The 56,948-nt window shown below is 60.1% G+C and carries 55 protein-coding genes and 1 pseudogene (2 of these 56 only partly in view); 27 read left to right on the top strand and 29 right to left on the bottom strand.

What is annotated here, in order from left to right; translation table 11 throughout:
- Positions 1-271, top strand: partial view of an FMN-binding glutamate synthase family protein gene (locus C9411_RS15530; protein ID WP_063988840.1) — the final stretch only. 1,355 nt of this gene lie to the left of the window's left edge; the window shows 271 of its 1,626 coding nt (coding positions 1,356-1,626); its start codon lies off the left edge, out of view; it ends in the stop codon at positions 269-271.
- A gap of 108 nt (positions 272-379) precedes the next feature.
- On the opposite strand, the gene betA is transcribed toward C9411_RS15530, so the two are convergent.
- The 3 genes from betA to betI form a co-directional block, all read right to left on the bottom strand.
- Positions 380-2,047, bottom strand: coding sequence for a choline dehydrogenase (betA, locus tag C9411_RS15525; RefSeq protein WP_063988839.1), 1,668 nt, complete (start codon positions 2,045-2,047; stop codon positions 380-382).
- Between the two features lie 137 nt (positions 2,048-2,184).
- Positions 2,185-3,657, bottom strand: a complete 1,473-nt coding sequence (gene betB, locus C9411_RS15520; protein ID WP_063988838.1) for a betaine-aldehyde dehydrogenase — start codon at positions 3,655-3,657, stop codon at positions 2,185-2,187.
- Between the two features lie 14 nt (positions 3,658-3,671).
- Entirely contained in the window at positions 3,672-4,274 is a 603-nt protein-coding gene (betI, locus tag C9411_RS15515; RefSeq protein ID WP_004939107.1) for a transcriptional regulator BetI, read from the bottom strand.
- A 397-nt stretch (positions 4,275-4,671) separates the two neighbouring features.
- On the opposite strand from betI, the gene C9411_RS15510 reads away from it, so the two are divergent.
- Entirely contained in the window at positions 4,672-6,711 is a 2,040-nt protein-coding gene (locus C9411_RS15510) for a choline transporter (protein ID WP_060440723.1), read from the top strand.
- Positions 6,712-6,755: 44 nt separating this feature from the next.
- On the opposite strand, the gene C9411_RS15505 is transcribed toward C9411_RS15510, so the two are convergent.
- From C9411_RS15505 to C9411_RS15490, 4 genes are all read right to left on the bottom strand, one after another.
- A complete protein-coding gene (locus tag C9411_RS15505) occupies positions 6,756-7,226 on the bottom strand; it encodes a YkgB family protein (protein WP_033637683.1) in 471 nt (156 codons plus the stop codon).
- 65 nt (positions 7,227-7,291) lie between these two features.
- Complete coding sequence (locus C9411_RS15500; protein WP_107227422.1) at positions 7,292-7,612, bottom strand: pentapeptide MXKDX repeat protein; 321 nt, start codon at positions 7,610-7,612, stop codon at positions 7,292-7,294.
- A gap of 59 nt (positions 7,613-7,671) precedes the next feature.
- Entirely contained in the window at positions 7,672-8,448 is a 777-nt protein-coding gene (locus C9411_RS15495; protein WP_063988836.1) for a molybdopterin-dependent oxidoreductase, read from the bottom strand.
- A gap of 10 nt (positions 8,449-8,458) precedes the next feature.
- Positions 8,459-9,070: a cytochrome b/b6 domain-containing protein gene (locus C9411_RS15490; protein ID WP_107227421.1), complete on the bottom strand. Its 612-nt coding sequence runs from the start codon at positions 9,068-9,070 to the stop codon at positions 8,459-8,461.
- Positions 9,071-9,220: 150 nt separating this feature from the next.
- On the opposite strand from C9411_RS15490, the gene C9411_RS15485 reads away from it, so the two are divergent.
- Both C9411_RS15485 and C9411_RS15480 read left to right on the top strand, forming a co-directional pair.
- A complete protein-coding gene (locus C9411_RS15485) occupies positions 9,221-9,934 on the top strand; it encodes a response regulator transcription factor (protein WP_047728196.1) in 714 nt (237 codons plus the stop codon).
- A 3-nt stretch (positions 9,935-9,937) separates the two neighbouring features.
- Positions 9,938-11,404 (top strand): ATP-binding protein, encoded by a 1,467-nt coding sequence (locus C9411_RS15480; RefSeq protein ID WP_063988835.1) that lies wholly within the window; start codon positions 9,938-9,940, stop codon positions 11,402-11,404.
- Here C9411_RS15480 and C9411_RS15475 read toward each other — a convergent pair.
- From C9411_RS15475 to C9411_RS15435, 9 genes are all read right to left on the bottom strand, one after another.
- Complete coding sequence (locus C9411_RS15475) at positions 11,401-12,069, bottom strand: fimbria/pilus periplasmic chaperone (protein ID WP_060438937.1); 669 nt, start codon at positions 12,067-12,069, stop codon at positions 11,401-11,403. The genes C9411_RS15480 and C9411_RS15475 overlap by 4 nt on opposite strands.
- A 9-nt stretch (positions 12,070-12,078) precedes the next feature.
- Positions 12,079-13,713 (bottom strand): hypothetical protein, encoded by a 1,635-nt coding sequence (locus C9411_RS15470; RefSeq protein WP_107227420.1) that lies wholly within the window; start codon positions 13,711-13,713, stop codon positions 12,079-12,081.
- Positions 13,703-16,255, bottom strand: a complete 2,553-nt coding sequence (locus C9411_RS15465) for a fimbrial biogenesis outer membrane usher protein (RefSeq protein ID WP_304574427.1) — start codon at positions 16,253-16,255, stop codon at positions 13,703-13,705. The genes C9411_RS15470 and C9411_RS15465 overlap by 11 nt, the downstream gene beginning before the upstream one ends.
- Before the next feature lie 17 nt (positions 16,256-16,272).
- Entirely contained in the window at positions 16,273-16,941 is a 669-nt protein-coding gene (locus C9411_RS15460; protein ID WP_107227418.1) for a hypothetical protein, read from the bottom strand.
- Positions 16,942-17,018: 77 nt separating this feature from the next.
- On the bottom strand, positions 17,019-17,606 hold the full coding sequence (locus C9411_RS15455) for a common pilus major fimbrillin subunit EcpA (protein WP_107227417.1): 588 nt from the start codon (positions 17,604-17,606) through the stop codon (positions 17,019-17,021).
- Between the two features lie 425 nt (positions 17,607-18,031).
- Positions 18,032-18,661, bottom strand: a complete 630-nt coding sequence (locus C9411_RS15450) for a LuxR C-terminal-related transcriptional regulator (protein ID WP_107227416.1) — start codon at positions 18,659-18,661, stop codon at positions 18,032-18,034.
- A gap of 167 nt (positions 18,662-18,828) precedes the next feature.
- Positions 18,829-19,668, bottom strand: coding sequence for a winged helix-turn-helix domain-containing protein (locus C9411_RS15445; RefSeq protein WP_063988830.1), 840 nt, complete (start codon positions 19,666-19,668; stop codon positions 18,829-18,831).
- Positions 19,669-20,197: 529 nt separating this feature from the next.
- Positions 20,198-21,619 carry a heavy metal sensor histidine kinase gene (locus C9411_RS15440; protein WP_063988829.1) on the bottom strand — a complete coding sequence of 474 codons (1,422 nt, stop codon included), beginning with the start codon at positions 21,617-21,619 and terminating at the stop codon, positions 20,198-20,200.
- Positions 21,616-22,287, bottom strand: coding sequence for a heavy metal response regulator transcription factor (locus C9411_RS15435; RefSeq protein ID WP_033650568.1), 672 nt, complete (start codon positions 22,285-22,287; stop codon positions 21,616-21,618). Before C9411_RS15435 ends, C9411_RS15440 begins: the two co-directional genes overlap by 4 nt.
- 140 nt (positions 22,288-22,427) lie before the next feature.
- Here C9411_RS15435 and C9411_RS15430 point away from each other — a divergent pair, with 140 nt between their 5' ends.
- The 5 genes from C9411_RS15430 (at position 22,428) to C9411_RS26045 (ending at position 25,201) form a co-directional block, all read left to right on the top strand.
- The gene (locus C9411_RS15430) at positions 22,428-23,051 is read left to right on the top strand and encodes a hypothetical protein (protein ID WP_063988828.1); all 624 of its coding nucleotides are present in this window, start codon (positions 22,428-22,430) and stop codon (positions 23,049-23,051) included.
- A gap of 12 nt (positions 23,052-23,063) precedes the next feature.
- Positions 23,064-23,669: a cytochrome b/b6 domain-containing protein gene (locus tag C9411_RS15425; protein ID WP_063988827.1), complete on the top strand. Its 606-nt coding sequence runs from the start codon at positions 23,064-23,066 to the stop codon at positions 23,667-23,669.
- Complete coding sequence (locus C9411_RS15420) at positions 23,662-24,429, top strand: molybdopterin-dependent oxidoreductase (RefSeq protein WP_063988826.1); 768 nt, start codon at positions 23,662-23,664, stop codon at positions 24,427-24,429. Before C9411_RS15425 ends, C9411_RS15420 begins: the two co-directional genes overlap by 8 nt.
- Positions 24,430-24,672: 243 nt before the next feature.
- Positions 24,673-25,005, top strand: coding sequence for a hypothetical protein (locus C9411_RS26050; RefSeq protein ID WP_233221916.1), 333 nt, complete (start codon positions 24,673-24,675; stop codon positions 25,003-25,005).
- Between the two features lies 1 nt (position 25,006).
- Positions 25,007-25,201, top strand: a complete 195-nt coding sequence (locus C9411_RS26045) for a hypothetical protein (RefSeq protein ID WP_233221915.1) — start codon at positions 25,007-25,009, stop codon at positions 25,199-25,201.
- A gap of 13 nt (positions 25,202-25,214) precedes the next feature.
- On the opposite strand, the gene ygbI is transcribed toward C9411_RS26045, so the two are convergent.
- On the bottom strand, positions 25,215-25,985 hold the full coding sequence (gene ygbI / locus C9411_RS15410; RefSeq protein WP_063988825.1) for a DNA-binding transcriptional repressor YgbI: 771 nt from the start codon (positions 25,983-25,985) through the stop codon (positions 25,215-25,217).
- Between the two features lie 283 nt (positions 25,986-26,268).
- On the opposite strand from ygbI, the gene ltnD reads away from it, so the two are divergent.
- The 6 genes from ltnD (at position 26,269) to C9411_RS15380 (ending at position 31,921) form a co-directional block, all read left to right on the top strand.
- Positions 26,269-27,183: an L-threonate dehydrogenase gene (ltnD, locus tag C9411_RS15405; protein WP_107227415.1), complete on the top strand. Its 915-nt coding sequence runs from the start codon at positions 26,269-26,271 to the stop codon at positions 27,181-27,183.
- Positions 27,183-28,442, top strand: coding sequence for a 3-oxo-tetronate kinase (otnK, locus tag C9411_RS15400; RefSeq protein WP_107227414.1), 1,260 nt, complete (start codon positions 27,183-27,185; stop codon positions 28,440-28,442). The genes ltnD and otnK overlap by 1 nt, the downstream gene beginning before the upstream one ends.
- On the top strand, positions 28,439-29,071 hold the full coding sequence (locus C9411_RS15395) for an aldolase (protein ID WP_369919460.1): 633 nt from the start codon (positions 28,439-28,441) through the stop codon (positions 29,069-29,071). The genes otnK and C9411_RS15395 overlap by 4 nt, the downstream gene beginning before the upstream one ends.
- Before the next feature lie 3 nt (positions 29,072-29,074).
- Positions 29,075-29,851, top strand: coding sequence for a 2-oxo-tetronate isomerase (otnI, locus tag C9411_RS15390; RefSeq protein ID WP_107227413.1), 777 nt, complete (start codon positions 29,075-29,077; stop codon positions 29,849-29,851).
- Between the two features lie 105 nt (positions 29,852-29,956).
- Positions 29,957-31,327, top strand: a complete 1,371-nt coding sequence (locus C9411_RS15385; protein ID WP_107227412.1) for a GntP family transporter — start codon at positions 29,957-29,959, stop codon at positions 31,325-31,327.
- A 63-nt stretch (positions 31,328-31,390) separates the two neighbouring features.
- Positions 31,391-31,921, top strand: a complete 531-nt coding sequence (locus C9411_RS15380) for a GNAT family N-acetyltransferase (RefSeq protein WP_063988820.1) — start codon at positions 31,391-31,393, stop codon at positions 31,919-31,921.
- 3 nt (positions 31,922-31,924) lie between these two features.
- Here the strand turns inward: C9411_RS15380 and C9411_RS15375 are convergent, their stop codons facing one another.
- Positions 31,925-32,797, bottom strand: a complete 873-nt coding sequence (locus tag C9411_RS15375; RefSeq protein WP_107227411.1) for a LysR family transcriptional regulator — start codon at positions 32,795-32,797, stop codon at positions 31,925-31,927.
- A 91-nt stretch (positions 32,798-32,888) separates the two neighbouring features.
- Between C9411_RS15375 and C9411_RS15370 the strand changes: the two genes are divergently transcribed.
- A complete protein-coding gene (locus C9411_RS15370) occupies positions 32,889-33,869 on the top strand; it encodes a nitrilase family protein (RefSeq protein ID WP_063988818.1) in 981 nt (326 codons plus the stop codon).
- A gap of 90 nt (positions 33,870-33,959) precedes the next feature.
- On the opposite strand, the gene ompX is transcribed toward C9411_RS15370, so the two are convergent.
- Positions 33,960-34,478 carry an outer membrane protein OmpX gene (gene ompX / locus C9411_RS15365; RefSeq protein WP_033637662.1) on the bottom strand — a complete coding sequence of 173 codons (519 nt, stop codon included), beginning with the start codon at positions 34,476-34,478 and terminating at the stop codon, positions 33,960-33,962.
- A 400-nt stretch (positions 34,479-34,878) separates the two neighbouring features.
- Here ompX and rhtA point away from each other — a divergent pair, with 400 nt between their 5' ends.
- Together rhtA and nanQ are read left to right on the top strand one after the other, a co-directional pair.
- A complete protein-coding gene (gene rhtA, locus C9411_RS15360; protein ID WP_004939202.1) occupies positions 34,879-35,766 on the top strand; it encodes a threonine/homoserine exporter RhtA in 888 nt (295 codons plus the stop codon).
- Between the two features lie 132 nt (positions 35,767-35,898).
- On the top strand, positions 35,899-36,366 hold the full coding sequence (gene nanQ, locus C9411_RS15355; RefSeq protein ID WP_063988817.1) for an N-acetylneuraminate anomerase: 468 nt from the start codon (positions 35,899-35,901) through the stop codon (positions 36,364-36,366).
- Here nanQ and C9411_RS15350 read toward each other — a convergent pair.
- A pseudogene (locus tag C9411_RS15350) lies at positions 36,348-36,885 on the bottom strand (shikimate kinase). The gene nanQ and the pseudogene C9411_RS15350 sit on opposite strands and share 19 nt — an antisense overlap.
- Positions 36,886-37,241: 356 nt before the next feature.
- Here C9411_RS15350 and dps point away from each other — a divergent pair.
- The 6 genes from dps (at position 37,242) to ybiO (ending at position 43,090) form a co-directional block, all read left to right on the top strand.
- Positions 37,242-37,745 carry a DNA starvation/stationary phase protection protein Dps gene (gene dps, locus C9411_RS15345; protein ID WP_004939215.1) on the top strand — a complete coding sequence of 168 codons (504 nt, stop codon included), beginning with the start codon at positions 37,242-37,244 and terminating at the stop codon, positions 37,743-37,745.
- Positions 37,746-37,885: 140 nt separating this feature from the next.
- The gene (locus C9411_RS15340; RefSeq protein WP_063988815.1) at positions 37,886-38,152 is read left to right on the top strand and encodes a DksA/TraR family C4-type zinc finger protein; all 267 of its coding nucleotides are present in this window, start codon (positions 37,886-37,888) and stop codon (positions 38,150-38,152) included.
- Positions 38,153-38,490: 338 nt separating this feature from the next.
- On the top strand, positions 38,491-39,234 hold the full coding sequence (gene glnH / locus C9411_RS15330; protein WP_004939223.1) for a glutamine ABC transporter substrate-binding protein GlnH: 744 nt from the start codon (positions 38,491-38,493) through the stop codon (positions 39,232-39,234).
- Positions 39,235-39,335: 101 nt separating this feature from the next.
- Positions 39,336-39,995, top strand: coding sequence for a glutamine ABC transporter permease GlnP (gene glnP, locus C9411_RS15325; protein WP_019454487.1), 660 nt, complete (start codon positions 39,336-39,338; stop codon positions 39,993-39,995).
- Entirely contained in the window at positions 39,992-40,714 is a 723-nt protein-coding gene (gene glnQ / locus C9411_RS15320; protein WP_004939230.1) for a glutamine ABC transporter ATP-binding protein GlnQ, read from the top strand. The genes glnP and glnQ overlap by 4 nt, the downstream gene beginning before the upstream one ends.
- Before the next feature lie 153 nt (positions 40,715-40,867).
- Entirely contained in the window at positions 40,868-43,090 is a 2,223-nt protein-coding gene (ybiO, locus tag C9411_RS15315) for a mechanosensitive channel protein (RefSeq protein ID WP_107227410.1), read from the top strand.
- Here the strand turns inward: ybiO and C9411_RS15310 are convergent.
- The 6 genes from C9411_RS15310 to rlmF all read right to left on the bottom strand — a co-directional run bounded on the left by C9411_RS15310 (position 43,087) and on the right by rlmF (position 51,272).
- Positions 43,087-44,091 carry a S9 family peptidase gene (locus C9411_RS15310; protein ID WP_107227409.1) on the bottom strand — a complete coding sequence of 335 codons (1,005 nt, stop codon included), beginning with the start codon at positions 44,089-44,091 and terminating at the stop codon, positions 43,087-43,089. The genes ybiO and C9411_RS15310 overlap by 4 nt on opposite strands.
- Positions 44,079-44,717, bottom strand: coding sequence for an N-acetyltransferase (locus C9411_RS15305; RefSeq protein WP_107227408.1), 639 nt, complete (start codon positions 44,715-44,717; stop codon positions 44,079-44,081). The genes C9411_RS15310 and C9411_RS15305 overlap by 13 nt, the downstream gene beginning before the upstream one ends.
- Before the next feature lie 11 nt (positions 44,718-44,728).
- Complete coding sequence (locus C9411_RS15300) at positions 44,729-45,298, bottom strand: TetR/AcrR family transcriptional regulator (protein WP_063988811.1); 570 nt, start codon at positions 45,296-45,298, stop codon at positions 44,729-44,731.
- A 182-nt stretch (positions 45,299-45,480) separates the two neighbouring features.
- Positions 45,481-46,785, bottom strand: a complete 1,305-nt coding sequence (locus tag C9411_RS15295) for a PAS domain-containing methyl-accepting chemotaxis protein (RefSeq protein ID WP_107227407.1) — start codon at positions 46,783-46,785, stop codon at positions 45,481-45,483.
- A gap of 309 nt (positions 46,786-47,094) precedes the next feature.
- The gene (locus C9411_RS15290) at positions 47,095-50,097 is read right to left on the bottom strand and encodes a DUF4214 domain-containing protein (RefSeq protein ID WP_107227406.1); all 3,003 of its coding nucleotides are present in this window, start codon (positions 50,095-50,097) and stop codon (positions 47,095-47,097) included.
- A 209-nt stretch (positions 50,098-50,306) separates the two neighbouring features.
- The gene (rlmF, locus tag C9411_RS15285; protein WP_172837462.1) at positions 50,307-51,272 is read right to left on the bottom strand and encodes a 23S rRNA (adenine(1618)-N(6))-methyltransferase RlmF; all 966 of its coding nucleotides are present in this window, start codon (positions 51,270-51,272) and stop codon (positions 50,307-50,309) included.
- A 118-nt stretch (positions 51,273-51,390) separates the two neighbouring features.
- Between rlmF and C9411_RS15280 the strand changes: the two genes are divergently transcribed.
- The 3 genes from C9411_RS15280 to C9411_RS15270 all read left to right on the top strand — a co-directional run bounded on the left by C9411_RS15280 (position 51,391) and on the right by C9411_RS15270 (position 53,371).
- Complete coding sequence (locus C9411_RS15280; protein WP_107227405.1) at positions 51,391-52,020, top strand: flavin reductase family protein; 630 nt, start codon at positions 51,391-51,393, stop codon at positions 52,018-52,020.
- Positions 52,021-52,187: 167 nt separating this feature from the next.
- Positions 52,188-52,448, top strand: coding sequence for a YdgH/BhsA/McbA-like domain containing protein (locus C9411_RS15275; RefSeq protein ID WP_063988808.1), 261 nt, complete (start codon positions 52,188-52,190; stop codon positions 52,446-52,448).
- Positions 52,449-52,735: 287 nt separating this feature from the next.
- Positions 52,736-53,371 carry a carbonic anhydrase gene (locus tag C9411_RS15270; protein ID WP_004939270.1) on the top strand — a complete coding sequence of 212 codons (636 nt, stop codon included), beginning with the start codon at positions 52,736-52,738 and terminating at the stop codon, positions 53,369-53,371.
- 63 nt (positions 53,372-53,434) lie between these two features.
- On the opposite strand, the gene C9411_RS15265 is transcribed toward C9411_RS15270, so the two are convergent.
- The 3 genes in view from C9411_RS15265 to C9411_RS15255 are tightly spaced (at most 46 nt apart) and all read right to left on the bottom strand, a layout consistent with a single transcriptional unit that may run on beyond the window.
- Positions 53,435-55,291 carry a M3 family metallopeptidase gene (locus C9411_RS15265; protein WP_107227404.1) on the bottom strand — a complete coding sequence of 619 codons (1,857 nt, stop codon included), beginning with the start codon at positions 55,289-55,291 and terminating at the stop codon, positions 53,435-53,437.
- 46 nt (positions 55,292-55,337) lie between these two features.
- Positions 55,338-56,297, bottom strand: coding sequence for a DNA-binding protein YbiB (gene ybiB / locus C9411_RS15260; RefSeq protein ID WP_107227403.1), 960 nt, complete (start codon positions 56,295-56,297; stop codon positions 55,338-55,340).
- Positions 56,298-56,335: 38 nt separating this feature from the next.
- Positions 56,336-56,948 carry the 3' portion of an FMN-binding negative transcriptional regulator gene (locus tag C9411_RS15255; protein ID WP_107227402.1) on the bottom strand. 17 nt of this gene lie beyond the right edge of the window, so only the last 613 of its 630 coding nucleotides appear in the window; the start codon falls outside the window, past its right edge; it ends in the stop codon at positions 56,336-56,338.

The raw sequence follows: 56,948 nt of genomic DNA, 5'->3' as shown, positions 1-56,948 counted from the left end.
GGAACGCGTCTACCACTTCCATCAGAATACGGTGAAAGCGCTGGCAGACATGCTGGCGGCGGCCGGCGTCAGCCGCCCGGAACAGCTGACCTCACACCATATGCTGCGCCGCATCACGCCGACCGAGATCAAGGTGTACGCCGATATCTATTACTACCTGGAGCCGGGGGCGCTGCTGCAGCCGGAGATCAAAAGCGAGTTCTATGCCCGCATGTGGCGTATGGCGACGCCCACCAGTTTCGATCAGGCGATCTCGCTGCCGGCGGCATGATGGGATAAGGAATAAAAAAGAGTTGCCCCCTCGCCTTGGGGAAGAGCATATGGAGAGGGGTTGCTTGCTACGGCGGCCCTCCCCCTCAACGGCGAGAGGGCGTGTCGGTTACTGCTTGCGCACCGGCGCATCGCCGGCGACGTAATAGTCGGCGGTGCTACGCGGCAGCGGCGCGCGCTGGCGAATGCGATCGGCTAACTTCTCGGCGATCATGATGGTGGTGGCGTTCAGGTTGCCGGTGATGATCAGCGGCATGATCGACGCATCCACCACCCGCAATCCTTCCATGCCGTGCACCCGGCCCTGCCCATCGACCACCGCCATCTCATCCTCGCCCATCTTGCACGAGCAGGACGGGTGGAAGGCGGTTTCGGCGTGCTCGCGCACGAAAGCGTCCAGCTGTTCGTCGGTCTGCACCTCCGGCCCCGGGCTTATCTCGCGGCCACGGTATTCGTCCAAAGCCGGCTGCGCCATGATCTCGCGCGTGATGCGAATAGCGTCGCGGAACTCCTGCCAGTCCTGTTCGGTCGCCATGTAGTTGAACAGAATGCTCGGGTGCTGGCGCGGATCTTTCGATTTCACCTGCACCCGGCCGCGGCTCGGCGAACGCATCGAGCCGACGTGCGCCTGGAAGCCGTGCTCTTTGACCGCGTTGCTGCCGTTGTAATTAATCGCCACCGGCAGGAAGTGATACTGAATGTTCGGCCAGGCGAACTCTGCACGGCTGCGGATGAAACCGCCGGCCTCAAACTGGTTGCTGGCGCCGACGCCGGTACCGTTGAACAGCCATTCCGCGCCGATCTTCGGCTGGTTGAACCATTGCAGCGCCGGGTACAGCGACACCGGTTTCTTACAGGCGTACTGCAGGTACATCTCCAGGTGATCCTGCAAGTTTTCCCCGACGCCCGGCAGATCGTGCACCACCTTGATATCCAGGCTGTTCAGCAGCGCCGCCGGGCCAACGCCCGAACGCTGCAGGATCTGCGGTGAGGCGATGGCGCCGGCGCACAGCAGCACTTCGCGCCGCGCTTTGGCGTGGGTCAGCTGATTACTGTCGCCCTGCAAATAGTTGACGCCCACCGCACGCTTGCCGTCGAACACGATATGGTCGGTCAACGCATGGGTAACGATTTTCAGGTTCGGCCGCGAACGCGCCTGATCCAGATAACCGCGGGCGGTGCTGGCGCGGCGCCCTTTCGGCGTCACGGTGCGATCCATCGGGCCGAAGCCTTCTTGTTGGTAACCGTTCAGATCGTCGGTGCGCGGGTAACCCGCCTGCACGCCGGCTTCTACCATGGCGTGGAACAGTTCGTTGTTACCGGCTTTCGGCGTGGTGACACTCACCGGGCCCTCGCCGCCGTGGTAATCATTCGGGCCGATATCGCGCGTTTCCGCCTTGCGGAAATACGGCAGGCAGTCCAGATAGGTCCAGTCTTCCAGACCCGGCGCCTTGGCCCAGTTATCGAAGTCCATCGCGTTGCCGCGAATGTAACACATGCCGTTGATCAGGGACGAACCGCCCAGCCCTTTGCCACGGCCACATTCCATCCGGCGGTTGTTCATGTGCGGCTCAGGATCGGTTTCATACGCCCAGTTATAGCGGCGGCCCTGCAGCGGAAACGCCAGCGCGGCCGGCATCTGGGTACGGAAATCCATCCGGTAATCTGGGCCGCCGGCTTCCAGCAGCAGCACGCTGACGTCGGCGTCTTCGGTCAATCGGGTGGCTAACACGTTGCCGGCGGAACCGGCACCGATAATGATGTAGTCAAATTCCATTCATTATCTCCTTACTTTATAGAGGCCTGGTCAGGCAAAGACGCGAAGCGCGGCTCGGCAACAGGCTGTGTATTTGGGCGCTCTAGAGATTGTCGGCCGCAGCCAACGCGGCTGCGGCTCGAAAGACGACGGGAAGATCAGAATACCGAGGCGTATTCGCCCAGCTCGACCTGCACCGATTTGATCTGGGTGTAGTGTTCCAGCGTCGTCAGGCCGTTCTCGCGGCCGACGCCGGACTGCTTGTAGCCGCCGACCGGCATTTCCGCCGCCGACTCGCCCCAGGTGTTGATCCAGCAAATGCCGGCTTCCAACTGATGGATCACGCGGTGCGCGCGTGCCAGATCGTTGGTCACCACGCCCGCGGCCAGGCCGAAGGTGGTGTCGTTGGCGCGGCGCACCACTTCCTCTTCGCTCTGGTAGCGGAGAATGCTCATCACCGGCCCGAAGATCTCCTCGCGCACGATTTCCATGTCGTCGCGGCAGTCGCTGAATACCGTCGGCGCCACATAAGCGCCTTTGCCGAATTCACCGTGGGTGACGCGTTCGCCGCCGCACAGCAGGCGCGCGCCGCTGTTCTTGCCGCTCTCGATAAAGCGCAGCACCGACTCCATGTGCGCGAAGCTGACCAGCGGCCCAAAGTTGGTCTGCGGATCGGTCGGATCGCCGAGGCGAATACGCTTCACGCGCTCGAGGATTTTCGCCTCAAACTGCGCCTGCAGCGCCGCCGGCACGAAGACGCGGGTGCCATTGGTGCACACCTGGCCGGAGCTGTAGAAGTTGGCCATCATGGCGATATCGGCGGCGCGATCCAGATCGGCGTCGTCGAAAATAATCAGCGGTGACTTGCCGCCCAGCTCCATAGTGACTTCTTTCAGCGTCGACCCCGACGCGTTGGCCATTACCTTCTTGCCGGTTTTCACCCCGCCGGTGAAAGAGACTTTGGCGATGCCCGGATGGTCGGTCAGGTACTGCCCCACTTCCGCGCCGCTGCCGGTCACCACGTTGAAAACGCCGTCCGGCAGGCCGGCTTCGGTGTAAATTTCCGCCAGCTTCAACGCCGTCAGCGAGGTGACTTCACTCGGTTTGAAGATCATCGCGTTGCCCGCCGCCAGCGCCGGCGCGGACTTCCACAGCGCGATTTGAATCGGGTAGTTCCAGGCGCCGATGCCGGCCACCACGCCCAGCGGTTCGCGGCGGGTGTAAACGAATGAGGTTTCGCGCAGTGGGATCTGTTCGCCTTCAATGGCCGGGATCAGGCCGGCGTAATACTCCAGCACGTCGGCGCCGGTAACGATATCCACCGCGGTGGTTTCCGACATCGCTTTGCCGGTATCCAGCGTTTCCAGCGCCGCCAGTTCATCGTTGCGCTCGCGCAGAATATCCACCGCGCGACGCAGGATGCGCGAACGCGCCATCGCCGTCATCGCCGCCCACACCTTCTGCCCGCTGGCCGCGCTGGCCACCGCACGATCGACGTCTTCAGCGCCGGCGGACTGGACTTCAGCCAGAACTTCGCCGTTCGCCGGGTTAATGGCGTTGAAGGTTTTTCCAGCGGTGCTGTCTACATAGGCGCCATGAATATAGAGCTTCTGCAAGCCAAAACGGGACATAGGATCTCCTTGGGTTATCCTCCGGGCGGCGTCTGCCCCCGGAGTTGGAACGTGATGTATTCGGTCGTGAGCGCCAGCGCCTGCGCCTGATTGAACGCCGAGCCGCGCAGCGCGCTGCGCAGCCACAGTCCGTCGATCAGCGCCGCCAGCCCCTTGGCCGCCAACCGCGCCTGCGGCTGCGGCATGACGCGGCGAAACTCGGCGCACAGGTTGGAATAGAGCCGGCGGCCGTTCACCTGCTGCAGCCGGTTGAGCTGCGGTTGGTGCAGACTGCTGGCCCAAAAGGCCAGCCAGGTCTTCATCGCCGCGCTGTTGATCTGGCTGTCGTCGAAGTTGCCGGCGACGATCGCCTGCAGCCGCGCCGCCGGGCTGTTATCGGTCAGCGCCTGCAAGCGCAGCTTCACCGCCTCGCCCAGATGACTGATCAGATAGCGCATCGTGGCCTCCAGCAGGCCGTTCTTGTCCTTGAAATAATGGCTGATGATGCCGTTGGAAACGCCGGCCCGCCGCGCGATCTGTGCGATGGTGGCGTCATGCATTCCCACTTCGTTTACCGCGGCGAGCGTGGCATCAATCAACTGCTGCCTTCTGATTGGCTGCATTCCTACCTTTGGCATATTTCGACTCTCACAAAACCGACTTCGGCCTTATCTCAGCGGGCAAATTTCACTGCCGTTTCGCCCGTGATTCAGGTCATCATGAGGACCATTAAACTTTTTTTTGATTGAACGTTCAATAAAAATTGCATATATTTTATTGCCGCCTGGTTAAAAATTTGTACTATCTGGTTGTGGAACTGGCTGATTTTTGTGAGGTAATTAACGAATCTGACCAAAATCAGTGGCTGTAAGCGGTTCCCGCCGCGAAGCGCGCCGGCGCTTCATTAACAGGCGAAAGCGGTATCATTCAGGCCCTCCTCACGGGGATGGCCGCCGCCTTCATTCGCCCGTTTTCCAGAGGCCAACGCGCCCCGGAATGCGGAGCGGCACGATTTTCTCAGTTCAGAGGATGACGATGACAACCCACGAAACCTCCTCCAAACCGCAGCAGGACCGCCTCAACCCTGTGGTTTTCTTCACCTCGGCGGGGCTGATCCTGGCCTTCTCGCTGATGACCATCTTTTTCACCGACTTCTCCGGGCAGTGGATCACCCGTACGCTGAATTGGGTGTCGACCACCTTCGGTTGGTACTATCTGCTGGCTGCGACGCTGTACATCGTGTTCGTGGTGTTTATCGCCGCTTCGCGCTTCGGCTCGATCAAGCTCGGGCCGGAACAGTCCAAGCCGGAGTTCAGCCTGATGAGCTGGGCGGCGATGCTGTTCGCCGCCGGCATCGGCATCGACCTGATGTTCTTCTCGGTCGCCGAGCCGGTAACCCAGTACATGATGCCGCCGGAAGGTGACGCGCAAACGCTGGAAGCCGCGCGCCAGGCGATGGTCTGGACGCTGTTCCACTACGGCCTGACCGGCTGGTCGATGTATGCGCTGATGGGCATCGCCCTCGGCTACTTCAGCTATCGCTACAACCTGCCATTGACCATCCGCTCGGCGCTGTACCCGATCTTCGGTAAGCGCATCAACGGGCCGATCGGCCACAGCGTGGACATCGCCGCGGTGCTCGGCACCATCTTCGGCATCGCCACCACGCTGGGCATCGGCGTGGTGCAGCTCAACTACGGCCTCAAGGTGCTGTTCGAAATCCCGGAAAACCTGACGGTGCAGGGCTCGCTGATCCTGCTGTCGGTGATCATGGCCACCATCTCGGTCACCTCCGGCGTCAACAAGGGCATCCGCATCCTGTCCGAGCTGAACGTGCTGCTGGCGCTGGGCCTGATCCTGTTCGTGCTGTTCTTTGGCGACACCGAGTTCCTGCTCAACGCGCTGGTGCTCAACGTCGGCGATTACGTCAATCGCTTTATGGGCATGACGCTCAACAGCTTCGCCTTCGATCGGCCGGTGGAGTGGATGAACAATTGGACGCTGTTCTTCTGGGCCTGGTGGGTGGCGTGGTCGCCGTTCGTCGGCCTGTTCCTGGCGCGCATCTCGCGCGGGCGCACCATTCGCCAGTTCGTGGTCGGCACGCTGATCATACCGTTCGTGTTCACCCTGCTGTGGCTGTCTATCTTCGGCAACAGTGCGCTCTACCAGATCATTCACGGCAACGCCGAGTTTGCCCAAGAAGTGATGCAGTTCCCGGAGCGCGGTTTCTACAGCCTGCTGGCACAATACCCCGGCTTCACCTTCAGCGCCTCGGTGGCCACCATCACCGGCCTGCTGTTCTACGTCACCTCGGCGGACTCCGGCTCGCTGGTGCTGGGCAACTTCACCTCGCGCCTGGCCGACATCAATAATGATGCGCCGAACTGGCTGCGGATTTTCTGGTCGGTGGCCATCGGCCTGTTGACCATCGGCATGCTGATGACCGACGGCGTGCCGGCGCTGCAGAAAACCACGGTGATCATGGGCCTGCCGTTCAGCTTCGTGATCTTCTTCGTGATGGCTGGGCTGTATAAATCGCTGCGGGTGGAAGACTACCGCAAGGCCAGCGCGCTCAGCACCCTGGCGCCGGTGCCGGTCTCCAGCCACGACGTGCTCAACTGGAAACAGCGCCTGTCGCGGGTGATGAACTACCCTGGCACCCAGTACACGCAGAAAATGTTGGATAAAGTCTGCCGTCCGGCGATGCAGGACGTGGCGCGTGAGCTGGAGCTGCGCGGCGCGAAAGTGGAGTTCAGCGAAGTGCCGCCGACCGAAGACGAGCGTCTGAACCACCTGGAGTTGCTGGTGCGCCTGGGCGAAGAACAGAACTTTATCTATCAGATCTGGCCGATGCGCTACTCGGTGCCGGGCTTCACCTACCGCGCCCGCTCCGGCAAGTCGCACTACTACCGGCTGGAAACCTTCCTGATGGAAGGCACCCAGGGCAACGACCTGATGGACTACAGCAAGGAACAGGTGATTGGCGATATCCTCGACCAGTACGAGAAGCACCTGAACTTCCTGCACATTCATCGCGAAGCGCCGGGGGGCACCCTGACCTTCCCGGATATGTGACGGTCGATAAATAACGAGAGGGCGTAGCCAGGCTACGCCCTTTTTTATGCCTGCTCGGCCGGCAAGTCGGCTTTCAGCAGCACCAGGGAACCGGCCAGCAACACCAGATCCTTGATTAAAAAACTGGTGGCCCCGGCCATGGCCGGGAAACCGCCGGCGGAAGGCTCCCAGGCACCCGGCGTGGAAAAGATCAGCGTCAGCGTGGTCAGGTAGGTCACCGTCGAACCGATCGCCCCCAGCAACCCCAGCCGCCGCGACCAGAATCCCGCCAGCAGCAGCAAACCGAAGCTCCACTCGGCGACGCCCAGCGCATAGCTGGCGCCGCGGATGCCGAACGCCTGATGCATCCAGCTCAGCAGCGGGCTGTTGCCGATCAGCGGTACCAGCCCCTGCGCCTCGTAATCAAACCACTTGGCGTAACCGAAGGCGGCGAAGATCACCACCAGCGCCGCGCGCATAAAGATAACGTCCCCGTTCGAGCGCTGAAAGCGCCGTAGCCATGTCGCCAGCATCATCCTCTCTCCTTATGTTGCCCACGGCCGCCGCGGATCGCCCGCTTGCGGCCGCGGGGTGCGGCGGCTTAGTGCCCCATCGCGTCCTTCTTCATTTCGTCCTTCTTCATTTCGTCTTTCTTCATACCGTCTTTCTTCATACCGTCTTTGGCCATACCGTCTTTCGCCATGCCATCCTTCTTCATCGCGTCTTTGCCCATCTTGTCTTTCTTCATGCACTCTTTGCCCATGCACTCTTTCTTCATGCCATCTTTCGCCATGCCGTCGTGCGACATCTGGCTCATGCCGTCCTTTTTCATCGCGTCTTTGCTCATGCCGTCCGCGGCGTTGGCGCCGGCCACGCCCAGCATCAGCGCGCTGCACATCATCATTGCGAATAACTTTTTCATGGTATTTCCTTCCGTCATGTCAAAGGCACCGGGGTGCCGGAGAATGGCCGGTGGCTGCCTCAGCTGCCGCCAAACCAGTTGTAACCCTGGTCTTCCCAGTAACCGCCCGGGAAGCGGTTGGTGACCTCGATCACCTGAATGTGTTTCGGATTCTTGTAGCCCAGCTTGGTCGGCATGCGCAGCTTCATCGGGTAGCCGTATTTGCGCGGCAAGACCTGCCCGTCATAGGTCAGCGCGATAATCGTCTGCGGGTGCAGCGCGGTGGCCATGTCGATGCTGGTGTAGTAATCGTCGGCACAGGTAAAGCTGACGTAGCGGGCGCTCAGATCCGCGCCAATCGCCTGGAGAAAGGTCGCGAACGGCACGCCGCCCCACTTGCCGATGGCGCTCCAGCCCTCGACGCAAATATGGCGCGTCACCTGGCTGACCTGCGCCATGCGGTGCAGCTGCGGCAGGCTCCAGGCGCGTTTGTCCTGCACCAGTCCCGCCACCTCCAGCCGGTAATCGTCGCCGTTGATGTCCGGCGCGTCCTCCTCGGCGTAGAAAGCGTTGAACGGGAACGGCCGGGTGATCATCGATTCCGGGTAGACCGGCGCCAGGCGATCGCCATTGAACAGCCAGCCCTGTACCCGATCGTTGAAGCGCGAGATGCGGCTCAGCGCCTGTTCGACGTTGGCGTTATCGCTGAGATCGCAGCCGGTGAGCATGGCGATGCCGCCCAGCGTCAGGCCGTTGCGCAGAAAGCGGCGGCGCGAAGGCGCGCTCAACAGCCGCTGCGCTTCTTTGACGATCGCCTGCCCTTCACCGATCGTCATGATCTGTTTATCCTTTTCCATCATTCACTCCTTAGCGTCCGCGCAGCATGGCCAGCAGCGTCCGCGGCACCAGCGCCACCATCACCAGGTGAATCGCGACGAAGGCCACCAGCGCCGACATGGCAAAAAAGTGGATATAGCGCGCCGCCTCATAACCGCCGAGCAGCGTGCGCAGCAGCGGAAACTGCACCGATTTCCACAGCACCAGCCCGGACAGCGCGCTCATCACACCGAGGATCATCACCGACAGATAGGCCACGCGTTGCACCATGTTGTAGTGGCGCTGGTCGGCGTGTTGCAGCCTGCCGCGCAACGCGGCGCCTATATCGGCGAGAAACTGCCGTGGGCTGAGCGGCCAATATTTGCGTTTGAAACGCCCGCTGGCCAGGTTGATCAGCAGGTAGCACAGCCCGTTGACGCCGAACAGCCACATGCCGGCGAAGTGCCACTGCAGCGCGCCGCCCAGCCAACCGCCGAGCGTCAGCTCATTGAGAAAGCTGAAGTTGAACAGCGGCGAAGCGTTGTAGATGCGCCAGCCGCTGGTCACCATGATCAGCATCGCCAGCGCATTCAGCCAGTGCGTCAACCGCAGCCACAGCGGATGCACCGTCTGTCGTTGTTCCGGAGTGAAAGTGAGGCTCATAAAGATTCCTGCCAGCTAACGATGCGATGAGCCAAGTATTCGCCGGATTTGTTCCCCAAGACCTCACGCAAAGTTAAATAAAATGTGATAACTCCGCCGATGGGGGTTGTGTAGACTTCAGAGAGAAACGGGCAATCAGCGGTAATGAGAATGGACAAGCCAAAACGAATTTTGATCGTCGAGGACGACGGCGACATCGCCGAGCTGCTGCAACTGCATCTGCGCGACGAAGGTTACGCCATCAGCCACGCCGCCGACGGCAATCGGGGCATGGCGATGCTGGAACAGGGCGGCTGGGATGCCTTGATCCTCGATCTGATGCTGCCGGGCGTGGACGGATTGGAAATTTGCCGCCGGGCGCGCACCATGACGCGCTACACGCCAATCATCATCACCAGTGCGCGCTCCAGCGAGGTACACCGTGTGCTGGGGCTGGAGCTGGGCGCCGACGACTATCTGGCCAAGCCCTTCTCCATGCTGGAGCTGGTGGCGCGGGTCAAGGCGCTGTTTCGCCGCCAGGAAGCGATGAGCCGCAACCTGCGCATGGACGCTGGCGTGCTCAGCTTCAACGATCTGACCATCGACCCCATCGCCCGCGAAGTGCACCTGCATCAGCAGCCGGTCGAGCTGACGCCGCGCGAATTCGACCTGCTGTACTTTTTCGCCCGCCACCCGGGCCAAGTGTTCTCACGCCTGAGCCTGTTGAATCAGGTTTGGGGCTATCAGCACGAGGGGTATGAGCACACCGTCAACACCCATATCAACCGGCTGCGCATCAAGATCGAGCGCAACCCGGCGGAACCGGAGCGCATCCTCACGGTGTGGGGCATGGGCTATAAATTCGCGGCCGCGCCGCAAGAGTGAGCCATGAAAAACCTTACGTTAGCGCAACGCCTCACGCTGATCTTCGCGCTGCTGATCGTCATCGGCTGCGCCTTTTCCGGCTGGATGCAGGTGCGCAGCAGCACCCAGTACAGCCAGGCGGTGATCCAGCGCCTGTCCGGCAACCTGGCGCAGCATATTGCCGACAGCAACCCGCTGCTGGGGGTGAACGGGCCGGATCCGCAGGCGGTGCATACCCTGTTCGATCAGCTGATGGCGGTGAATCCCAGCGTTGAGGTTTACCTGCTCGACAAACAGGGCGCGATTATCGGCAACGCCGCGCCGGCCGGGCATCTGAAGCGGCAGCGGGTCGCGCTGCCGCCGCTGCAGGCGCTGCTCGGTGGCGCGCCGATGCCGGTGTATGGCGACGATCCGCGCAGCGCGGACGGGCGCAAGGTGTTCAGCGTCGCGCCGCTTAAGGTCGATGGCCGGATCGAAGGCTATCTGTACGTGGTGCTGCTCGGCGAAGAGTACACGGCGCTGGCCAGCAACGCCCAGTTCAACTCGGCGGTCAGGATGGCGCTGTGGACCTCCGGGCTGATGGTGCTGTTCAGCCTGCTGGCCGGCGGTTTCGCGTTTTATTGGGTGACGCGCCCTATCCGTCGCCTGACCCGGCAGGTCAGCGCGCTGGACAGCGGCGGCATCGAGGCGGTGCAGGCCTACGCGGCGCTGCCTGCGGTACGGGCCGGGCGCGACGAAGTCAGCCAGCTGCAGCAGGCTTTCCACCGCATGGCGCAGCGCCTTGCCGATCAGTGGCAAACGCTGGCGCAGCAGGATCGGCTGCGGCGTGAGTTCATCGCCAACGTCTCGCACGATCTGCGCACCCCGCTCACCTCGCTGCACGGCTATCTGGAGACGCTGTCGGTCAAGGCTGCCACCCTGAGCGAAGCCGATCGGCGGCGCTATCTGGAGATCGCGCTGGCGCAGAGCCGCAAGGTGGGCAAGCTGGCGCAGGAGCTGTTCGAGCTGGCGCGGCTGGAGTACGGCGTGGTGAAACCGCAGAAAGAGCCTTTTTCCCTCAGCGAGCTGTTGCAGGACGTGTTCCAAAAGTTCGAGCTGGCGGCGGAGGCGCGCAACCAGCGGCTGCACGCCGACATTCCCCCCGGCATTCCGCCGGTGTTCGCCGATCTCAGCATGATTGAGCGGGTACTGACTAACCTGTTGGACAACGCCATTCGCCATACGCCGCCCGGCGGCGACATCGGCGTGCGGCTGTGGCGGCAGGACGATCGGGTGATGGTGCAGGTCAGCGACAGCGGCCCCGGCATTCCGCAGACGCTGCGCGCCGATCTGTTCGTACGCCCGTCTGTCCTGAGCGGCGCCCGGCGCCCTTCCGGTGGACTGGGCCTGATGATCGTGCGGCGCATTCTGCAGCTGCACGACAGCGATATTCAGCTGATCGAACAAGCGCAAAGCGGCGCCTGTTTCCGCTTTGCCATTCCGCCGCGTTAATCGAGGCAGCTGCGATCGACGCTGATAAATTTGTCGTTATAGATAATGAATTTCTGCCCCTTCAGCCGAATACCGGCATGGGTCAGCGTATCGCCGGGGCGCAGGTATTCGGTGACACCCTCTTCATCTGTGCTGTTGCAGCCCGGCTTGAGCAGGAACTTGAAATAGGTGTTGCCGGTGTTGGTGAGCGTACCGCGCTGGGTATCGAGCCGATAGGCAAAGTTTACCTGACGCGGGCGCACCACCAGAATGGTGTCCATCACCACGATCGGCTCCAGGTTGACGCCGGCGCCCCGACGCGGCCCCGGTTCGAACAATCGGGTCGGCACTTCGCGAAATGATACCCGGTAATAACGCTCGCGATTATCCTGCGGCCCGCGGTAGAAAAACTTATAGTACTCCGCCTGCCCGGCCTGCAGCGTCAGTTGGCGCGGCGCAAACAGCAGCTCGCCATCCGCCGGCCGGCTGCGCACCTCGCGCTCTCCCGGCCGATCGATGGCGCGAATGCTCACCTGATACAGGCGCGCGCTGCGGTTGTTATTCAACACCCGCTTGGCGGTGAATGAGCGATCCTGATCCATGGCAAACGTCAGGGTACCGACATTGATTGCAGCGGCGGTAAAGGGGAAGGACAAACACAGCAACCCTATCAGCACAAGTTTCACGCCCTGTCCTCAATTGATGTTGCGCCAGGTGGCTTCGACATGAATTTCACCGGCGGCGCTGACGTCGCCATACCAACCGTTGCCGTCGACGGTTCTCAGCGAGATCGGATTGTTCATCGGAATGCTAAAGGTCACGCGGGTCTTGTTCAGCACTCCCACTTCACCGGAGATATCATTCCACGGCGTGCTGCTCCAGAGCGCATTGGTCATGTCGTGCCACTGGCCATCGCAGCCGGCGGCGAAGCTCTGCTGGCCGTTGGTGCTGGTGGTGATGCCGAGGGTGGCGGGGAACGGTACCTGGGTACTGTTATCCGCAGAAGAAAAGAGGCAATAGTTCACCCCGTTGATCGCCTGAGTCGGCCCGGTCGCCATCACCCTCACCTGATCGGCGGCGGTTTTGCCGCTGGTGGTCACGAAGTAGCCGAACTCCAGCGCCGGTTCCGCCGGGCCGACATAACCTTCACGGTGTGGGCTGTTGTCGTAATCATCGGAAATAATGCTGATGCTGAAATCGCGCGGCTTGATAATCAGCTGGTTTGAGGTGGAAAACTCATACCATCCCGACTCCGGCGAGGTGGTGTTCTGAAAACGGAAATTGATCAGATCGCGAGTGCCGCTGTCGGAAATCCCCAGCGCGACCATCTGTTTGAAGAAGTTACTGGAGAAGAACACATACACGGCGTTGCTGCTCTTCAACTCGTTAAACGTATAGTAGCTGCCGGTGCCCGACGTATTTTTCCAGGTGTTGCCGTTCAGACTGAACTGCAGATCGGCGGCGTTCACCGCGGATGACAGCGCCGCATGGTTAATCGCCGGGAAAATATGAATCGAGGTATTGCTCACGCTGCCGTCGGTCTGCAAATCGTAGCTGACCATCTTGCACATGATGCCTGAGCGGGCGCCGATGGTCTGGTTCTTGCAATCGGCATTGCCCTCGCCGATGATCGGCACCCCATCGCTGTTGACGAACACCTCCGATACGGCGTTGGTATTGATAAAGCGCAGGTGGGCCGCCTTGCTGTGCGTGACGGTGCGCTTGTACCAGCTGCCGCTGGCCTGATCCCGACAGCGGCCGCCGGCCGTGGCGTCGTAAGCCACCGACGTTTGGCAGCCGTTGATCTGCATGCTGAAAGCTTCGCCCGCCGCCATCTGCTTCAGATACTGATAGAAGCTCGGCGACATCATGCCGTGCATCCATTTTGCGCCGCCGGGCGTAACCACGGCGCCGTAAAATCCCTTTTCGTCGGTGGTCTGCGGCAGAATCAAGCTGGTATCCATATTGCAACCGGCATACCAGTTGATGCAGCGCAGGCCGAGGAACGGATTCTTTATCGGCGCATTTTCCAGCCACATGTCATAGCGCCAGTTGGCATTCAGCCCCGTGTTGTAACCATTATCCACGTACCCCAGGCTCTGCTGATAGACAGTGCCGGAACCGCCGTATTTCAGCCCGGTCCACTTATTGGCGCCGGTCATGCGCGGATCCAGCCCGCCGGCCGGCGTGACGAAAAAGTTGTCGTCGGCGTTGTTCTCCACGAAGACAAATTTCATGACCGCCGCATCCGGCCAGTTGGTCTGGCTGACCGCCGCCTGCAGCGCGGGGGCGACCAGCGCCAACAACAACAGCGCAACGTTAGCTCTCATGGTCAGACTCCCCGGATGACATATTGCCCGCATAGGTTTTCAGCCCGGTGCAGATCACGTCGCCGATCCACACCGCGCCTTGCGCCTTGCTGAGATCCAAATCCACTTCGCATGTCTGATTGCCGCCGTGGGTAAAATCGATAACCGGGAATTTCTTGTCGACGTCCATGATAAATTCGCCTTTCTCATCGGTGCGGGTGCGGCCGATATGGTTCTTGATATAAGCGTTGGCCAGCAGCGTGCCGTCCTCCGCTTTGATGCGGCCGAACACCGTCACCATCTGTTTTATCTCCGGCGAGATCACCGCCACGTTGCCCGGATACAGGGTGAGCTTGCTCTTGCGCTTGGTGACGATATCGAAGCTCTCCGCCGAGTTTTTGTTGTTCATCAACTCAACGTCGTACTGACCGTAAGGCGACAAAGGCAGGTAATTCTTATTGCCGCTCAGCTTCACCATCCGGCCGTCAACCCGTGCGGTCAGCAGCCCGTCGTTTTCAATGCCGGTATTGAAGATAATCCCGGCGTTGCCTTCGTTGCGGCCGCTGATGGCAATATCGCGCCCTTGCCAGCCCATGCTGCCGCTCGCGGTCAGGCTGCTGTTAACGTAGCCGTCGGCGGAGCTGCTGACGTTGAGCGTGCCGGCAGAATACTTGGTGTCGAAGCGCGCATAGCCGCCACCGTTGAAGCGGTTGTCGCCGCGGGTATCACCGGAAATCGCCCGCGACAGGTTGGCGCCCAAGGTGCGGATCGGCCCGTCCTTGATGTCCTTGCGCGCCGCCAGGTTGGCGGTGGTGTAGCCGTTTTGATTGGAAACGCCGGCGCTGAGCCAGTTGCCCATCGGCAGTGAAAAATCGAGCGCGATGTACTTGCCGGTATTGGCGTTGCTGCTGCCGTTGTTGTAGCGTTGCACGCCCGCACGTACGCCCAGCGTGCCGAAGCGGCCGGTAAAGATGTTCTGGTAATAGTCGGCGTTGTAATAGTGACTGTCGTTCTTCTTATCGTCGTTGTAGCTGGCGCTCAGGGTGCCCAGCGGAGACCACAGCGCCCCCAGATTAAGGCTGCCGCCAACGGCGCGGTTATAGGCGTCATTTTGCAACAGACGATCGCCAATCTGCGTTTTCTCCTGATTGATCCATACGCTGCTGAAGCCGCCGGGCAACGCGGCGCTGACGCTGTTGACCAGGCTCCAGGAGCGATCGGAGGCCGCCATGTTTTGCAGGTTGATCTGAATCGACTCGGTCACCGGCAGGCTGACGCGGCTCTCGCCGACGGCGTTGCCGTCAAACGAATACCCCGACAGCGCCCAATTAAGCGTTTGCAGATTGCCGGTAGCCGAAGCGCCAAGCAAATAAGAGTCCTTTGCCGGGCGGTGGCGCTCCCGTTCGCCGCGCCAGTCGTCCATGCGCAGCATCCCGCCCCAGAATTGCCAGGCCAGCGGCGCATTGGCGCCGCGATTGGGGCTGAACAATTTATTCACTCGCTGCATGCGTTTATCGACCACTTTGCCGTTGACCACGATCTCCACCTCTACGTCATAGATACCGTAGGGCAAACTGCCGGTGTCCACTTCATGGTTGCCCATCGTGAAGTTTTGTACGCTGAGCAGCCGCCCGTCGCGCGACAGATGCACCTCGCCGGCCGAGGGGAAAAAAACCACGATCGGCGTCAGCGATTGGGAATTATCGAATACCGTCGAGTTGGCGCGGTTGCCGTAGGACAGACCATAAATCTTGCTCGAGTTGATGGTGGTGACCGGCCCCAGCGACTGCAGATTCCAGCTGTCCAGCATGCCGGCGGCGAAACGGCGGCCGGCGAAATCACGCTCGTACATCGCTTTGTACAGCGTGGCGTTTTCATCGCCGCTGCCGATACCGTAGATTGAACCGTTCAACTCCACGTGGTGCTCACGCAACGCCGTGACGCTGTTGAGCGATAAATAACTGGAGGTGTTGCCTTCGCTGGCGCGGGCCCGGTTATCGTAGACCCCGAGGTTATAATCCAGCGTGCTGCTTACGGCATCCACGCTGGACGCGCCGATGTCGCTGGAGCGAGCGCGCAGCACCGTCCCCAACGCGGATTCCTTCACCACCAGCTGCAGGTTGAGCTGCCGGAAATCCAGCGCCAGCCAGGCGTCGTCCGCGACCCGGATATGCTGCTGCCGATCGAATGGCGCATCCTGCAAAGCCTGCAGCTGGCCGGCAATCGCCGTGGTCAGCGGGGCACCGTCGTCGTTATCCTCCAGCGTCACCCGACGAATCTTTAGCCTGTCCTGATCCAGGTAGAGAAAGGCATGGCCGATGCGGCTGTCGTCTTTGACGCCATCGCTCTTTTCATAATGCAACAACAGCGGAATACTCATCCCCTCGCGCAACGCCAGGCTGAAAGTGTGCGGGATCAGCACGCCGTTAATCTGCGTCAAACCGGCCGCCATCGCCATCCGGCCAGGCAACAGCGTCGGGAGCGCCAGCGCACCGGCAGCCAAAAGCGTTTTCAACAGCACAGCGTTCACATGCCACTCCTTGCGTGATTGTTTTGCATCCATCGTGGATAACGCGCGCATTACTTCACCGGGATAAACTGTTCGCCGTGCCACAGCGCGACGCGTCCTTTTTTATCGTTGACGTCAACCTTGCTGAAGGCACGATCCTTCCCCGGCATCACGAAATAGTTTTCCTTGCAGTCGCTGCCGTCTTGCTTGTTCCTGCAATTGCCGTAGGCCACCACTTTGAACGTGGCGTTGCCGGTGTTTTTGATCCGCCCATTGGCGAACTGATAGGCGAAGCGATCCTGCCGAGGCGCCACCACCAAAATGGTGCCGATGCGCGCCGACGTAGTGGCCACGGCATTACGCCGAGCCGAGTTTTGCCCCGCCTCGCTCAGCGCCTGATCGAACCAAACGATGCGGTAGTAACGCTCCTGGGTATCATTCGGCCCCTTGTAGTAAAAGCGGATCACATCACTGGCGTTAGCCGGCAAGATCAGGCTGGCGGGCGACAGCAGCATTTCGTCCCGGCTGCTCATCGGGATCACCGTACCAGAGGCCAGGGGACTGGAAATGCGTTCGATCTTGATGGTCACCAGCCGGCCGCTGTCGGTGGTGTTTTTGATTTCCTTGCTCAGGCGCGCGCTGTCGCCAGGCATGAAGGTGCTGATCTCACCCACATCGAGAGCCAAAGCCGGCCTCAGCAGCATTAACATCAGGGTGACGGCGAGAGAAAAGCGTGTCATTGCGGTATTCCACTGGCGTTGATGGGCGCTAAATAGCAGGAGGTCTCCCCCCTGCCAGATGAAGATCGTTCGGGGGATTAGGAAGTCCAGGTCGCGTTGAACTCGACGCTGACGTCGCCGCTCCAGATACCTTCCGGCAGCGTGCTGAAATCCGTGACGGCGGTGGTGCCGTTTGACGTCGCGCCGATGATGCTGAAGGTGAACTGCTCCTGCGCGCTGGTGCGGCCGGCCTGGTTGTAGGCGTTGGACAAGGCGCTCAAATTGCCGCCCAAAATGCCGGCGGTGGTGTCGATCATGGTGGTTTCAGCCGTTTTCCCGACCACCGCACCGTTATAGTTCACCCCGACTTCCAGCGTAGAACCGGAAGTATCCAGCTGAGTCAGCGTATTGGAGACCAGTTTTGAGGTCAGTTTGAAAGCGGTGGCCGTGGTATCGCCTTCCACGGTGACGTCAAACAGGCCTTTCTGGCTGTTGAAACCCTTAATGCCTTCTGCATAGTTGAAGGCCAGGCTGCCAATCGGCGTCACAACCAGTTTGCTGGTGGTGTCTTTCTTGGCGGTCGCAGACCAGGTTGCCAGCGCCTGAGCGGTAACGTCGGCGGCTTGAGCAGTGCTGACCGCTGCAAAGGCGGAAACGATCGCCAGAGCCAGTGTCATTTTCTTCATGGTATAACTCCCTTCAATGTTGAATATGTTTTCTTTCTTTCGTCCATTCTCAGCCAGCCGTTTGCATCACTGCGTTTAGCCAGTCTGCTTGACGCCACAAGAATATCCCTGGCCGATCAAAAAAGAATCATTAACTATTAAAGTTCAAATATTTAGATTTAAATCCCGCCATTAATGTTTTAACCCCCATCAATCACATTAAAAAGCGGGTTAAGCCTTTGATGAAAGCACAATCACATTGTGGTTTAACCCCGGCAAGGCGGTTATTGTTTAACCACAAATACGCTCTGTTCGTCCTTCTCATGTCGGTGCAAAATTTCAGCGCCGGCATTGTTCGCTGAGGGGGGATTGATTGGATTTACGCAGGGGGCAGCAGCCAATCAAGATCGGCCGCTGTAGAGAAAAGGGGGGCTTATCGCCACGTGTCAGGAAGGGTATCGGGTTCTCAGGGTAAGAATAAGCCGCATAAAGCCGGCCTGATTGAGGCCCAGTTTTCGCATAATATTCAGTTTATGGGAGCTTATGGTTTTGTAACTTCGCCGGGTCACGTTGGCGATGCTTCGTGCAGATGCGCCGGCAACCATCATGGCCAAAACTCGCCATTCAGTGTCAGATAATGCGGCTGCAGAGTGCATCAGCCGGGCGCGAATATGCGGGGAACGATAGCCGGAGAACTCACCCGCAGCCGCAATGGCATCACTCAGGCAATGCAAAGGCTCCTCCTTTGCCACTATAGCTATGCGCGCATCCGTCGCCAACAACGCTAATATACCGGGATGTTCTACCGCGGTGAAAATCACCAAGGGAATTTCCGGCCAGACATTTTTTGCCGTCAGAACGAACCGTAATACATCATACAAATATTCGCTCTGATGATATAACTCCATAATAAGCGCGCGAGGCTTTCCCTCTTTCAATACCCCCTCCAGCTCCCTCAAGGTGTCGATAAAATAGCGGTCACTTGATTGGGTAACGAGAAATGCTTCCATTCCTCTTCTCACTAAATAGCTGGGTTCGAAAAATAGCAGCGCATCACCGAAATCGGCTTTAACCATACATAATCACCATAATGAGGTAGAAAGCGGTAGAGAAAGAGAAATATCTCTCGATAAACGCCACACGGCAGCCCGCCAAATGAAAGTCGAACGTTATATTTCAATACTGTAATATTTTTGGCATACCCACCGTCCTTTCAATCGCGTTGGGCAGCGGCTATCAATGGTCAATTAATAAACTCGGCATTGTCGCTTTCCAACCCTGAACAGATCTCCATTTTATGTTCACGCAAGATCTTGCAGCGCAGCAGGAATAAGCGGGAAATGCCGGAAATGTAAGCCCTGACCTGATTGCTGCGCACCACCAGCAAAAACTCATCGCCGCTGCATTCTCCCGTTTGGTGCGCGGCGTAAGCCAGAATATCCCGATTCAGGCTGGCGTTGACCGTCGCCGAAGCATCAGGCAGCGACATGAAAACCTTACAGTTGCCTGACTTTCCCAGGTAGCTCTCCTGCCGGGCCCCCGAGCCGCTGAAATAGGCCGAGACAGCAATAGCCATGAGGATCCCTCCCAGAACCATCGCGCTGAACATCAGCCAACCACGGCGGGAATAACCAAGATGAGGAGAGGCCCCGTCGATGACGGTGTCGGACGCCGGATTAACCACCGCTGCGGGCGTAGCTCCAGGCACAGCCGCGGCAGGCTCCGCGTCGTGAATATCTTCCGCGTCCTCATAAGACTCGATGGTAATCTCATCACGCAACATAAAACCCACTTTAGGGACCGTAACAATGACCTCATCCTCGACGCCAAGGTTTTTAATCACCCGACGCAATTTGCTGACGCACTGATTAAGATTATTATTGCTGGACACCATGCCGTAATCGTCCCAGACCTTCTTGAATATCAGTTCACGCCCTACGGCCTCGCCATGATGGGCAATCAACAGCAGCAACAACCGTTTGGAAGGACCGGATATGGATATGGGATCGTCAGAAAAATCTGTTGGGCTAAGGGTTCTGGTGTCTGCGTCAAAGAGAATATGGTCATTAAATCTATATTTCATTTTATTCACATGTTTTCACTATAGCGATCATTTATAGTTTGGCGTCAAATGTTAATGAAATATTAAATAAATATTTAATCAGGTAATTCGCGAAAATACCCAAGCACAGGCAAGAAAAACCACTCAATTAACGCCACGAAATACGCTTTGTCACCTCACCACCGTTTATATAGGATTTTTCTTGTAAACCATAACCAAAGGTTAACCAATCACCTCATTCATTGATATATTGACGCGACAAAAACCACAAAGTTAGTTTTTTGTGTCGCAAATCATCCATTTTAAGGAAAAACATCTCAAAAAAAGACCACAGAACTAAATTTTAATAAAAAAATAATAACACGTGAATGTTGAGCGTAATCACAGACCGCAGTCCATCTGCATTAGCCCGATGAATTAACGCGTTTGCCGCGACGCAAATGTTAAATTTTAGGTTCAGCCGAGGCTGATGGGAAACAATAATGAAAGGAAAAACTTACGAATGACGCCTGTCGCGCTTTCCGCAACAGGCGAAAACATTCGCTGCAGCTCATTGAACTGATGAAGGGAAAACCAGGCTAAAGGTCAAACAAGCGGAACCCCGGCTAACGGAACACTGCGCGCGAACTTCACCACCGTGCAGCGTCATGATGGCGCGCACGATAGACAGCCCCAGCCCACTGGCATGATTGCCAGCGCTGCGTGCGGGATCGGCGCGATAAAAGCGATCGAACAATTTTTCCAGCTGTGCCGGCGCGATCGGCTGCCCCTGATTGATAACCTGCACCCACCAGGCATCGGCGCGCCGTTCAGCCCGCAGGACGATCCGGCTGTTTTCGTCGGCATAACGCACTGCGTTAGCCACCAGGTTGCTCAACGCCCGCTGGAACAGCATTGCGTCCGCCTTCAACCCGCCTTCACCTTCGCAGCTCAGCACGATGCCGCGTTCTTCCGCCAGCCCCTCGAAGTAATCCGCCACCCGCCGCAGCTCCAGCGCCACATCCAGACGATTGTAGTTCAGCGCAGACTGCGCCTCGCCGGCACGCGCCAGGAACAGGATGTTTTCCACCATGCGGGAAATGCGCTCCAGCTCATCCATATTGTTCGACAGCAGGGTTTCGTACTCCTCCACGCTGCGAGGCTGGTAAAGCGCTACCTGGCACTGGCCCATCAACGCCCCTACCGGGGTGCGGATTTCATGGGCCAGATCGGCGGAAAACTGCGTCAGCCGCTGGTAGCCTTCATTCAACCGATCGAGCATCGCATTAAACGAACGGATCAGCTGCTGCAACTCCTTCGGCGCCCCCTGCTCGCTGAGGCGTGTCGACAGCGTATTGGGCGCAATCTGCGACGCCTGCGCCGCCATGCGCCATAACGGCTTCAATCCCCGGCGCATGACCCCATACCCCAGGAGCGCAATCAGCAGGAAAGCCACCGCCACCGCCGCGACGATGCGCCACAGGTAGCGCGCCAGCATTTTCTGTTCGTTGGCCATCACGTGCGCGGCGGAGATCTGCAACAGGCTGCCGTCTTCCAGGCGCACCATCGCCGAAGCCGCGCGCAGCGGCACCCCCTGCGCCGTTTCCCCACCGCGGACGGCGGCCAGCGTCTGCGCCTGGCCGGCCGGCGTCGGCGCGATCGGCGGTAGGTTCACCCCGGCCGGATTCACGTTGATGAGCGGTTTTTGTCCCGGAATTTGGAAAATCAGCACGTCCTGTTCATTGCCCAGCATGTTTTCAAACAGGCCGTTATTGGCGGTCAGGCGCGCCAAAGGAAAGCGCTGCCCCAGCAAATGGCGGAAATACTCTACGCGCCCGGTCACCTGCAGATCGCTGCGCAGCGTCATTTCCTGGCGCATGGCGCTATACAGATACCCGCCCGTTCCGCTCACCACCAAAGCGGCTACCAGTGCGAACAGCGTGGCGGTGCGCAGCGTCAGCGACACCGGCCGACGTGACGTGCGCCCGCTCACGAGCGTGGCTCGCAGACATAGCCAATGCCGCGCACGCTGTGGATCAGCTTGACGTCGAACGGCCGGTCTATTTTGGCACGCAGGCGTTTGATGGCCACGTCAACCACATTGGTGTCGCTGTCAAAATTCATGTCCCACACCTGAGAGGCTATTTGCGTGCGCGACAGCACTTCGCCCTCGCGCCGCACCAGCAGATGCAGCAGCATGAACTCCTTGTTGGTCAACGGGATCACCTGATCCTGGCGCACCGCCCGGCGGCGCAGCACGTCCAGCTGCAGATCGGCGATGGCGTAATGGTCGGCTTCGCGCGCCGGCCCGCGGCGCAGCAAGGTGCGCAAACGCAGCACCAGCTCGGTAAACGAAAACGGTTTAATCAGATAATCGTCCGCGCCCAGCTCCAGGCCGTGGATACGGTCCTGCACGCCGTCGCGGGCGGTGAGAAACAGAATCGGCACGTCGCTTTTCTTGCGCAGCACCTCGATGATCTGCCAACCGTCCAGCCCTGGCAGCATCACATCGAGCACGATCGCGTCGTAATCCTGCTCCAACGCGCGAAACAGCCCGTCGGTGCCGTTGCGCGCCAAATCGACGCCGTACCCCGCTTCACCCAACCCTTTCTTCAGGTAATCCCCTGTGCCGATATCGTCTTCAACTACCAGTATTCGCATGCTCGCCACCTCGTTACGTCTGCAAAAATACTAGCAGCTTCGGCGGACAAACTTGATGACATTAATGTCATCAAACGGCCATGGCGCTGACCCAATGGCTCAACCATGCTTAACCGGCAAACTCATTTCAGGAGAACGTTATGATTACCCGTCATCGTATAGCCGGTTTACTGTTATCCACCTTGCTGCTGTCCAGCGGCCTGGCCGCCGCCCAAACGCCGGGCAAAGTCATCGCGCCGCTGCGCGGCACCATCAGCCAGGTGGCCGACGGCAATCTGCAGCTGACCGATCGCAAAGGCGAGACACTCAGCGTCAAGCTGAACAATCAGACCAACGTGCTCAGCGTGTCCAAAGCCACGCTGGACGACATCAAACCGGACAGCTTTATCGGCACCGCCGCCGTGCCGCAGCCGGACGGCACGCTCAAAGCGCTGGAGGTGCACGTATTCGCCGCCAGCCTGCGCGGCACCGGTGAAGGGCACTCGGCCTGGGAATCCGCCGACGGCAAAGTAGACACCATGACCAACGGCACCGTCGGTAAACTGGTGAAATCCAACGGCCGCACCCTGACCGTCACCTACGGCAACCAGCAGAAAACCGTCATCGTGCCGGAAGACGTGCCGATCGTGACGCTGGATCCGGGCGATTTGAGCCTGCTCAAGCCGGGCGTGCACATCGTGCTGTTCTCCGCCGTCAACGATAAGGGCGAGCGCATCGCCACCCGCATTTCCGCCGGCAAAGACGGCACCGTACCGCCGATGTAACCGGAGAAAGCCATGAAAACCAACGCGTCGCGGCCGGTGCATCGCTGGCCGGTTCGAATCACTCATTGGATCAACCTGTTCGCCATGGTGTGCATGTTCATGAGCGGTTGGGAGATCTATAACGCCTCGCCGCTGTTCGATTTCCGCTTTCCGCCGCAGATGACGCTGGGCGGTTGGCTGGGCGGCGCGATTGGTTGGCATTTGGCGGTGATGTGGCTATTGGCGCTCAACGCCGTCTGCTATCTGCTGTGGAGCCTGTTCAGCGGCCATTTTCGCCGCGATCTGTTGCCGCTGCGCGTCGGCGCGCTGCGGCAGGATATCTGGCTGGCGTTGACGCTGCGCCTGCGCCACCGGCATGGCCACTACAACGCCATTCAGAAACTGATGTACCTCGGCGTGCTGGCGCTGGGCCTGTTGCTGGTGCTGTCCGGCCTGGCGATTTGGAAGCCGGTTCAGCTGCAGGGATTGGTCGCCCTGTTCGGCGGCTTCGATTTTGCGCGCTACGTGCATTTCTTCGCCATGGCCGGCATCGGCCTGTTCGTGGCGATCCACGTTTTCATGGTAATCGTCGTGCCCAAAACGCTGTGGGCGATGATAACGGGTGGCAAACATGAATGAGAAAAAGCCGCGGGCAGCCGCGCCAAAACTGGAACCGGACCAAAAAAAGCAGCTGGTCAATCTGCAGCGCCGCCTGATGCTGCGTTCCGGCCTGACGCTGGGCGGTATCGCCATGCTCACCGGTTGCAACCTGCAAGACGGCGATCGGGTGGATAAGGTGCTGTGGGCCATGTCGCGCTGGAACGACCGGGTGCAGGCCTGGCTGTTCAGCGGCCAGCGGCTGGCGCAAACTTACCGGCCCGATCAGATTACCCACCCTTTCCCCTTCAACGCGTTTTACCCGGAATACAACGTCCCCGAGATCGATCTCGCCGGCTACCGGCTTGAGGTCGCCGGGAAGGTGGAGAAAAAAGCCCCCTGGACGCTGGAACAGCTGCAGCGGCTGCCGCAGCAAAGCCAGATCACTCGCCTGATCTGCATTGAGGGCTGGAGCGCCATCGGCCAATGGGGCGGCGTGCCGCTGCGCACCTTTCTGCAGCACGTCGGCGCGGATCTGAATGCCGGTTACGTCGGCTTCAAATGCGCCGATCGCTACTACTCCAGCCTCGACATGGCCACCGCGCTGCACCCGCAGACCATCCTGGCGCTGGATTTCGGCGGCAAGGCCCTGCCGGCGGACTATGGCTACCCGCTGCGGCTGCGGGTGCCCACCAAGCTGGGGTTCAAAAACGCCAAACATATCGCCGCGATCTTCGTCAGCGACGTCAATCCGGGCGGGTATTGGGAGGATCAGGGCTATAACTGGTTCAGCGGCATTTAGTTTTGCGCAGCGCTGCGCATAAGCCTCATCGGCGGCTGGAAGATCTTCTCCGCTGCGGTTAATAATTTGTTCGTCACAACGGGGATAACTATAGGAAAAATAATAGTAAAAAGGATTTTATCATGGAGATTGATGTGAGGGAGATCAATGCGCGACCTGCCACAGAGTATAAGTTTATAAAAATGCCGGCAGCGTTGCTGCGTATTACCTTGATTTTAAAAAAGCGACGTTAAGGATGCGTCAATGGCTTATTGGGGCTTTCCTGCCTCGGAAGTATTGGACAATGCTTACGTCATGGAACTGTACGATGTAAGGGCGTTGGAAACCCGCGCCGAAGTAACCAAATCCTTATTTGATACCTATACCAGGATGGCGTACACCCAAGATGAACGAGAACAACTCTTCATTAATGGCATCGGCCTGGCGATTGTCACGTTTGTGGTGCAATACCAAGCGAGATTGATTTTCAGCGCACCGCTCAGGCCAGCGTTAGCCAGAATTTATGACTCGCTCGTGAAAAAACATGCGCATCACGTACATTATTTGTACAACCAAGCGCTTATTGAGGACGGATGATATGTCATCGAAATACCGCCTGTTAACGGCAGAATCTCACCCAACTCCTATGAGCATAAAGGAACGGCACCAAAGAAAAATGCAAGCCTTCCACGAAGAATGGGCTGAACAAAGACGCCGCGAATGGCGCGAACGCGGCGGTGCTGAAGCAAGTGAAATGCCCGCCAGTGGCATCGATACCGAACTTTCATCCTGATTCCGGTTCTTTCTTACTCTTCTTCCCCTGCCGTCAACAACGCAAGCCCCGCCTGCTCGATGGCCTCCCGCGCAGCGGCGGGCAACCCTTCGTCGGTAATGACGGCGTCAAAGGCGGCGATCGGCAGCGCCAGGTAGGTCGCGATCTTGCCGTATTTCGAGGTGTCGCTGAGCAGAATGCAGCGGCGGCTGGCCTCGACGATGGCCTTCTTTACCATCACCTTGTCTTCGTTCGGCGTCGACAGGCCGCGCATGCTCCACGAAGAGGCGGAGATAAACGCCAAATCGATAAACAGAGCACGCAGCGCCTGCGCTGCCGCTTCGCCGACGCAGGAACGATTTTCCCGGCACACGGTGCCGCCGGTGTGGATGATTCTGCACTGGCTGTGTTCGATCAGGAAGCCGGCGATGACAAAGTCGTTGGTCACCACCGTCAAATCGTCACGTTCACCGATCTGTTTCGCCAGCGCCAGCGTGGTGGTACCGGCATCCAGATAAATACAGCTATTGGCGGGAATATGCCGCGCCGCCAGCCGGCCGATGGCGATTTTCTGCCGGCTGAACATCCCTTCCTTGGCCTGGTGCGAAGGTTCGCTCGCCACCCGCTCAGGCGCCTGCACGCCGCCCGAGACCGACTGCACCGCGCCCTGTTCCTCCAGCTTTTGCACATCGCGGCGGATCGTCATGTGCGAGACCCCCAGCCGTTCGGTCAGCTCGGCAATGCTGACGACGCCGCGTTCGGATACCAGCGCAAGAATTTGTTGATGGCGTTCTACAGGTATCACGGTTCCCTCTCGTTGCTGCGGTGATAATAATTGTGATTTTACGTCAATTTTCGTTCGCCGATAGCCCTAATTTTTCACGGTGTGACGGTGAGCGCAGTGACGCCAGACAAGCATAAACTTATTTAAAAACATAATAGTAATGTTGATACAGGCCAGAAGCTGCACAAAAAACCCGTCTCGCGCATTGTTAATTATTGTGATAACGATCGCGGATAAACGGCCGCCAAGCGCTTACATTTAACACAACAAAACAAATTATCACTAAAATTAACAGGAGTGCAGTATGACACACCCAGGGAAATATGCCGTCTGCATCATTGGGCTGGGCGCGATGGGCATGGGCGCGGCGCGCTCGTGCCTCCGCGCCGGATTGACCACCTACGGGGCGGACCTGAATCCGCAGGCGCTGGCGGCACTGCAACAGGCCGGCGCGAAACAAACATCTACCAGCGCGCGCGACTTCGCGGCCGAGCTGGACGCCGTGCTGCTGCTGGTGGTGAACGCCGCCCAAGTGAAGCAGATCCTGTTCGGTGAACAAGGCCTGGCGCCAAAGCTCAAGCCGGGCACCACGGTGATGGTCTCTTCGACCATTTCCGCCGATGACGCCAAACAGATCGAACAACGCCTGCTGGACTACGGGCTGCCGATGCTGGATGCGCCGGTTTCCGGCGGAGCGGCCAAGGCGGAGGAAGGCCAGATGACGGTGATGGCCGCCGGCGACGACGCCACCTTCGAGCGTCTGCACCCCGTGCTGGACGCCATTGCCGGCAAAGTGTACCGCATCGGCGAGACGATCGGCCTGGGCGCGACGGTAAAAATCATCCACCAGCTGTTGGCTGGTGTACACATCGCCGCCGGAGCCGAGGCCATGGCGCTGGCCGCCCGCGCCGGCATCCCGCTGGACGTGATGTACGACGTGGTCACCCACGCCGCCGGCAACTCCTGGATGTTCGAAAACCGCATGCGTCACGTGGTCGACGGCGACTATGCGCCCAAGTCGGCGGTGGATATCTTCGTCAAGGATCTGGGACTGGTAGCGGATACCGCCAAGGCGCTGCACTTCCCGCTGCCGCTGGCCTCCACCGCTTTCACCATGTTTACCGCCGCCAGCAACGCCGGTTACGGTAAAGAAGACGACAGTGCGGTGATCAAAATCTTTGCCGGCATCGATCTGCCGCAGAAAAAGGAGTCAATCTGATGCTGCTCGGCGTAATCGCGGATGACTTTACCGGCGCGACCGACATCGCCAGTTTTCTGGTGCAAAACGGCCTGCCGACGGTGCAGCTGAACGGCGTGCCGCAAGACGAAACGCAGGTAAACGCACAGGCGGCGGTCATTAGCCTGAAATCGCGCTCCTGCCCGGCAGAACAGGCGGTCGAACAGTCGTTGCAGGCGCTGGCCTGGTTGCAAAAACAGGGCTGCCGCCAGTTCTACTTCAAATACTGCTCCACTTTCGACAGTACCGCACAAGGCAATATCGGCCCGGTGACCGACGCCCTGCTCGCCGCGCTGGGAGAAAGTTTCACGGTTGTCTCACCGGCGCTGCCGGTAAACGGCCGCACGGTCTATCAGGGCCATCTGTTCGTCGGGGAACAGTTGCTGTCTGAATCCGGCATGCGTCATCACCCGGTCACGCCGATGACCGAGAGCAACCTGCTGCGCCTGATGGCGTCCCAGGCCGCCGGGCGCTGCGGGCTGGTAACGGCGGCGGAAATGGATCGCGGCGCCGAGGCAGTCAGCGAGAAACTGCGGCAATTGGCGCAGGACGGCGTGCGCTACGCGGTGCTGGATACGCTCAACGAACGGCATCTGCTCATCCAGGGTGAAGCGTTGAAAACGATGAAGCTGGTGACCGGTGGTTCGGGCCTGGCGATCGGCCTGGCGCGGCAATGGGCGCAGAACGGCGAACGTTCGGCAGAGGCGGCCGGTGCGCCGCAGGGGGAAAAAGCCGCGGTGCTGTCGGGCTCGTGTTCTGTGATGACCAACCGGCAGGTGGCGCACTATCGAGAACGCGCTTCGGCGCAGGCCATCGATATCGGCCGCTGCCTCGAGCCACAGGCGCGCACCGCCTACGCCGCCGAGTTGGCGCACTGGGCGCAGCGCCACGCCGGGGAGGCGCTTGCCCCGCTGATCTACGCCACCGCAGCGCCGGAAGCGCTGCAGCAAACGCAACGGCAGTACGGTAGCGCCGCCAGCGAGGCGGTGGAGGCGTTGTTCGCCGAGCTGGCGGTGCAGCTGTGCCAGTTGGGATTCAGCCGCTTTATTGTCGCCGGCGGCGAAACCTCCGGCGTGGTCACGCAGGCGCTGGGCATTCGCGGCTTCCATATCGGCCCCAGCATTTCCCCCGGCGTTCCCTGGGTGCGCGCCAACGACCGGGCCATTTCACTGGCATTGAAGTCAGGCAATTTTGGCGATGAAGCCTTCTTCACGCGCGCGCAAACGGAGTTTCCAGTATGACCATGACCATCGAGCAGCAGGCACGAGAAGAGATGGTGCGCCTGGGCGCTTCGTTTTTCCAACGCGGTTACGCCACCGGCTCTGCCGGCAACCTCTCGCTGTTGCTGCCGGACGGCGCGCTGTTGGCGACACCGACCGGCTCCTGTCTCGGCGAGCTGCAGGCCGATCGCCTGTCTAAAGTGAGCCTGAACGGCGACTGGCTCTCCGGCGACAAGCCGTCGAAAGAGATCAGCTTTCACCGAGCGCTGTATCTGAACAATCCGGAATGCAAAGCGGTGGTGCACTTGCATTGCACCTACCTCACGGCGCTCTCTTGCCTGCAGGGGCTGGACGTCAACAACGCTATCAAACCGTTCACCCCCTATGTGGTGATGCGCGTCGGCAAGGTGCCGGTGGTGCCCTACTACCGCCCCGGCGACGAAAGGCTGGCGCAGGATCTGGCCCGCCTGGCGCCCACCCACCGCGCCTTTTTGCTGGCCAACCACGGGCCGGTGGTGACCGGTAAAGACCTGCGAGCGGCGGCGGACAATGCCGAAGAGATGGAAGATGCGGCGCGGCTGATCTTCACCCTCGGCGATCGTCCTATCCGCTATTTGACCGATGATGAAATTGCCGAATTACGGAGCTGAACCATGCCTAAATTTGCCGCCAATTTATCGATGATGTTTAACGAAGTGCCGTTCCTCGAGCGCTTCGCCGCCGCTGCCGCACAGGGCTTCAGCGCGGTGGAGTTCCTGTTCCCTTACGACTATCCCGCCGAGCTGTTGGCCGAAAAGCTGCGCGAACACGGCCTGCAACAGGTGCTGTTCAACACCGCGCCCGGCGATGCCGCCGCCGGCGAATGGGGGCTGGCGGCGCTGCCGGGCCGCGAGCAGGACGCGCGCGCCGATATCGACCGCGCGCTGGCCTACGCCATCGCCCTTTCCTGCCCCTGCGTGCACCTGATGGCCGGCGTGGTGCCCGCAGGCGCGGATCGGCAGCGTTATCTCGACACCTTTATCGCCAATGCGCGCTATGCCGCCGACGCCTTCGCCCCGCACGGCGTCAAGGTGCTGCTCGAAGCGCTCAGCCCGCCGGTCAAGCCCGACTACCTGTTTGCCAGTCAACACCAGGTGGCGGAAGCCGTGGCGGCGATCGGGAGACCGAACGTGTTCATTCAGTTCGACTTTTTCCACGCGCAGTTAGTGGATGGCAATATCAGCGGGCTGCTGGAGACGCTGGCCGGGTGCTACGCGCATATCCAGATAGCCTCCGTGCCGGATCGCCATGAGCCGGACGAGGGCGAACTGAATTATCCGTGGCTGTTCGACAGGCTGGATGCGCTCGGCTATCAGGGTTGGATAGGTTGCGAATACCGGCCGCGCGGCGATACCGCCGCCGGGCTCGGCTGGCTGAAGCCTTACCGCTAACGCCGTCGCCGACACCAGGAAATCGATTTTATAACAATGAAACGCACCCGTATCGCCACGCGGCGATCGCGGTGCCCAACGCTTACCCAACGAAAGGCTTTTTTCATGTCTACCTCTCTGCTGTTGCTGATTGCCGTACTCGGCGTGGTGCTGCTGTTATTGATGGTCATCAAGGCGAAGGTGCAGCCCTTCGTCGCGCTGTTGGTGGTCAGTCTGCTGGTGGCGTTGGCCAGCGGCATTCCGACCGGCGAAGTGATGAAAGTGATGACCGCCGGGATGGGCGGCGTGCTTGGCTCGGTGACCATCATCATCGGCCTGGGGGCGATGCTTGGCCGCATGATCGAACACTCGGGCGGCGCCGAGTCGCTGGCGCAACGCTTCAGCCAGGGGCTGGGGCCGAAACATACCGTCGCCGCACTGACCCTCGCCGCATTCATTCTCGGCATTCCGGTATTCTTCGACGTCGGTTTTATCATTCTGGCGCCGATTATCTATGGCTTCGCCAAGGTCGCCAAAGTGTCGCCGCTGAAGTTCGGCCTGCCGATGGCCGGCGTGATGTTGACGGTACACGTCGCGCTGCCGCCGCACCCCGGCCCGGTCGCCGCCGCCGGTTTGCTCAACGCCGACATCGGTTGGCTGACCATCATCGGCCTCGCGATCTGTATTCCGATCGGCGCGATCGGCTATTTCGCCGCCAACTACCTCAACCGCAAAACCTATCCGTTATCGATAGAGGTACTGGAACAGCTGCAGCTGGCGGCGCCGGAACCGCGGCCGGAAGGGCAAGCGCCGCTCAGCGATCGCATCAACCCGCCCGGCGCCGGCCTGGTGGCGGCGCTGATCGTCATCCCGATCGCCATCATCATGCTCGGCACCGTCTCCGCTACGCTGTTGCCGGCCGGCTCGGCGCTGCGCGATACGCTGTCGCTGCTGGGCTCACCGGCGGTGGCGCTGATGATCGCCCTGCTGCTGGCCTTCTATTTCCTGGCGCTGCGCCGCGGCTGGAGCCTGCAGCACGCCAGCGACGTGATGGGCGCCGCGCTGCCGACCGCCGCAGTGGTGATCCTGGTGACCGGCGCGGGCGGCGTGTTCGGCAAGGTGCTGGTGGAATCTGGCGTCGGCAAAGCGCTGGCAGAAGTACTGACATCCATCGGCCTGCCGCTGGTGCCCGCCGCCTTTATCATTTCGCTGGCGCTTCGCGCTTCGCAAGGGTCCGCCACCGTGGCGATCCTGACCACCGGTGGCCTGTTGTCGGAAGCGGTCAGCGGCTTGAATCAGCTACAGCTGGTGCTGGTGACGCTGGCAACCTGTTTCGGCGGACTGGGGCTTTCCCACGTCAACGACTCCGGTTTTTGGATCGTCACGCGCTATCTGGGGCTGTCGGTGGCCGATGGCCTGAAGACCTGGACGGTGCTGACCACCTTGCTCGGCCTGAGCGGCTTTCTGCTCACCTGGCTGTTGTGGCTGGCAGTGTGATTTCTCTGGCATACTGAATGCCATTGTTTTTCATCGCCTTTCACCCTGTGCAGGAGCAGCAACATGACCGTAATCAACACCGCGCCAACGCTTGTCACCGAACGCCTGCGGCTGGACGCGCACACGCTGGACGACTTCGACTCGCTGGCCGCTCTGTGGGCCGATCCGCTGGTGGTACGCTATATCGGCGGCACGCCGCGCGACCGGGAAGACTCCTGGGGGCGCCTGATGCGCTACGTCGGCCACTGGGCGCTGTTGGGGTACGGGTATTGGGCGGTGCGTGACAAACAGAGCGGCGAGTATCTCGGCAGCATCGGCTTCTCCAACTTCCTGCGCGACATCACCCCGGCGCTCGACGCGCCGGAAATGGGCTGGACGCTGGTGAGCTCGGCGCACGGCAAAGGCTACGCCACCGAGGCTTTGCGGGCGGCGCTGGCCTGGGGTAAGACGCACCTGCCGGGCGAGAAAACCGTCTGCATCATCTCGCCGGAAAACCAGGCCTCGCTGGCGCTGGCGAATAAAGTCGGCTTTAGCGAAAGCCACCGCAGCGAGTATCACCAGAGCCCGATCGTCGTGCTGCATTGCCCACTCTAAAACCTAACCGCGTTGCATCGCCAACGCCGTCTGAATGAAGTTGTCCCGCAGCGCGTCGGTGCGTTGCGGGTCCCAGGCGATGCCGACCTGCCACTCCGTTTCCTCGCCGCTCAGCGGCAGAATGTCGATGCCGGCCGGCGCGATATGCGTGATGCTGTGCGGCAACAGCGCGACGCCGACGCCGGCGGCGACCAGCGCCAGCAGCGTCTGGATATCGCCGGCCTGCTGCACCACGGTCGGCGTCAACCGGTGAGCGGCGATAAACCGCAGCGACTGATCGCTCAGCCCACGCCCACGTTTAGGGGTCAACTGCAGCAGCGGCAGCTGATTGAAACGCGCCATCAGATCGTCGGCGCACAGCGCCAGCGCACCCGGCGCAGCCAGCACCAACCGGTCACTCAGCATTGCCACGCCGCACAGCGGCGTATTGACCGGCAAACGCACGAAGCCCGCCTGCAACTCCCCCTGTAACAGCAGCTGATACTGCCGTTCCGACGGGATATCCTCCAGGCCGATCGCCACCTCGGGAAAACGCCGGCGAAAGGCGGCTACCAACTGCGGCGCCAGATGAAAGCTGGAAAGGCCAAACCCCAACGCCAGCCGCCCCGCCTCCCCGAGTGCCACCCGCCGGGCGCGCCGCTGAAACTGCTGGTACTGTTCCACCAGCGCCTGCGCCTCCAGGTAGAGCCGCTGGCCGCCGGCGGTGAGCACCGCCCCCTGTCGGCCACGCTCGAACAGCCGAACGCCGAGCTGGGTTTCCAGCGCCTGAATCTGCTTGCTCAGCGCCGGTTGGCTGATGTACAGCCGGCTCGCCGCCTGCCGATAGTTGCCCTGTTCGGCCAGCGCCACCAGGGCGCGCAGTTGTTTTATATCCATTCCATTAGGTTATCGAATAGGGAATTTAATTGATTATACAGTAATCAATCTACCTGCTGTAATCAACGCAGCCCCTAACCGGAGAGATACCATGACCATCTCATTGCGCGCCGCCACGGTGCAATTCCAGCATCGCGCCAACGATAAGAATTACAACCTGTCGACCATTGAGCGCTTTATCGCTCAGGCGGCCGAGCAGCAGGTACAGCTGCTGGCCTTCCCAGAAATGTGCATCACCGGCTACTGGCACGTGCGCCATCTTTCCGACGCCGAAGTGCGGGCGCTGGCGGAACCGATCGCCGCCAGCCCTTCGCTGGCGCGTATTCGCCCACTGGCGGAGCGTTACAACATGGCGATCGGCGTCGGGCTGATCGAGCTGGGCGACGACGGCCGTTGCTACAACGCCTACGCCGTATGCCTGCCGGACGGCGCGCTGCATGTGCACCGTAAACTGCACGCCTTCGAACACCCGGCTATCGCCAGCGGCGATCGCTATACGGTGTTCGACACCCCCTGGGGCGTGCGCGTAGGCGTATTGATCTGCTGGGACAACAATCTGGTGGAGAATGTGCGTGCGACGGCGCTGATGGGCGCGGAAGTGCTGATGGCCCCGCACCAGACCGGCGGCACTCATTCGCGCAGCCCGCACGGCATGAAGCCGATCCCACAGGCGCTGTGGCAGCGGCGGGCGGAAGATCCGCAGGCAATAGAAGCCGCCTTTCGCGGTGAGCACGGCCGCGGCTGGCTGATGCGCTGGCTGCCCTCGCGCGCTCACGACAACGGGCTGTTTTTGCTGTTCAGCAACGGCGTGGGCCGCGATGACGATGAGGTACGCACCGGCAATGCGATGATCCTCGATCCCTACGGCCGCATCGTGGCGGAGACCTGGGCGGCGGAAGATCGGATGGTCAGCGCCGATCTCGACCTGGCGCTGATCCCGCTCAGCACCGGCCGCCGCTGGATTTATGGACGCCGCCCCGAGCTGTACGGTTCACTAACCGAACCGCAAGGCTATGAGCGCGATGCCCGCAGCGCGCGCTTTTCGACGCAGCCGACGGGGCGCGGCGGCTAATGACAGATAAAAAAAATCCGCCCGAAGGCGGATTTTTTATCCGCGCAGCAACCTGTGCCGCGCATTCACGCCCGCAGGCATGAAGAAATCTTAGAAGCGGTAGCCTACGCCAACGTTCCAGCTGCCAACGTCCACGCTGCGGATGCGGCTCTGCTCGTAGCCAACGTCCAGGGCAACGTTTTCGATTGGGTTGAACTGCAGACCGGCACCGTAGGTGAAGCCGTAGTCGCTGTTGCCACCTTTGTTACCGCCAGCCTGGGCGTTGTCGATGTTTTTGCCGTAGCCAACACCGATCACACCGTAGATGCTCGCCCAGTCGTTGAAGCGGTAAGCTGGACCTGCGGTGATGGAATCGTACTGAGATTTCTTGTAGAAACCGTTTTCAGAACGATTTTTTTCCAGGTGGGTGAAAGAGCCGATCACACCCAGTGGGTTGTTGTCGAACTCGTAACGGTATTTCAGGTTGAAACCGTCGGCCTTGTTAGCAACGCCTTGGAGATCACCCTGCGCATAGCCAGCGGATACGGTGCTCTGACCAGCGAATGCGGTACCTGCGCTAACTGCTAATACGCAAGCTGCTACTGCGGAAAGACATGCAATTTTTTTCATAACCACCTCAAACGCGTTTTATTATTAAGTACATCCATTTGTTCATGCTTTGAAAATATAACAAAAATTAGCGTGAAACTCTGCCTTGAAATGAGTGTCTAATGCTTTATATCGTGTAACAGAAGATTTCAAGAACAGTGTATCTGCTTCTTTTCGCTCTATTTTCGGCCGTATTCTACGGCTTTCTGTGACAAAAATCACCAATTTAATATCCAGATAATTCTTAAGAAAAAGCGCACTTTTTGACCAAATTCGCCACATCTCATCCGAGGATCGGCGGATTTCACCGCGATGCGCGCTTTTCTCAGACAGATTTTCGCCATTTCATTTACACTGCTCGCATCCCCGTTTCGACCGTTTTCTCAAGGCTGAGGAACGGCGCAAAAAAGGCCCGTTAAGGATGTCGTTATCTACTTCCGGCAGAGCGCCCTCCGCGCTGCTGCCCATCTGTCTGTTAATCATCGCCATGGTGTCTATCCAAAGCGGTGCCTCGTTGGCCAAAAGCCTGTTCCCGATCGTGGGCGCAGAAGGCATTACGACGCTGCGTCTTTTCATCGGCACCCTGATTCTGTTCATTATCTTCCGCCCGTGGCGTATGCGCATCGTCGCCGGCAGCCGCTTGCCGCTGCTGATTTACGGCCTGTCGCTCGGCGCGATGAACTACCTGTTCTACCTGTCGCTGCGCACCGTGCCGCTCGGCATCGCCGTAGCGCTGGAGTTTACCGGCCCGTTGGCGGTGGCCATGTTCTCTTCGCGGCGGCCGATAGACTTCCTCTGGGTGGCATTGGCGATCGCCGGGCTGTGGTTCCTGTTGCCGCTCGGCCACGGCGTGGGCGGGATCGATCCGTTCGGTGCCGCCTGTGCGCTCGGCGCCGGCGCCTGCTGGGCGGTCTATATCATTTTCGGCCAAAAGGCCGGCGGCGATCACGGCCCCGGCACGGTGGCGCTCGGTTCCTTGATCGCCGCGCTGGTGTTCTGCCCGATCGGCGCCTGGCAAACCGGCAGCGTGCTGTTCAACCTCGATATTCTGCCGGTGGCGCTGGCGGTGGCGATCCTCTCCACCGCGCTGCCTTATTCGCTGGAGATCATCGCGCTGCCCAAAATTCCGGCGCGCACCTTCGGCACCTTAATGAGCCTGGAACCGGCGATGGCGGCGCTGTCCGGCATGCTGTTCCTCGGCGAACACCTGAGCGGCGTGCAATGGTTGGCGCTAGCGGCGATTATCGCCGCCTCCATGGGCTCCGCCCTGACCATTCGCCCCAAGCCGCGCCTCGAAAGCCTTTCCTGATCGCCTGACTCGCCTGCCGACCGCAACGCCGGAATGCAGGCGGGTTAACTGTTTTCCTCGTGACAAATCGGCATACTTCCCCTTAGCCTGTATCGCAGGCTCTTTGGACTTTCGCTCACATGGAGAATAACAGTGATTCACAACAGCCTGTTCAACCCACGCTTCGGCCGCGGACTCGCGCCGGCGCTGGTTTCAACCCTGACCGAGTTGCGCCGATGCGACCTGCCCGAACTGGCGCTGGGCCATCACCCGATCGACGGCGACAACATCTTTATGGACGTGATGACGCTGACCACCGTGCCTACGGCGGAAAAGCGCGCCGAAATGCATCAGGAGTACATCGCGCTGCATCTGCTGATCAGCGGCGAAGAACGCATCGAATACGGCCTGGCGGGCGACTGGCATCGCGAACATCCGCACGCAGAAAATAGCGACCTTCTGCTGCTGGATATCAAACGCCACCCGCAAACGCTGCACATGACGCACGGCATGTTCGCGATCTTTTTCCAGATGGAACCGCACAAGACCGGCTGCCTGTGGCAGCGCCCGCAGCAAATCAAGAAAGCGGTGGTGAGGATCCATCACCGTCTGCTGCTGTGAACCTGCGGCAGCGTCCGTAGAAAATCGGCGGCCTGGCGGGTTGAAACGGCGCCCTACATCGGTACGGGCCATCTCCGCCAGGTATTTTCGCCGGTTCTTCGAGTAAGTGCGGATCGTCCACAGCACGATCGACTCGCGGCTAAAGAAAGAACGGCGGAAACTTTCCCGATTGCCGGTGCCCGGCCACAGCTCGCTTTTGCTGGCCGCGCGACGGCACGCACGGCGCACGGCCTGCCACAGCGTGCGGCAGAAACCGTAGTCCAGCCACAGGATATAATCGACCTCGCGCCACTTGAGCGGTTGCGTGCGGCTGTAGTTGCCGTCCAGCACCCAGCCTCCTCCCGCTTCGGCCAGCGCCTGCTCAAGCCGCGCCAGGAACGCGTCATCGGGCGTCCCCTGCCACTCAGGCCGCCAATAGAGTCTGTCCATCTCGATATAGGGAACGTCAAGGCGTTCCGCCAGTTGACGCGCCAGGGTGCTTTTACCGCTGCCGCTGGTGCCGACGACGTTAATTTTCATCACTCGCCAATAAAGACTGGGGATAATTCCCTTACTTTAGCCGTATCTATTACGGCTATCAATCTGAATAGGCTTGGAATTAACACCACGATAACAAAGTGGATATTTATCCGGAGTAGTATGCATGCAGAAAATAAGATAACAGGGATAAATCGTCACTGATCTAAATAATAACAAAAAACAAAAATCGCAATAAAATTCATCAAATTACACAAAAACAAAAATCAAATAAAAATAGTGCCATTAGGCCATTCCTATTTGTGCAATAGCCATTTTCGTGCGGCAAAAATAAATACCCCTGCTATAATTGATCCCGTAACGAAATAGGACAACGACTAATCAAGAGGATATCTGATATGAGTACCGCTAAACTGGTGAAAACGAAATCTTCTGATCTGCTGTATACCCGTAACGATCTGGACGAAAAAGTTAAACTGGCCGCCATCAAGGCGCTGAACCATCAGGTCGTGCAATTCATCGATCTTTCGTTGATCACCAAACAGGCGCACTGGAACATGCGCGGCGCGAATTTCATCGCGGTCCATGAAATGCTGGACGGCTTCCGCACCGCCATCATCGAGCATCAGGACACCTTCGCCGAACGCGTGGTGCAACTGGGCGGCGTGGCACTGGGCACCGTACAGGTGGTCAACGATCGGACACCGCTGAAAAGCTATCCGACCAATATCCACAGCGTGCAAGAGCATCTGAAGGCGCTGGCCGATCGCTACGGCGCGGTCGCGAATGACATCCGCAAAGCCATTACCGAAGTGGAAGACGAAGACACCGCCGATATGTTCACCGCCGCCTCGCGCGATCTGGACAAGTTCCTGTGGTTCATCGAATCCAACATCGAATAACGCGAAAGCGTTGCAGCGCGCCCGTCGTTCCGGGCAGAACAGGCTGGGCTTTGCCCGGCCTGTTTTCTTTTGCGCGACCGTTGCATTGTACAAAAAACGCCCCATATTAAACGGTGAGGTTCCTTTGTCAGGAGGTAACGATGGCCAGTGGCTGGGCGGCGGACGGCGCCGTACAGGATCAGATTGATTCCACCGTCGACGATGCGGTGCAGCGCGCGCGTGAAGCGCTCGGGCACGGCGAGAGCGAACGCTATTGCCAGGAATGCGGGGAACCGATCCCCGAGGCGCGCCGCCAGGCATTAACGGGCGTGCGTTTTTGCCTCGCCTGCCAGGCCGAACAAGACAAAAAACACGCGGCCGCCAGCCTGTACAACCGGCGCGGCAGCAAAGACAGCCAGTTGCGCTAGCATTATCTGCTCCCCCTTTTCTCCCTTCGCGGCCCCGCGTGCACCGTCAGTGCATCATGAAAGTTAGAGTTAGTTATCAATATTGAAGCAAAAACGTTAAAGAACGGTTGTTTCACAGCCAAAATTTGGTTAATGATAGCCCCGTGCACCAAGATAATTCTTACGCACCATTTCGGTGCCTCATTGTGGTGCACAACCATAACAATTCGCCTTTCCGGCACAACATCACGCAATAACTCTTTGTTTTTATGGTAGTTGAAAACATGGCACGATTTTTTCATGGCACCAACTGCAATATAAAAAATGGGTAATCCGCAACCTGTACAGGAATTCCTCTCATGAAGTCGATTTTTAAAGTCTCCCTGGCCGCACTCTCTCTGGCCTTTGCCGTAAGTTCCCACGCAGCAGACAAACTGGTGGTTGCCACCGACACCGCTTTCGTTCCTTTTGAGTTCAAACAAGGTGACAAATACGTCGGCTTCGACATCGATTTGTGGGCCGCCGTCGCCAAAGAGCTGAAGCTGGACTACACCCTGAAACCGATGGACTTCGGCGGCATCATTCCGGCGCTGCAGACCAAAAACGTCGATCTGGCGCTGGCCGGCATCACCATCACCGATGAGCGCAAGAAAGCCATCGATTTCTCTGACGGCTACTACAAGAGCGGCCTGCTGGTGATGGTCAACGCCGACAACAACAGCGTGAAAAGCATCGACGATCTGAACGGCAAAGTGGTGGCGGTGAAGAGCGGCACCGGCTCGGTGGATTACGCCAAGCAGCACATCAAAACCAAGGATCTGCGCCAGTTCCCTAACATCGACAACGCCTACATGGAGCTGGGCACCAAGCGCGCCGATGCGGTGCTGCACGACACGCCAAACATCCTATACTTCATTAAGACGGCCGGCGCCGGCAAGTTCAAAACCGTAGGCGATTCGCTGGAAGCGCAGCAGTATGGCATCGCCTTCCCTAAAGGCAGCGACGAGCTGCGCGAGAAGGTGAACGGCGCGCTGAAAACCCTGCGCGAGAACGGCACCTATAACGAGATCTACAAGAAGTGGTTCGGCACCGAACCTAAGTAAGCTGTGAATTTGGCAAGTTATTAACTTAAGCACAGGGGGCGCTTACCCCCTGCGCTTCGTTGTATCTGATACCCACGTTTGGGATCACCGGGAGAAATATCATGCAGTTCGACTGGAGCGCCATCTGGCCCGCCATTCCTATCTTGTTAGAGGGCGCCAAAATGACCCTGTGGATTTCGGTCCTCGGTCTGATTGGTGGCCTGATCATCGGCCTCGTCGCCGGCTTTGCCCGCACCTACGGCGGTTGGATCGCCAACCACATCGCGTTGGTGTTTATCGAGGTGATCCGCGGCACGCCGATCGTGGTGCAGGTGATGTTCATCTACTTCGCCCTGCCGATGGCATTTAGCGACTTGCGCATCGATCCGTTCACCGCGGCGGTGGTGACCATCATGATCAACTCCGGCGCCTACATCGCGGAAATCACCCGCGGCGCGGTGCTGTCGATTCATAACGGTTTCCGCGAAGCTGGCTTGGCGCTCGGCCTGTCACGCCGCGAAACCATCCGCTACGTCATTATGCCGCTGGCGCTGCGCCGCATGCTGCCGCCGTTGGGCAACCAGTGGATCATCAGCATCAAAGACACCTCGCTGTTCATCGTGATCGGCGTGGCGGAGCTGACCCGTCAGGGTCAGGAAATTATTGCCGGTAACTTCCGCGCGCTGGAAATCTGGAGCGCCGTGGCGGTTATCTATCTGATTATTACCCTGGTGCTGAGCTTCGTGCTGCGTCGTCTGGAAAGAAGGATGAAAATCCTGTGATTGAATTTAAAAACGTCTCCAAGCATTTTGGCCAAACCCAGGTGCTGCACAACATCGATTTGAAGATCGACAAAGGCGAAGTGGTGGTGATCATCGGGCCGTCCGGCTCAGGCAAATCCACCCTGCTGCGCTGCATCAACAAGCTGGAAGAGGTCACTAGCGGCGATCTGATCGTCGACGGCCTGAAAGCCAACGATCCGAAAGTGGACGATCGGTTGATCCGCCAGGAAGCCGGCATGGTGTTCCAGCAGTTCTACCTGTTCCCGCACCTGACGGCGCTGGAAAACGTCGCCTTCGGCCCGATCCGCGTACGCGGCGCGAAGAAGTCCGATGCGGAAAAGCTGGCGCGCGAACTGCTGGCCAAGGTCGGTCTGGCGGAGCGTGCCCACCACTACCCGTCCGAACTGTCGGGCGGGCAGCAGCAGCGCGTGGCGATTGCGCGCGCGCTGGCGGTGAAGCCGAAAATGATGCTGTTCGACGAGCCGACCTCCGCGCTCGATCCGGAATTGCGCCACGAAGTGCTGAAGGTGATGCAGGATCTGGCCGAGGAAGGGATGACGATGGTCATCGTCACCCATGAAGTCGGCTTTGCCGAAAAAGTGGCGTCGCGCCTGATCTTTATCGATAAAGGCCGGATTGCCGAAGACGGCAACCCGCACGATCTGATCAACCATCCGCCAAGCCCGCGTCTGCAGGAGTTCCTGCAGCACGTGTCCTGATCCTGGCGGTTTAACGGCGGGCGCGCCACGCGCCCGCCGCTTTCATTCCGCACGCGTTCCCACGCCCCATCGCGTTTCCTTTCCTACTATATTCATTGTTTTCATCGTATTGCTCTGACATCCGCCGATCACAGAACGCCAAAGAGAGGAACAATGCCGCCAAACGCATACTCCCGACGAGGTTCTCATCTGCGAGAACACCTGCTTTCCCTGCTGCTGTTGCTGACCCTAGGCGTCTTCGCACCACCGGCGCTGGCACAAAACGCGCCGCCGGCGCCCGCCGACAAAAGCGAGCAGCAGAAGGCCGCCTATGCCGCGCTGGCCGATCTGCTGCAAGACGACCAAGCGCGCGCGGAACTCATCAACCACCTGAAACAGGCCGCCGGCGACGCCCCCGCCGCCCCGGCAACGCCGGAGGAATCAACGCCGGCCACGCTGAGCGACAGCCTGAACTCGCTGGCGCAGGAAGGCATCGGCACCTTTAACCAGAAGCTCGGCGCGCTGCAAAAGCTGATCGACTCCGGCCCGAAGCGCGTTTTCAATCCCGCCGGCTTTTTCCGCGCGCTGGGCTACTTTCTGCTGACGGTGGCGGTCACCTTTGCGCTGTTCCACCTGATCCGGCGACTGATCGCGCCGCTGTACAAACGCATGGGCAGTTGGGGGCACAACGCCCGGCTGCAGCGCGGCCCGTGGTATAAACGCCCCGCCGCCATTCTCGGCGCTTTCGCCGTCGATCTGCTGGTACTGCTGCTGGCGCTGGCGGCGGGCAACCTGTTCGCCCGCCACGTCCACGCCGACAGCGCCACCATTCTGCGGCTGCAGACCCTGTTTCTCAGTGCCTTCGCGGTGATTGAGTTTTTCAAAGCGGTGCTGCGACTGATTTTCGCCCCCAACTTCGACTACCTGCGCCCCTTCCCCTTCAGCGACCAGAGCGCGCGCTACTGGAACACGCGCCTCGCCTGGCTCAGCGGGCTGATCGGCTACGGCCTGATGGTGGTGGTGCCTGTGGTGGCGGTACAAATAAGCTACCCGGCCGCCGCCGCCGTCAACCTGGTGGTGATGCTGGCGCTGACGCTGTACGCCATTTGGCTGATCCTGCACAACCGCAAGCCGATACAGCAACAAATCAATCTGCTGGCCGAGCGGTCGATGGCGTTTTTCAGCGTGATCCTGCGCGGCCTGGGGCATATCTGGCATCTGCTGGCGATCGCCTATTTTCTGGTGTTGTTCGTGCTGTCCCAGTTCGACATCGGCAACAGCCTGCGCTTTATGATGAGCGCCACGGTGAAAAGCCTGCTGGTGGTCGGCGTCGGCGCCCTGCTGTCCGGCATGCTGACCCGCTGGATTTTCCGCCGCATTTCGCTGCCAACCGACGTCAATCTGCGCTATCCGATGCTCGAGCGGCGCATCAACTCCTATATCCCCAACGGGTTGAAGATACTGCGGGTGATGGTGGTGCTGGCGGTGACGCTGTTCCTGCTCGACGCCTGGCACCTGATTAATCTGTACCAGTGGGCGGGCAGCGAAAATGGCCAGCGGACGCTCGGCGGGCTGGTGCATATCCTGCTGATCCTGCTGATCGCCGTCTTCAGTTGGACGCTGATGGCCAGCATCATCGAGCACCGCCTGGCGCTGGAACTGAGCAATGGCGTGCGGCCGAGCGCGCGCGAACGCACGCTGCTGACGCTGTTTCGCAACGTGCTGGCTATCGTTATCAGCACCATTACCGTGATGATCGTGCTGTCGCAGGTGGGGTTGAACATCGCGCCGCTGCTGGCGGGCGCCGGCGCGCTGGGGCTGGCTATCAGCTTCGGCGCCCAGACGCTGGTGAAAGACGTGATCACCGGCGTGTTCATCCAGTTCGAAAACGGCATGAACACCGGCGAATACGTCACCGTCAGCGGCATCACCGGCACCGTGGAACGCATGACCATCCGCTCGATCGGCCTGCGCGACGATTACGGCGTCTACCACATCGTGCCGTACTCCTCGATCACTACGCTGGCCAACTATGCGCGCGAATTCGGGGTATACCGCGCCAACTATACCGTCAGCCGCGACGAGGATATCGATCGGGTCAATGAGGTGCTGCATCAGGCCATCGCGGCGCTGAAGCAAGATGAACAGGTGAAGCATTTCCTGATTGGCGAGCCGGTCTTCAACGGCGTGGTGGCGCTGGGCGACCGCTCGTTCACCACCCGCGTGACGGTGCGCACGCAGGCGCTGAAACAGTGGGTGGTGCAGTACGCCCTCGATCGGCTGGTGAAAATTCATTTCGATCGGGCCGGCATCGGCATGCCTCAGCAGGCGATGCAGATCTCCCGCGCGCCGCAGCTGCACGAAGAACAGGCGCCGCCCGCTGCTCCCGGCGGTTAGCGCCCGCAGGGCTGAGCGGCCAGGAAGGCCGCCACGTCCTGTCGGTAGGCGTCGTATTGCACCGAGCGCGGGGCAAACAGACCCACCACGTTGATCAGCCACGGATGGCGGGCGAACAGCGGTTTGATCATCACATGATCGGCTTCATCGATGCGCGTCACCGTCAGCAGCGAGGCCGGGATCGTCTGCCGATACACGCGCTCGGTTTCGTCCGCGTCCACGTTGACGTCGCGCCCGCCCAGGATCAGGTGCACCGGCGTAGTGAAATACCGCAATCCCGCCGTCGCGTCGCTGGCCATGTTAGCGCGGATAAAGCGCCAGCGGTCGGCGCTCAATGCAGCGGCGGCGCCATACTCGCGGCGGTACTGCGCGTAGCCGTCCGGTTGCTCGAGCAGCGTCTGGATATGGCGCCAATGCGCCTCGCGCGCCTGGATTTGCGCTTCATCGTCCCCCGCCGCCGCCATCGCCGCCCGGGTGTTATAGCGCCCCTGCCGCAGCCAGTTGATCGCCGGCGCCAGCGCCAGCGTGAAGGCGATGTCGGGGCGCAAACGCGCCACCTCCGGCATCACCCATCCCGCCTGGCTGGTGCCCCACAGCCCCACGCAGCGCGCATCAAAGCGCCCGTCCCGCCGTGCCCAGTCGATGATATCAGCGGTTTCCCGCGCGCGATCCGCCATGGTCTGATGCAGCCAGTTGCCGCCGGAGCCGCCAACGCCCGGCTTATCGAAGGATAAAACCGCGTAGCCCTGCTGCGCCATCGCCTCCCAAATGCCGTAATAGCCTTCGTCGCGGCTGGCGTTGGCCGGCCCATCGCCGTGCACGAACACCACGACGCCGGGCTTGATCGGCGCATGCTGCGGCAACACCAGCGTGCCGGTCAGCCGGTTGCCGCCGGCGGTCACCGTGACCGGTTCAGTGACAAAACGAAAGTCGTTGACGTAAATGACCCACCCGAGCGCCAGCAGGAGCAGCGCCACGCAGCACAGTCCTATTTTGCGCACGTCGCCTCCCCGCAGCGTCTCTCCATCAACACCCAGTCGGCCTGACCGAACAGCCATCCCAACGAAGCGTAATGCTCTTCGCGCCGCACCTGAAAACCGCAGCGCCGGTACAGGCGCTGCGCATCCACGTTGCGCCGGCTGACGTGCAGGCTCAGACGCCGGCCCGCGCCTTGTTCAGCAGCATAGTCGTTCATCCACTGCAGCAGCCGCTTGCCCACCCCTTTGCCACGCTGACTCTCGGCCACCGCCAGGTAGGAGAGATACAGCTCATCGGCCGCCGGGGTGTGCTGCAACACCGCCATTTGCAGATACATGCGCCAAACGTTCAGCCAGCCATAGCGGCGGCACAGCCGCCAAATCGGCAAGGTGCACGGACGCCGCCCGGCGTTATTCTCGCCAGCGGCCGCATTGAGGGCAAAGGCCGCCACCACCTGTTCATCCTGCTTCACCACAAAGCTGCGCTCCCGGCTGCCGCTTTGCTTCCAACACCATAGCCGATAGAACAAACGCCACTGAAGGCGGGCGCTCAGACGGCGTGCGCGCTGAAACTTGTCGCAGAACGCGGCGTAGATCAGCGCCGCCGTTTGCCGGCGGTCAGCATCCCGGTACGGCTCAATGTGCAGCATATCCACCTCGACTAGGGATGCCGGTAGAGCAGCTGTTCCAACAGCCGCACCGGCGTGGTCTCCTCCGGCGCAGGCGACGTAAAGATCGCCTGCCGCCAGGCCTGACTTTCGATCACGTCCAGCACCAGCTGCGCGAGCGGCAACGGCGCTATCGCCGGTGCGATCTCACCGGTTTGCTGCGCCTCGGCGATAACCGTCGCCAGCGCCTCAATCAGCTGCCGCTGGTTGGCGCTGAACGGCTCGGCCAACGCCGGGTTGCGTGCCACCTCCGCCACGATCTCCGCCGACAGCTGCACATTGGCCGGTTCGGCGACAAAGGCGTGATAGGCGGTAAAAAAGGCCGACAGCGCCTGTTTCGGCCGCGTTCTGTCGGCCCGCAGCCCGGCGGCAAACTCGGCGAATACGCCGTTTTCCAGCAGCGCAATTTCGCCGATCAACGCCTCCTTGCCGGTAAAGTGGTTATAGAGGTTGCCGACGCTGACGCCCGCCGCCTGCGCGATATCCCGCATACTGGTCTGGTGAAATCCCCTGTGGGTAAAGCTGTGCAGCGCGGCCTCGACAATCTTTTCTCGGTTTCCCATCGGCAACTCCCGAAACGGTGAAGGGGGCGCCTGGCGCCATCGAATAAACATTAATGAATGAACGTTCGTTCATATTTAAGGATAGCATAGGCCGGTAAAATTGAACCGCGGCTCAACGGCGTGTGAATCGGTGGGAAGATAAAAACGCCGCCCTCATTTTCGGCGGGCGGCGCGATGAAAACTCAGTGCAGCGCGTCGCCCTGCTTCACCGACGTAAACGCCTGCATCAGTTTCACGACGTCGTGCATGCCGATGTTGACCTGATTGATCACTTCCCCGGCATCGTGGGTCAGCGCCACGCCGCCGCCGGCCTGCTCTACGCAGGTCGCCATGCCGGCAATCGCCGCCGCCACGCCTTGCTGGATGGACTTGGTCATGCGTTCGATCTCGGTCGCCGCCTTGCGCGACTGTTCCGCCAGCGTGCGCACTTCATTGGCCACCACGGCAAAACCGCGCCCGTGCTCACCGGCGTGGGCGGCTTCGATGGAGGCGTTAATCGCCAGCAGGTTGGTTTGGGAGGCGATTTTACGAATGGCTTCGACGATGGTGCCGATCTGCTGAGAACACTTACCGAGCTCGGTGACCACGTCCGAGGTTTCGCGCGCCGCCGCTTCGACCTGCTGCATGCCTTTCACCGCCTGCTGCACGATGATCGCGCCCTGCGCCGCCTGCCGATCGGTGTCGAGCGACAGATGATGCGCGTTGCGAACCATCTCTTCTTCATGCTCCTGCTGTTGCATCAGCCGGGTGATGTCCTGGGCAATCTTCACCACTTTCACCACCTGGCCTTCGTTGTCGAGGATCGGGTTGTAGCTGGCCTCCAGCCATACCCGTTCGCCGCGCCGGTTGAGGCGCTCAAAACGCCCGGTAATGAACTCGCCACGCGCCAGGCGCTGCCAGTGCCGCCGATAATCGTCGGAATTGGCGAACGCCGGCGGGCACAGCACCGCATGCGACTGCCCGCACGCCTCTTCCAGCCGATAGCCCATCAGCGCCAGCATATTGTCGTTGGCGCTGACAATGGTGCCCTGCGGCGAGAAAGCGATCATCGCCATCGAGCGATTCAGCGCTGCCAGCAGGCTGCGATGTTCCTGCGCCTGGGTCACTCGCTCGGTCACTTCGCTGGCGATCTTGACGATTTCCACCACCTTACCCTGTTTATTCAGCACCGGCGCGTAGGTGCCCTGCAGCCATACCGCCTTGCCGTTTTTCGCGATGCGTTTTATGGTGTCCGTGATGGGTTGGCCCTTATTCAGCGTCTCCCAATGTTTGCGGTACTGCAGGCTGGCGACATAGTTCGGATCGCAGAAAATACGGTGATGCCGGCCAATCACGTCATCGCGTTGAAATCCCAGCGTGCTGAGGAAAAGATCGTTGGCGCGCAATACCGTGCCGTCCGGTGAGAAGACGATCATGGGAACGGCGTGTTCTATCGCGCTCAACTCGGCGCCTTTGTGGGTAGTTAACTGACTGAATCGTAACAGCATAAGGTGTAATCCTTGTGGCAGATGATGGCGCTTTTCTTATTTTTGCCTGGCCACATACCGCGCCCACACGCAGACGTGCCATCGCGGAAGGAACGGGCAGCGCCGTTCCTTCTGGTTATTGCTATTAACCGGATTAAATTTATTTATTCAGTAAAGTAATTATTAGAATTTAAATAAACCAACAGCCTAAGATTTTTATTATTAAACCCGTATTGAGAATAACGTAAGTGATGAAAATTGAAAGGTAAAATGCGGATTTTTGTCGGCGCCGGCAGGATAACCGGCGCCGTTGAGCTACAACATCACCTCTTACGCGACCAGCGACTCCGGCTCAACCACCGTGCCGTTGAGCATGATTTCCGGAACATAGCGCAGTTCGTTGAGCAGACTTTGATGATCCTGTCCCAAGAGCAGGATGACGCTGTCCGCTTCATCCAGACGGTGGTCATCATTGTTATCGACAATGAGATAGCTGCTGTTTTGCCCGCCCAGAACACTACTGAACCCGACCTTGGCGCTCAATGCGCCAGGCTGGCCGAGATCGAGCAACGCGGCCAACAGCTGGCTGGCACTCCCCCCTGGTTCGGCCGTCATGGCACCGATTCTCGTCTCCACGCCTTGCGCATCGCTGACGCCATAATCCGCCAGCGCGCCGCCACCGGTACCATGAACGATCCGCAGGCCTGAGAGCACATCGTCGATGCTGCCCTGCGTCAGCGAAAAGTCTTTTAACGTCACGCCTGACGCCGCCGTGCTACTCTGCAGCGTCACGTGGCTTTTGCCTGCGCCGGCCACGATCGTCGTATCTCCCAGCACGTTAAATTGATCGCTGCCTCCCCCGCCTTTGACCAACAGCTGCTCTCCCTGTAGCCCAAGATCTTCCAGCAGCGGCGCCAATTTGGCCTGCGCGTCACCACTTAACGGTAGCGAATCCAACATTTGAATGATCGTGCCGTCACCGCTGCCGCCATGAGAGGACGTCAGAGTAAACCCATTACCGGCGAAGGCCGAAGCGTCAACCAGGCGGACCTGAGTATACCCCTCGGTCAGCGTCAGGTTGAAATTCGCGCCGCCGGACAACGTAATGTCTTGCACCTGATCATTTTGCCCCGTCAGCGTCAGCGCGCCATTTCCCCAGGCGCCGGTGGTGACGGCGATCAGCGTCAATGGGTTTTCATCGCCATGCGAGTCAAGCGCCAACGAGCCGGCGTTACCGCGCCCGGAGAACAACAGGTCGAAACGATCGGTGGCATTCTCAAGGAAGGCTATCTCCAGCCGGCTGTCCGCATGATCACCGATGCCGCTGATTTCAAGGCGTGCCGCATCGGCATTGGCGTTGATCACCTTGACGTTATCCGCCCGGCCGGACAACAGCAATCCCTCACGGCCAAGCGCCTGCGCCGCCCAACTCTGCACGATCGTCCCTCCGTCCGTTCCCTCTACGGTGGCGTTGCCACTCAATACCCCGTAGTCAAACACATGAGCACTCGTCGCCAGCGCTTTCGTGCTGTAACCGTTCCAACCGATTTGCGTCAACGTGGCTTCCGCCTGGCCGATATAACCCGCCATATCTATCTGTTCGAAATGACTGAAATTGGCGGCATTGCTGCTCACCGTACTGATGCGCGCGCCAAAAAGATCGAGCGTCGAGGTCATTTTGACGATCAGGTTGGCGGACAAAATATCGTGCCCGTCACCGCCATCGGCGCTGAACACCCACCCCACATGATTGGCGCCGCCATTGGCATTGCCTCCCCACAGCAGACTGTCATTGCCGTTGTTCAGATAAAAGTGCCCTTGGGCGGCGGCGAGGTCGGCCTGCGGGGTGAGCTGCACCCGATCGTCGCCATAGGTGCCATGCACTATCACATTGGCATTGTTTACCGTCATGTCCACCCCATACCGAGCGGCAGGGTTATAATGCAGCCAGATATCCGCCGCAGCGTCGCCATTGACGATCAGATAAGAAAGCTGCGAGGCATAGCTCAGGTCAACCATAACGTCTGCGTCAGCATGCAGGAACACCCTGAACAGCACGGCGGTTTCCGCATTGCTCAGCGTATGGTGAGCATGCGTATTCACCGTACCCGACGCGTTGCCGCCACCCTCGCTGGTGGCGAGAGAAGCGGTCGTTTTATACGCCAGGCTGGCGCCGACATCGCGCGCGAACATCCACTGTTCATACTGAACGTCACCTGCCGGCGGCGCATTGATCAGATCGGCAATCACCGCCTGCGTGACCAGTGCCTTGTCGCCGCCCAATGCCCGATAATGTTCCAACTGCTGTTCATCCGCCGCCCGGCCATGCACCGTCTGATAGACGTGCTGAATAAAGTCGTCGCCCTGCAAACCACCGACCTGCGCCTGAAATTCCGGCGTCGCCAGAAGGGCCGTGACCAATTCGGTATAGCTCAACGTACCGGAGGCCAGCGTCTTGCTCCAATTGTCCAGCGAGACGCTGTCCACCGCCCGCTCGGGCAATGCACGGAACAGCGCCGCTATCTGCTCCAGATACTCGGTCGCCGGCAGTTCGCCCGGCGAATATTCCTGGCCCGCCGCATTGAAATGCTGTTGAGCCACCGCATCTTCCGGCGCCACCACGCCGCGCAACTGCGCGATCATATCCACCAGCAGATCGCCACGCGTCGCGCCTTCCGCCAGCCGTTGCTGGTAAGCGGCCAGTTCAGGTACCGTCGGTGGCCGTTCGAATCCCTGAGCGAACAGATGCAAAATGAAGTCATGATCGGAAAGATCGTTGAGTGGCAGAGTGGCAATCTTGCTCTGCGCCAACGCAGCCAGATCGCCGCCCTGATTGAGCAGCTTGCCGTCATGGGCAATTTCATCGGTCTGCCAGGGCGCTCGCAGCAGATAAAACATCGCCTGCGCGTCGCCGCTTCCGCCGGCGGCATCGGCTGCCGTGCCGGGATACAAACCTTCTGCAATGCGCTGATCGAGCGCATCACGCTGCGCCAGCATCACCGGATCGTCCCCCAGATAGTTAAAGAGGTCGATGACAACGCTGGCGACAGCGCTGTTGAAATGCCCCTGCTGTAGCAAGGCATTGATGTAATCCGGATCGGGAGCGGTATTGTAAACGGAGAAATAAACCTGGCTGAGAATGTCGTATTCGCTTTGGCCGCTCATCCAACCGGCATCGGGTTGGCTCATTAAAATACTGGCCATATAGGCGGGCGGCTGGCTGCCGATATCAAATGCGCTGTCGTAGTAATCGATTTCCGCCGCCGTCGGCAAACGCCCGAAAATCCCGATGATTAAGGCGCCGACCTCTTGTTGCGTAGCTAAAGGAATCATAATAAATCCCGTCAGTGTGATGGATTACGTTCGCGGCATGGCTGCACCGCGGCCTGTCTCCTACATAGGGAAGAGAGACATTGCACACTGCCTGAATGGGTTTTATTGGTATTTCTACAGTTAAGAAATGCTGATGCGATAAGTCAATAAAACGGGGAAAACCGGTCCTCGGTATGAGACTTTGCTCCCATACCGAGGCACCTGAAGACCTAACGCCAGCGTTCGGCTGCCCAGGCGGCTTGTTGCTCGGCGTCGTGGAAGGTCCAGGCGACGAAGCGGCTGATCTTCTGCCCTTGCGCCATCTCGATGGTGCGTACCTCGGCCGCGCCCGCCACGTTCAACGCATGGTAGATGGCCGGCAGCGTGGTGTTTTTCGAAATGAGCGAGGTAAACCACAGGCAGTTGTTGGCCTTGCCGACGCTCTCTTCCACCATCTTGCGCACGAAGGCTTCTTCGCCGCCTTCGCACCACAGCTCGTTGTTCTTGCCGCCGAAGTTTTGCACCGGCTTGTCGGCCACTTCCCCTTTGCCCAGTTTATGCAGCTTGCGGCGGGTGCTGGCGCGCGCTTCCTGCTCGGACGAATGGAACGGCGGATTGCACAGGGTGGCATCGAATTTCTCGGCCGCGCCGATGATGCCGCTAAAAATCAGCTCAGGCTGTTTTTGCAGCCGCAGACGCACGCTGTTGCGCAGCGTCGGGTTCATCTCGACGATCATCTTGGCCGCGTTGAGCGACACCGGATCGATTTCAGACCCGGTGAAACGCCAGCCGTATTCGCGCAGGCCGACAATCGGATAGATGCAGTTGGCGCCGACGCCGACGTCGAGGATCGCCACACCCTTGCCGCGCGGGATCTCACCGCCGTTGCTGGTCGCCAGCAGATCCGCCAGGTGGTGCAGATAGTCGGCGCGGCCGGGGATCGGCGGGCACAGGTAGTCCGCCGGAATATCCCAGTGTTCGATGCCGTAAAAGTGTTGCAGCAACGCACGGTTGAGCATTTTCACCGCCGCCGGATCGGCGAAGTCCACCGAGACATCGCCCCAGGCGTTCGGTTTCACGAACGGCGCCAGCGCCGGGCAACTGGCGATCAGCGCCGGAAAGTCGTAGCGCGAACGATGACGGTTACGCGGATGCAGGCCGCTTTTCTGCTGCGGGAAGGTTTTCTTTTTTTCCACCGTGACGGGCTCTCTTGAAGGTATTTCCGGCGCGTAAGATAACACATCCGGCCCGGAATGGCGCAGCGGCGGGAAACCCGGCACAATGAAAGCTTCATCGATTGCCACAGGGTCCCCCATGAGCCGTGAATCTCGTTATTATTATGAACCCGCCTCCGGCCACGGCCTGCCGCACGATCCGCTGAACGCCATCGTCGGCCCGCGCCCCATCGGCTGGATCTCTTCCCGCAGCGCCGCCGGCTTGCGCAATCTGGCGCCCTACAGCTTTTTCAACTGCTTCAACTATCGTCCACCCATCATCGGTTTCGCCAGCACCGGCTGGAAAGACAGCGTGGCGAATATCGTGGAAACCGGCGAGTTCGTTTGGAACCTCGCGACGCGCCCGCTGGCGGAAGCGATGAACAACAGTTCCATCAACCTGCCGCGCGGTGAGGACGAGTTTGCCTTCGCCGGCGTCACGCCGCTGCCCGGGCGCCGGGTCAAAGCCGAGCGCGTGGCCGAAAGCCCGGTGAACTTCGAATGCCGGCTGACCCAGTACATTCAGCTGCAAACCGCCGCCGGGGAACAGGTGGAAACCTGGCTGGTATTGGGCGAGGTGGTGGCGGTACACCTCGATCCGGCGCTGCTGGACGAACACGGCGTCTACCAAACCGCCGCCGCCGAACCGATCCTGCGTGCCGGCGGCCCGACCGCCTACTATGGCATTTCCGAACAGCACCGTTTCGATCTGGCGCGCCCGACGCGCTGATCGTCTCCCCCGTTTAGGTAGAAGATGAACGGGGGAATAAATAATCAAAAAATCTGAAAGAAACCATCAACACTCTCCGATTTCATCCCGCCTGTCACTGCGCAATAATCTTCCCATCGAAAGGCAACCCCCTTTCTCCCTAATTCACTTTGACAGGAATAACGAACATGAAAACCATCAAAACTTTTGCTGCTGCTATCGCCCTGGCCACCGTTTCTTTCACCACTTTCGCCGCTGAGCACGTTAGCGCCCAGGATGCCGCCCAATTCGAAAAAGCCGGCGTGATCGTCGCCAGTGGCTCAACCGACCTGAGCAGCCTGACCTCTCAGCTGGCCGCCAAAGCCGACGCGGCAGGCGCCAAGGCCTTCACCATCACCTCCACCAGCGGCAACAACCTGATGCACGCCACCGCGGTTATCTACAAATAATCACCGCCCCAGACGTCAAAAAGCCCGCCGGCTATCACCCCGGCGGGCTTTTTTTATGTTCAAGTGCATTAGCGCCGAATGGGTACGACAGCGAGTTTCTTACCGTCTGCTTTGTCAGCAACCCACGCGTAAACGAACCGGATAATGCTGCCGGAAATAGGTATAAACCCCGTATTTAATGGGGTTTGCAGGGGGGATGAGCACACATTTTTTTACCACCCCATTGCTGGACTAACGGGAGAGGATGATTATCATGTTACGCAGACTACAGATGCAGAGAGCGTTGTATGCAACATATCATTGAAGGTTTCCTCAGTTTCCAGAAAGAGATTTTCCCGCAGCGTAAGGAACTCTTTCGCAGCCTGGCCTCCAGCCAAAATCCTAAAGCGCTGTTTATCTCCTGTTCTGACAGCCGCCTGGTGCCCGAGCTGGTGACTCAGCAAGAGCCTGGGCAACTGTTCGTTATCCGCAACGCCGGTAACATCGTCCCTTCCTTTGGCCCGGAGCCGGGTGGGGTTTCTGCGACGATCGAATACGCGGTGGTGGCACTGGGCGTGACTGATATCGTGATTTGTGGCCACTCGAACTGCGGCGCCATGAAGGCTATCGCGTCCTGCCAATGTCTCGACCCTATGCCTGCGGTAGCCCACTGGCTGCACTACGCGGATGCGGCCAAAGCGGTGGTCGAGAAGAAAACCTGGAATAGCGAAACAGACAAAGTTAACGCTATGGTGGAAGAGAACGTTATCGCCCAGCTAAATAATATCAAAACCCACCCTTCTGTTGCGGTGGGTCTGCGCAACAGCGGGCTGCGCCTGCACGGCTGGGTGTACGACATCGAAAGCGGCGAAATTCGTACGCTGGATAGAAACACCAAGAGCTTCGTGTCCCTGGCCGATAATCCCGACGTCTATTTCGAATAAAATAACGCCCGGTTTTAACCCTTAAATAAAATCCACGCGGCCGCGTGGATTTTATTGTCAGCCTTAAACCAAACGCGCCTCTATCGCCGCGGCGAAGTCGCGGCACATCCGTTCGTCACCGTCGGCGTTGTCCGCCAATACCGTCTCGCCGTCTACCACCCGAATGTGCGCCTCCAAATCGAAATCCGCCGGCGGCTGCGGGCGCGTGGCGGCGGCGGCCATCGTCTGCTGCGCCTCATGCCACGCCTGTGCCACCGTCTGGTTACAGGCCTGCGCCAGAGAGTCCGGGTTGAACCCTTCGCCGGTCAGGCTGCGCAGCGTGTCGTCATGGCTGACGCTGTTGCCCGGCAACCAATAGTGTTGCGCCAGATCCGGGCCGATGGCCGGATTGTCCGTCAGGTAACCGTCGCGCTGCAGGAAGAACTGGCGGGTTTGTTCCACCGCCATCATCGCCAGCAGATAGCCCTGGTAAGAGCAGGCGGACTCCAGCGACAGCAGATGCGGGATCGCCAGCGTCGGGCGCGGGCTGCCGCTGATGCCGAGGATCTTTTGCTCGACCTCGCGCGCCAGCGCGGTGATGGCTTCCGGCGTACGCTGCTCGTCATCCCACTGATACAGCGCCCACTCGAAGTACGGCACCAGCAGGATATGGCGTTCGTTGAACGCGCGCATCGGCTGGCGCGCCGCGATGCCGGCTTCGATCAGCGCATCGGGCACCGCTTCACCGGCGGCGTTTTTCGCATAGCGTTTCAGCCAGTCGGCGTCGTCCAGCAGGCTGTCGCAGAACATCGACTGGGTTTCGGCATAGGCCATCGAGGTCGGCGGGAACTCCTGCGAGAAGCACGGCGCATTCTGGCGAATGTTGGCGAAATGCGCCGCGTGGCCGCCTTCGTGGAACAGGGTGTTGAGCCCGTAAGCGCCGCTGCCCACCTGCTCCGGCTGCGCCAGGCTGGTGAAGTTGATGCGCGCCGGCACCCATTCCCCCTGGCGCACAAACGGCGGTACCGGGCCGTGCATAAAGCCGTTCTCATATTTGCCTTTGCGCACCAGCAGATCGAGGTTCATCTCGGCGCCGCCAAAGCCAATGTGCAGACGTTTGAAGCTGTCGATCCAGCGTTCCAGCGAACGAGAGAACGGGAAGTAAGGATCCAGTTGGCGGGTGACGTCGCCGGCGCTGGCGAAGCGCACGTTCCACGGCTCCAGCGCCTGGCTGCCCTTGTCGGCCGCCAGCTGCTGCAGGCTGCGCGCGTTGGCCTCGCGGGTTTCCCGCTCGAAACGATCCAGAATGGCGAACAGCTGCTCCGGCGTCATGCGCTCGGTTTTGTTCACCTTGTAGTCGAAATAGTTGCGATAGCCCATCTGGCGCGCAAAACGGTTGCGCAAGCCGATCAGCTCCGGCAGGCCGTTATGCAGCAGCCATTGCTCCAGATCGCGCAGCGCCTGCTGCGAGCTGCGGCGGTAGTCTTCGTTCGGGTTGGTCGCCTGGTTGGTCAACAGCTCGCCGAGCGAGGCCGCCACCCGCCGGCCCTCGGCGTTCAGGTGCGTGACCTGGTAGCCCTTGCGGCGCGAGTAGAGATCGGATTCGGCGTGAATGATCTGATCCAACAGCGCCTGCGCCTGCGGATCTTCGATGGCGTTGCAGTCGAAGAAACGCAGCCAACCTTGCAGGCCGTGGATCAGCGCATCGCGCTGCGCCTCCTGCGGCAGCGCTTCCAATCCGGCCAGCAGATTGCGGATCTCCGCCAGACGACGCGGTTCGGCGATAAAGCGCTTATAGGCGCTTTCCGCGGCGGAAAAGCGCGCCGACAGGTCTTCACCGCCGGTGCCCATGTAGTTTTGCCAGAACAGCTCTTCTTTGGCGCGGTGTACGTCGAGGTAATCCTGGTTCAATTGATTGAAGTAATCGAGAGCCTGTTGCATAACCGTCCTTCTCAGCCGATGAGGAAATATCCCAGTATAGTCGCGCTCAGGCCTGATGCAGGCGCTGCAGCCCCTGTTCCAGCGTCTCGCTCTCGCCGGCGGCCACCAGGCAACAGGCGATCTGCCGCTGGATGGCCTGCGGGATCGCCACCTCGCCCGCCAGGCAGCGCTCGGTCCAGCGCGCGGTAGTTTCCGCGTCTTTCGCCGCCGGCAACGTCGGCGTTTCATCCTGCAAGGTGCGCTCCAGCAACACGCGCTGTTCGCCGCCGGCAATATAATGAATCTGCGGGCAGCGCAGCGGGTTGGCGTAGGCTTCGCCTTCGGTGCCGTGCATCAACAGCCCGCGGGCGCCGATCTGGCGGAAAAACGACGCTACCCGGCCGACATACTCCGGGTGTGAGACGCTGGCGAGGCGCAGCGCATCCTGTTCGCCGAACGGCGTCGCCAGCTTGGCCAGCGTATGCGCGCTGTTGCGCACCCCCATGCGCCAACGCAACCCGAGCTGCCGCGCCAGCGGCGCCGACAGCGCAGAAACCGGCATGAATACCGCCTCGCCGTTATCGAGACGCTGCTGGGCGTGAACGGCCTGTTCCGACCACGGCAGCCCCAGGGCGCGGAAAATCTCGGCGCTGGTCACGCGGGTACTGTCGTCCGGCACGCCGTGCACCACCACCGGCAGGCCCACTTTCGCGAGCAGCAGCGCCAGCAGCGGCGTCAGGTTGGCCTGCTTGCGCGCGCCGTTGTAGCTCGGCAGCACCACCGGCAATGGCCGCCCCTGCGGCGCCTGCAGCGGCAACACCTGCTGCTGCATCGCCTGGTAGAAGCCCAGCATCTCCTCTTCGGCCTCACCCTTGATGCGCAGCGCGATCAGAATGCCGCCCAGCTCCAGCTCGGGGACCGCCCCGGCCAGCATCGCCTGATACAGCTCAAAAGCGGTCTGCCGGTCCAGGTCGCGCGCATGATTTTTGCCGCGGCCTATTTCTTTGATAATTTTGGTGTAATCCATCCGAAGGTTCCCCTTGCTTACTCTTCGGTTAGCATACCCTATCCGCGCCGCCGCTCAACCTCCGCCGCCAGCCGCCGCTGCGTTTCATCGCCATCGCGCAGCCCGGCGATCACCCCATCGACATCGTCGGCGCTGCGGTTTTGGCTCATCTTCCATTTGCCTTCGCGCCGGGTGACGGCGATCTCGATACCGACGATGCCGTTAAGCTGCGCGGCGATGTAGTTGGCCGGCGCGTCGTCGAGCCGCCAGGGCGCCGGGCGGCGCCCTTCCTGTTGCGCCGTCAGGTCGATCAGCTGGCGGCGCAGCCAGGCCGGGTCGTCCATCACCGTCGGCACGCCATACAGCTGCACCACGCTGTAATTCCAGGTCGGCACCACTTTGCCGGTCTGGCGCTTGCTCGGGTACCAGCCGGGCGACACATAACCTTCCAAACCCTGAAAAATCACCAGGCATTCCGCCGCGTGCTGCAGCCGCCGCCAGTGCTCGTTGGCGCGCGACAGGTGCGCCCGCAGCCGGATCTGCCCCTGTTCGACATCGGCCAGAAACGGCAGCGGATCGGCCGTCAATCCCTGCTCGCCGTGGCTGACCAATAACCCCAGCGGGTGGGCGCGCACCAGCGCCAGTTGGGCATCCAGATCGTCTTCGCGAAAT

Origin of the sequence: Serratia sp. Nf2 (assembly GCF_003028435.1) — a bacterium.
GTDB classification, from domain to species: Bacteria; Pseudomonadota; Gammaproteobacteria; order Enterobacterales; family Enterobacteriaceae; genus Serratia; species Serratia marcescens_L.
Note: the sequence above shows the minus strand (reverse complement) of the source record. Positions and strands in the feature narration are given on the sequence as shown.

Excerpts from the sequence above, each read along its gene's own strand:
- betA (WP_063988839.1), bottom strand. The coding sequence starts at position 2,047 with ATGGAATTTGACTACATCATTATCGGTGCCGGTTCCGCCGGCAACGTG.
- betB (WP_063988838.1), bottom strand. The coding sequence starts at position 3,657 with ATGTCCCGTTTTGGCTTGCAGAAGCTCTATATTCATGGCGCCTATGTA.
- betI (WP_004939107.1), bottom strand. The coding sequence starts at position 4,274 with ATGCCAAAGGTAGGAATGCAGCCAATCAGAAGGCAGCAGTTGATTGAT.
- C9411_RS15510 (WP_060440723.1), top strand. The coding sequence starts at position 4,672 with ATGACAACCCACGAAACCTCCTCCAAACCGCAGCAGGACCGCCTCAAC.
- C9411_RS15505 (WP_033637683.1), bottom strand. The coding sequence starts at position 7,226 with ATGATGCTGGCGACATGGCTACGGCGCTTTCAGCGCTCGAACGGGGAC.
- C9411_RS15500 (WP_107227422.1), bottom strand. The coding sequence starts at position 7,612 with ATGAAAAAGTTATTCGCAATGATGATGTGCAGCGCGCTGATGCTGGGC.
- C9411_RS15495 (WP_063988836.1), bottom strand. The coding sequence starts at position 8,448 with ATGGAAAAGGATAAACAGATCATGACGATCGGTGAAGGGCAGGCGATC.
- C9411_RS15490 (WP_107227421.1), bottom strand. The coding sequence starts at position 9,070 with ATGAGCCTCACTTTCACTCCGGAACAACGACAGACGGTGCATCCGCTG.
- C9411_RS15485 (WP_047728196.1), top strand. The coding sequence starts at position 9,221 with ATGGACAAGCCAAAACGAATTTTGATCGTCGAGGACGACGGCGACATC.
- C9411_RS15480 (WP_063988835.1), top strand. The coding sequence starts at position 9,938 with ATGAAAAACCTTACGTTAGCGCAACGCCTCACGCTGATCTTCGCGCTG.
- C9411_RS15470 (WP_107227420.1), bottom strand. The coding sequence starts at position 13,713 with ATGAGAGCTAACGTTGCGCTGTTGTTGTTGGCGCTGGTCGCCCCCGCG.
- C9411_RS15465 (WP_304574427.1), bottom strand. The coding sequence starts at position 16,255 with ATGGATGCAAAACAATCACGCAAGGAGTGGCATGTGAACGCTGTGCTG.
- C9411_RS15460 (WP_107227418.1), bottom strand. The coding sequence starts at position 16,941 with ATGACACGCTTTTCTCTCGCCGTCACCCTGATGTTAATGCTGCTGAGG.
- C9411_RS15455 (WP_107227417.1), bottom strand. The coding sequence starts at position 17,606 with ATGAAGAAAATGACACTGGCTCTGGCGATCGTTTCCGCCTTTGCAGCG.
- C9411_RS15450 (WP_107227416.1), bottom strand. The coding sequence starts at position 18,661 with ATGGTTAAAGCCGATTTCGGTGATGCGCTGCTATTTTTCGAACCCAGC.
- C9411_RS15445 (WP_063988830.1), bottom strand. The coding sequence starts at position 19,668 with ATGAAATATAGATTTAATGACCATATTCTCTTTGACGCAGACACCAGA.
- C9411_RS15435 (WP_033650568.1), bottom strand. The coding sequence starts at position 22,287 with ATGCGAATACTGGTAGTTGAAGACGATATCGGCACAGGGGATTACCTG.
- C9411_RS15430 (WP_063988828.1), top strand. The coding sequence starts at position 22,428 with ATGATTACCCGTCATCGTATAGCCGGTTTACTGTTATCCACCTTGCTG.
- C9411_RS15425 (WP_063988827.1), top strand. The coding sequence starts at position 23,064 with ATGAAAACCAACGCGTCGCGGCCGGTGCATCGCTGGCCGGTTCGAATC.
- C9411_RS15420 (WP_063988826.1), top strand. The coding sequence starts at position 23,662 with ATGAATGAGAAAAAGCCGCGGGCAGCCGCGCCAAAACTGGAACCGGAC.
- C9411_RS26050 (WP_233221916.1), top strand. The coding sequence starts at position 24,673 with ATGGCTTATTGGGGCTTTCCTGCCTCGGAAGTATTGGACAATGCTTAC.
- C9411_RS26045 (WP_233221915.1), top strand. The coding sequence starts at position 25,007 with ATGTCATCGAAATACCGCCTGTTAACGGCAGAATCTCACCCAACTCCT.
- ltnD (WP_107227415.1), top strand. The coding sequence starts at position 26,269 with ATGACACACCCAGGGAAATATGCCGTCTGCATCATTGGGCTGGGCGCG.
- otnK (WP_107227414.1), top strand. The coding sequence starts at position 27,183 with ATGCTGCTCGGCGTAATCGCGGATGACTTTACCGGCGCGACCGACATC.
- C9411_RS15395 (WP_369919460.1), top strand. The coding sequence starts at position 28,439 with ATGACCATGACCATCGAGCAGCAGGCACGAGAAGAGATGGTGCGCCTG.
- otnI (WP_107227413.1), top strand. The coding sequence starts at position 29,075 with ATGCCTAAATTTGCCGCCAATTTATCGATGATGTTTAACGAAGTGCCG.
- C9411_RS15385 (WP_107227412.1), top strand. The coding sequence starts at position 29,957 with ATGTCTACCTCTCTGCTGTTGCTGATTGCCGTACTCGGCGTGGTGCTG.
- C9411_RS15380 (WP_063988820.1), top strand. The coding sequence starts at position 31,391 with ATGACCGTAATCAACACCGCGCCAACGCTTGTCACCGAACGCCTGCGG.
- C9411_RS15375 (WP_107227411.1), bottom strand. The coding sequence starts at position 32,797 with ATGGATATAAAACAACTGCGCGCCCTGGTGGCGCTGGCCGAACAGGGC.
- C9411_RS15370 (WP_063988818.1), top strand. The coding sequence starts at position 32,889 with ATGACCATCTCATTGCGCGCCGCCACGGTGCAATTCCAGCATCGCGCC.
- ompX (WP_033637662.1), bottom strand. The coding sequence starts at position 34,478 with ATGAAAAAAATTGCATGTCTTTCCGCAGTAGCAGCTTGCGTATTAGCA.
- rhtA (WP_004939202.1), top strand. The coding sequence starts at position 34,879 with ATGTCGTTATCTACTTCCGGCAGAGCGCCCTCCGCGCTGCTGCCCATC.
- dps (WP_004939215.1), top strand. The coding sequence starts at position 37,242 with ATGAGTACCGCTAAACTGGTGAAAACGAAATCTTCTGATCTGCTGTAT.
- C9411_RS15340 (WP_063988815.1), top strand. The coding sequence starts at position 37,886 with ATGGCCAGTGGCTGGGCGGCGGACGGCGCCGTACAGGATCAGATTGAT.
- glnH (WP_004939223.1), top strand. The coding sequence starts at position 38,491 with ATGAAGTCGATTTTTAAAGTCTCCCTGGCCGCACTCTCTCTGGCCTTT.
- glnP (WP_019454487.1), top strand. The coding sequence starts at position 39,336 with ATGCAGTTCGACTGGAGCGCCATCTGGCCCGCCATTCCTATCTTGTTA.
- ybiO (WP_107227410.1), top strand. The coding sequence starts at position 40,868 with ATGCCGCCAAACGCATACTCCCGACGAGGTTCTCATCTGCGAGAACAC.
- C9411_RS15305 (WP_107227408.1), bottom strand. The coding sequence starts at position 44,717 with ATGCTGCACATTGAGCCGTACCGGGATGCTGACCGCCGGCAAACGGCG.
- C9411_RS15300 (WP_063988811.1), bottom strand. The coding sequence starts at position 45,298 with ATGGGAAACCGAGAAAAGATTGTCGAGGCCGCGCTGCACAGCTTTACC.
- C9411_RS15295 (WP_107227407.1), bottom strand. The coding sequence starts at position 46,785 with ATGCTGTTACGATTCAGTCAGTTAACTACCCACAAAGGCGCCGAGTTG.
- C9411_RS15290 (WP_107227406.1), bottom strand. The coding sequence starts at position 50,097 with ATGATTCCTTTAGCTACGCAACAAGAGGTCGGCGCCTTAATCATCGGG.
- C9411_RS15280 (WP_107227405.1), top strand. The coding sequence starts at position 51,391 with ATGAGCCGTGAATCTCGTTATTATTATGAACCCGCCTCCGGCCACGGC.
- C9411_RS15275 (WP_063988808.1), top strand. The coding sequence starts at position 52,188 with ATGAAAACCATCAAAACTTTTGCTGCTGCTATCGCCCTGGCCACCGTT.
- C9411_RS15270 (WP_004939270.1), top strand. The coding sequence starts at position 52,736 with ATGCAACATATCATTGAAGGTTTCCTCAGTTTCCAGAAAGAGATTTTC.
- C9411_RS15265 (WP_107227404.1), bottom strand. The coding sequence starts at position 55,291 with ATGCAACAGGCTCTCGATTACTTCAATCAATTGAACCAGGATTACCTC.
- ybiB (WP_107227403.1), bottom strand. The coding sequence starts at position 56,297 with ATGGATTACACCAAAATTATCAAAGAAATAGGCCGCGGCAAAAATCAT.